The organism is Shewanella sp. MSW (assembly GCF_007636515.1).
In the GTDB taxonomy this organism is placed as follows: domain Bacteria; phylum Pseudomonadota; class Gammaproteobacteria; order Enterobacterales; family Shewanellaceae; genus Shewanella; species Shewanella indica.
In genome coordinates, this window is the sequence record NZ_LVDR01000020.1 from 1 (window position 1) to 56,972 (window position 56,972).

A 56,972-nucleotide genomic window follows, 5' to 3' on the forward strand; every position below is an offset into this window, starting at 1 on the left:
TGGTCATCAAGTCCTGGCGCAACAAGTGGGCGCTGTTATCGACCTATTTTAAGTACCCGGAATACGTGCGTAAGGCTATCTACACCACGAACGCGGTTGAGGCCGTACATCGTCAGTTTCGTAAACTGACGAAAACCAAGGGTGGTTTTGCCAACGAGAACAGTTTACTCAAACTGCTCTACGCCGGTATATTGAAGGCTCAGGAGCGGTGGTCACACCCGATTCAAAACTGGAATTTAACGCTATCTCAGCTGTCCATCCATTTTGAAGGACGACTGGATGCTCACATCGATCTGTGATTTTTAACGTGACACAGAATTTTGAACACCCTCAAAATCATAGATAGGGGCAAGCTTTATCCAACCATCACCTTTAAGAAATGCGGTATTACGCCCGTGGTTATCACTGTTACCAAATAGGATATTGAGTAAGTCTCTCTGAACCCACTCAAGCACAAAAGCCTGAATATCAAACTGATAACCTTGCTCTAAGACCATATGGCTATGAGTGATCTTGTGGACAAGCCTTCTTATGGTTTGCCCATGATCTAAGCTAACTCCGGCAGCTTTACCCAGTATCGAGTAAACCGATTCCATCGCGTAACGCTGCTGGCGGAGTTCATTGAAATAAATATCAAAACGCGGCAGCCACAATGATGTCATCGAGGAAACAAAGCCACCCCGGCTCATCAAAAAACAGGCTGACAGGGTGGTTTATCGAAACGGCATGCATGTCGTCTTTATTGAGTTCTGCCAAGGCATAATCTTGCTCGTAATCTAATGAGGTAAGCCGATAATGACCTTGTTCGCTGTTTGGAAAAGAGAGCTTTGCAATATCTAGCATTGGCTATTGATAAAAGCCTGAATGGTTAAATGTTCCATGAGCGCTCCCAAAGAAATTATGAGTATCAAAATACTCATTAAATCCCAAAAAGACAACTAATGAGTAACTAATTACTCAAACTCTACTTTAGCCTAGAAGATATACCAAGCTTTTATAAGCAATAAACAACAGTAAGCTTACATCAATAGACAAATGCCATTAAGCGATGCCCGATACCCTTCCCATGAGGCGGGTGCGGTAGTCCCACTCTCAAACCAAGAACCATCAGCATTGAGCACAGTCTCTGTGCTTGTCCTGCCCCTCTTCCTGCCCCTCTGGCCCCCCCCAAGCTGCCATTCGGTTTCATTCCTGACTTCACAATTTGCTGCAACTTATTTTGGTATAAGTGAAAAATCAGGCTACTTTTATACCATTCTGCTTAGATATTGACTTAATTCCGATTAGTGCCAACTTCTATCAGGAAGATTATTATTTAACTTCAAACTAAAAGACTAAAATATGAAACCTTACCAAGCGATAGATTGTGGCCACTATGATTACCTGGAGTTGGCCTGTATTCGCGGTTATCCGCTGAAAATAGAACTGCTACAAGGCGAGATACTACATGGCAAGGCACTGATCACCGAGACCCGTCCCGACAAGAGCGAGTGGCTACTGGTACAAACGACCACCAGCAACCGCGCCATTCGTATGGATCAGTTGCTGGCAATCACTCCTGAGCTTGAAGGGGCTGAATTTGGCCGGGTGCTGATTGCCTCGGCCGGCAGTGAGATTTAAATCGCCGCGATAACTGAAATTTCCACCAGATACTCGGGCTCGGCAATCGCGGCCTCCACACAAGCTCTGGCCGGTGCATGCCCTGCCGGTAACCAGGCATCCCAGATGGCATTCATGGCATCATAATCACTCATCTGTTTCAGGTAGATAGTCGCTGAAAGGATCCGTTCACGACCGCTGCCTGCCCGCTTGAGCAGCTCATCCACTTCCTCGAGCATGGTCCGGGTTTGTTGCTGAATATCGGCGAACTTATCCTTGGCAACCTGACCACAAAGATAAACCGTGTTGTTGTGGATCACTATGCTGCTCATGCGTGGATTGGTATCGATACGTTGAATTGTCATCGGCTAGTTCCGGGGCGAAAATTATTATTTTATCCGGCAAAAGCTCACTTGGGACAGCCGGGATTCAGATAAGTGAAAAAAACTATCAAACAACCAATTTTATCGCATATTTTTTGGACACTTGGAGATAAGAGCTATTCCTTAAGCCAGTGGCACTGATAGAATCAATATCTCATTCGCCCAACTATTTAAGGACTCCTGTATGAGCCTAGAATTACTGTCCAAACTGGAGACCAAAATCCAGGCTGCGCTCGAAAATATTGAGCTTCTGAAAATGGAGCTGGAAGAAGAAAAGCAGAAAAATGCTCATCTGATAGAGCAAAACCAACAACTTCAGCAAGATCTCAACTCGTGGAACGAGAAAGTTACCGGCCTTGTTGGTCTGCTCAACGACGAAGTCAACTGAATCTAAACGGTTTTAGCTTGACTATTCTGAGTTTCAATGAGTTCGTTCAATTCCATGATAGCCTGCTTTACCTTTGGCAGGCTTTTTCTCGGCAGCAAAAAGCGCCCCTTATCAAACTCTAATCTTCCCAGATCTTTCACCCAGACGGCGCCGGTCAAGAATATCCTTACGTGTTTGACAATCAGCTTGGGAGCATAGACAGGAAATACACGCACGAGAAACCTCCTTTAGTTGATTTCCGATCCCGAAGTTTTGACCTCCTAACCCGGCAGAAGGTTTCATCTCAATTCAGTAAAATGATCCAAAAGTCGTAAGTAGGAGTCTTTGTTATAAAAATTCTCCTGTTATACATCTATACCCGGCAAACGAAGTCAAAAATCCAGCGCTTGCCAATTTTTTGACGCACTGTTAAAGTAATGCCGTTACTCAGGGTAAAAACTGAGCCTTATGGCTCTAATCCGTACTTCTTGCGACCAAGGAGTACGGTTTTTTTTTGGGGTTTCGACCAGTATTTCCGGGTAACAAAAAAGGGCCATGTCGGCCCCTTTTTTGTATCTATATACCGAATTACTTCAACTGAGTCAGGTAGATAGCAATATCCAGCATCTCGTCATAAGACTTGATGGCACCAGTTTCAACCCGATACTTACCATTGACTACCAGCGCAGGCACACCTGAGATCTTGGCGTTTTCTGTATTGCGCTTCATGTTGGCCATCATGCTGTTGACCATAAAAGAGTTGGCCGCAGAATCAAACTGCTTGGGATCTACACCATTGGCCACAAAGAGCGCCTTGACGTCATCACGATTGGTGAAGTGTTGCTTCTTGTCCTGGATCGCACTGAACATGGCGTGATTAATCTTGTCGGACACCTTCAGCACTTCGGCAGTAGCGAAAGCACGGGACATCTCCACACCCATCTCGCGACCGATAAAGTCGACATGGTTTTGCTCAAAAGCGACTCCTTCGGGCAAACGCGCCTTCAACTTGGGGATCACGTTCTTTTCAAAGTTATAGCAATGGGGGCAGTAAAAAGAGAAAAACTCTGTAATTTCAGGCTTGGCGGAGGCGGGGCCTTCACTAACCACAGTATAATGCACGCCTTCTTTGTACTGGGCCGCTGTGGCCGCCAGAGGAAGCAGCAAAAATGCCGCTGCCAACATCAGGATTTTCTTCATTGGAGTTCCTTGTTTATTAAAATTTCAGCCAACACTGCTGGAGTGGCTGAATAACATAATCTTCTTTTTGAGTCGAACTCAAGCCCTGAGTTCCCTTTTTGTTAAATCCAAGCCTCTGCAGGTATCACCTTTGGGTCTCAGTACCACTCAATAGGGGATAAGACTCAGTGGCGCTTCATCCAGACGCTGCCGTTGTTCTTTGAAGGCCTGCAACTGCTGTCGCCAGTATTCTTCGGTCGCAAACCAGGGAAAGTGACGCGGAAACGCGGGGTCATCCCAGCGCTTGGCCAGCCAGGCGTTGTAATGCAGCATCCGCAGTGCTCTGAGTGGCTCTATCAACTGCAGCTCTTTGGTATCGAAGTTGGAGAAAGCCTCGTAGGCTTCCAGTAAGACTTCCAACTGCAGCGTTTGCTGTTGCCTGTCACCGGATAACATCATCCACAGGTCCTGCACTGCAGGGCCGTTGCAGGCATCGTCGAGATCGACAAACCCGGGGCCATTGGGGGTCCAGAGAATATTGCCGGGATGCAGATCGCCATGCAGGCGCATACTCTGGTATGCAATACTCTGCCAGCGCAACTGCAGCTCAGAGAAAAGGCTGAACGCCGCCTCTAGCAACTGATCCCGCAACGCGTTCGGAAGCAGCTCTGTATGCTGCAATTGCTCCAGCGCCGGAGCCCCCAGGGTTGTCGGTGTCAGATTCAGGCGCTGCTTGAACAGGCTGCCACGGGAATACTGGTGCAAACGGCCGATAAACTGGCCCGCCCCCTCTATCTGATCCAGGTTGTCCACCTCGAAGCTGCGACCGCCTATGGAAGGAAACAGCGCAAAACGCCACTCTTTGAAGTGATGCAGACTGCGGCCATTGAGCACCACAGGAGCGGCAATAGGGATCTCGGCTTCGGCCAGCTCGAACGTAAATTCATGCTCTTCCAAAATCTGGGCATCGGTCCAACGCTCGGGGCGATAGAACTTAACCACATACCTCTGGCCGCGATCGCAACGAAACTGATAGACCCGGTTTTCATAGCTGTTAAGTGGCGTTAGCCCCGTCTCCGGATAAATCGCCAGACTTTCGATAGCATCCAAAATCAGTTCAGGGGAAAGATCCCGATAATGAAACGCCGCCGTGGCCTGCTTTTCTGTCATGCCTGTGACTCCAGTAGATGTTTCAGGTATACCAACACTTCCCAGTCTTGTTCACTCTGGCAGCTCAACCAGCACACCTCACCGTAGAACTCATAGTTGAGCCACAAAAGGCTGCCTTCAAAATCCAGCAACCATTGGTGACGATCTGCCCCCCATTGCCGCTCCAGCACCTTGGCATCAAGTGCCCGGCATAAAGGATCGGCAAAGCTGTCGAAGGCTTCAAACTCGACCCCGGCCGTCATCGACAGGGTTTTATGCTCTGAATCCAAGCTAAGATTTTGATACTGCATCTTTTAATCCTATTTCTTAACTGCTGCAGGACATGATCAACCCCTGCCCCCAATCCGGTGGTCGCTTGGCGAACTCCTGCATCTCAGGCTGCTCATCGAACGGACGCCTAAGGAGCTGGTACAACTGCTCAAGCGGCTGGCTATTGCCCTCCTCTTCGATGGCAATGATCGCTTCCTGAGCCAGATAGTTGCGCAAGATATATTTGGGGTTATGGGCCCGGCGCTCGGCCTGCCACTGTTCAAGTCCCTGACGAGTATCGATACGGCGCCGGTACTCGGGCAGCCAGTCATCCCAGCCCTGACGATTGATAAAATCATCCCTCAGACTGCTGTTTTCTGCCTTGGGATCAAGCTCGCCGAAGCGGCGCAGGCTCTGGGTATAGTCCAAGGCGTTTTGTTCCAACAAGCCGGTAAAGGCGCCGATAAGCGCCAGGTCCTTGTTGTCCTGCTCCAGCCGGGCATCAAGGCTTAAATCTTCAGCCAAGGGGGCCAACCCCAACTTGGCGCGCATCAAGCCAAGATATTGCTGCACCAATTCATGCTGATAAGTATTGAGCGCGGCTATCAAGTCATCGGAAGCCAGCACAGGCGTCAACGCCTGCGCCAAACGTTGCAGGTTCCACAAGCCGACGCCGGGTTGCTGACCAAAGGCATAACGCCCTTCGGGATCTGAATGGTTACAGATAAAGTCTTCCTTAAAGGTATCGAGGAAGGCGAAGGGGCCAAAGTCGAAGCTGTCGCCGAGAATCGACATATTGTCGGTATTCATCACCCCGTGGGCAAAGCCCACCGCTTGCCAGTGGGCGATCATGCGCGCAGTATCGCGCACCACCAGCGCAAACCAAGCCTTGTAGCCGTCATAGTCCAGGCTGAGTTGGGGGTAATGTTGGCTGAGGGTGAAATCGAGCAGCTGCTTGAGCTTGTCGGCCTGCCCTTTTTCGCTGTAACAGAAATACTCGAAGTGGCCAAAACGTATATGACTGCGGGCCAGGCGTACGGTAATGGCTCCTTTTTCCAGCGACTCGCGCCATACAGGCAGCTCAGAGCCGATCACCGCCAGCGCTCTGGTGGTGGGTACGCCCAAATGATACAGCGCCTCGGACACCAGAAACTCACGCACCGCCGAACGCATCACCGCCCGGCCATCACCGTGACGCGAGTATGGCGTGGGTCCCGCCCCCTTCAAGGCCAGATCCCAGGCACCTTCTGGCCCCAGAGCCTCACCGAGAATGATCGAACGGCCATCGCCCAACCTGGGGCTGTAGCCACCAAACTGGTGTCCGCTGTAAACCTGGGCATAATACTCGGCGCCCGGCATTCTCTGGTTGCCGGCGAGTTGCTGCAGCAAGGTTTCATTGGGACCAGCCAAGCCCAAAAGCGCCGCCGCATCATCACTCCAGGCCAACCAATGGGGCGAAGGTAGCCCAGAAGGCAATACCTGCTGGTAAAATCCCGCCAGGCGGGTGAAGTAATCCTGTTTAAATTTCATGTCCCTTAGGGGCCGTTAGTGTGCCATTGGTCACAGATTACCATATCCCTGTCGTCTAGACGGCAGTTGTGACCACACTCGAAACTGCCCTTGCCTTCATTGAGGTGTTGCATACCTCTGCCCTTGCCCTGACACTGCTGCAGAGTTTGATAGTAACCGGCTATGGCGTGGTAACGATCCAACGTCTCGGCCGTTTGCGGCTCGACGTCCGACTTATCTCTATTCGGCTGCTGTATATCCGTATCCGGATAGTAAAACAGAGTCCATTGCGGCTGCTTGCTGCAGGCTGCCAGCAGCAAAAGCGAAGTAAGTGCAACCCATAAAGTCGCTGGTTTCATTGCGGCTCTCCATCAATAAAAAAGCGAACCCGCAGGCTCGCTTAGCTTGGGAAGGAGTGACACGGCAGTTAACCCGGCCCTCCTTGCTTGATTCTACACATTGAATCGGCTTTTGTACTCAGGCAGAGGCTTTATCTCTGGCCTTTTCGATACGCTTGATACGACCTTCAAAGCCTGTCACTGTGCCATCTTGCAGCCCATATTCAATCGCCTTGTTGCACAGGGCAATGGCAGCATCGAAACGGCCGGCATCGCTGCACAGGGTAGAGAGTTGCATAAACCCTGTGCCCTTGAACTCGGCCTTGGGTGATTTGCTGAGTACTTTCTCCCGACTGGCGGCAAACAATGCACTATATGCGCCATCGTACTCCTGTCCCAACTGCAGATACTTGCTGTTTTTCCGCTGCTTGTAGCATTCGCCAATCACGGCCAGTAAAGCGTCATGTGCTTCGATGGCGCCTTCAGAGGCCTGATACTGTTCCATCGCCCGCTTGAGGGTGATATTGCCCCAACTGATATCCGGTGCAGCCGCCTTGGCTGGCTCTGGCTCTGGCTCTGGCTCTGGCTCTGGCTCTGGCTCTGGCTCTGGCTCTGGCTCTGGCTCTGGCAGGACAGTCTCGACCTCGGCGCGGCCGACTTCCACCTCTGGCGCACTATTTTCGGTTTGAGACTCAAGCTCAGGCGACTCGGTAACCACTTGCTCAGCCGATGGCTGGGATTCAGCTTGCTCCTTCATTTCGGCAAAGTCCAAATCGACACTCTGGTGCCCCTCTTGAGTCTCGCTTGCTGTCTCGGCCTGTGGCGCCTGAGGCATGGCTGAAGCTCTATCTTTGAGCTTAAGCGCCTCATCACGCTCCTCTTTTGCCAGACGCTGCGCTCTGTTGTAGAGGAAAATACCCGCTGCGACCAACAAGATTATGACCAGGATTTTAAACATCTTCGTCCACCATTTTTTGAGTGTCGGGCCGACTGGCAGCCCTGTTTTGTGGTAATGGCAATCAGCCAAAGCCACCCCGCTCTGCACAGAGTTTAACCGATATTAATAGAGTATCGTCTTAGTATAAATCAAGTATTTATGCTTTTTCTGCCCGGTTTACGGCGCTTTTTGCGATCGAAACTCAGTCTGTGACCCTTGGCGCGCCATAGGTAGGTACAAACTGGTACACTCCAGGGGTTTTGATCCCAAGAATGGCAAACAAGGATTCAGATGCAAAAATTACTGATAGTCGCTCACGCCGGCCCGTATGGCACAGAAAAATTGTTTAACACTCTGCGTATCGCCCTGGCGTTGAAAGATCAGGAGCAGACAGAAGTGGAACTCAAGTTATTCCTAATGTCAGACGCTGTCTTTGGGGCAGTTAAAGGCCAGAATACCCCGGATCTCAGCTACAACCTGCAGCAGATGTTCGAAATCCTTACTGCTCAAGGCGTTCCTCTACTGCTGTGCAAGACCTGTGTTGAGGCCCGCGGCGTAGTGGCAGATATGCTATTGGATGGCGCAGCCATTGGTACACTCGGCGATTTAAGCCGCTGGACTCTGGAAGCCGACAAGGTTATCCATATCTAGGGTTAACTTGTAATTTAACCTTGAGTGCGCACAAAGCTTCATTTTGTGCGCACCTTCATAATTCCTGCCACTGATTTTGAACCAGCCCCCTTCTCAGGACTAAGATAGCCATAGTTGAGTAATTTACTAAGGTAAGGCTATGGAGCTGCTGCAAGGAAAACTGCTGACCGAATTCCGCACTGTTTCTGCCATGGTGTGGATCTACTGCCGTGACCACCATCCCAGAAGCGACGATGGCAGCCTCTGCCCCGACTGTCAGGCCTTGATGGACTATGCCCATACCCGTCTCGACCGCTGCCCCTACGGTGAAAGCAAACCTACTTGCAATAAATGCCCGGTACACTGCTACAAACCTGAACCCAAAGAACAGATGCGTCAGGTGATGCGTTACGCCGGTCCACGCATGTTACTGAGTCATCCGATACTGGCTCTGCGCCACCTATGGTGCGAGCGCAAAGCCGCGCCGGGCAAACCACCTAAGGACGCCTCAAACCGCCATAAACGCATGCATAACAGCAAAAACTGACTATTTTTTGTTGCGCCCCTCAAGTGGCTGAGATAAGAATGTCGTTAAGGGGGCCAGATGACTGCATTCAGCGACATTTTTACCCAAGCTTACTGGTGGCTATCGCTGCTTGGAGGCCTGCATTGCCTGGCGTTATCCATCTACGCACGCTTTGTCTATCAGGACAGCCATAGCCAACGTCGGCTACTCGCCGGTATCTTTGCCTTGATGGCGCTCTATTTCTTTACTGGCCTGTTCAACCGCGACAATACCCCGGCCCCTATTCACCTACTGTTTCTGCTATTGCTGCCACTGTACTTCCTGTTGATGCCGGCACTGTATCAATACCTGAAGCAACAGCTAAGCCCAACTGCGGATTCAAAATTGCCACTCAAGCACCTGTTACCATCCATACTCGCTATGTGTCTGGTGATGTTGCTGTGGCTATTCAACCCCAGCCTAGTCACAGGTGTAGCCTTACTGGGTTACCAACCCCGCCTAAGTTGGGGTTCCCTGCTGTTGCCGCTGTTGCTGTTACTGCAAACCACCCTGTATCTGGCATTGGTGTTACAGTTGATGCAGCACTACTACCATGCGCTGGATCAGCAGGAAAACCGACTGCGACAACTACGCAACAACGGGCTACTGGTGCTGACTCTGGCGCTGATTCTGAACTGGCTGGTTCGCAATATTGCCGTGCTCTTGACTCTGTTTCTCGGCGATCAATTTTCGGTTGTAGCGCAGGCAATCCCGAGACTGGCGCTACTACTGACCCTCTATCTGTTGGCCATCTACGGCCTCAATCAGCTCACCCGCGCCGCCTATCTGCGTGGACGTGAATTCCACCCCCAGGGCACCTCTGTCCCCAAACCGCCGCTCGATAAAGAAGAGCTGGATTTTCTCAATGAGATACTGCGCGAAAAAAAAGATAAGTAACATCGCCCTGGCTGTGACCTTTACGTTAATCTAATGCGGCTTTTAATAACAAAAATAAAGGAACAGAGATGGGATTGTCTAACAGCTACCGCCTGCTGGCCCTGTGCCTTATCGGTATGGGAACCCAGGTTTCCGCCCTTGAGCGGCAACATAAAATAACCAATCAGGACTTTTTCGAGATAGCCAACATGGGCCAGGTCGCTCTCAGCCCAGACGCCAAAATGGCCGCCTGGTTGGAGTCGCGCTGGGATAAAAATCTGGATAAGGCTCAGAAAGACATCTGGCTGGTCGACAGCAAGAGCCGCCAAAGCAAACGCCTGACCTTCAGCAACGAGAGTGAAAGCGCTATCAGCTGGAGTCCCGATGGCCAATATATCTACTTCCTCAGCAGCCGCGGCGATGCCAAGCAGCCAGCCCCCTTCAACGCCAAAGCGCAAATTTATCGCCTCGCGATTCATGGCGGCGAAGCCGTTCCCGTTACCCAAGAGGCCGGTGGCATCAAGAGTTACCAACTGAGTGACGATGGCAGTCAGCTCTATTTCCTGACCTATAAAACCCTGACAGACAAAGATCCCTGGGCCAATATGCGCGCCGCTCACCAAGGCCCTGAGTATGGTCACGGCAGCCGCGATACCAACCCCCTTTACCGCTTGGATCTACAGCATTTTCGCAAGCAGTTGCTGCTGGATGATGGCAAGGTTGTTTGGGAATTCAGCGTCAGCCATGATGGCAATAAACTGGCACGTATCACCACAGAAGACAACGAACTGGTCAATCTGGAAGGTGGGTCTCAAGTAGAAGTCTTCGATATCAAAAACGCCACCAATCAGGTTCTGGCAGACAAGTATTGGCGTGAACAGGCGCCTTCTCCTTACGGTTGGTTACTGGGATTGAGTTGGGCCGAGGACAACCGCCGCCTCGCCTTCAGAATCGACTTCGACGGTCATCCCGGCAACCTGTTTATCAGTGATACCAGTCAACCTAAGCAGGCACCCTTGAGTGTTATGCGTCAGGGCGATATGACACTCAGCGGCGGCGATATCCGTTGGCGCCCGGGCAGTGAAGAGCTCTGCTATCGCGGCGCCGATCATGCGCTGGTACGTCTCTACTGCACCGAAATCAATGATCTGAAACAGGGCAACACCCGAACTCTACTGCAAGATGATACCGTCATCGGCAGCTACAGCTTCAGTCACAATGGCAAACAACTGGCGTTCAGTCATAACGGCCTGGATCACTTCTACGATCTGTTTATCGCCAACGCCGAGAAGCGCAAAGCCCCGGCCAAGCGTCTGACCCATATCAATCCGCAAACCGATTCCTGGCTACTGCCACAACTGAGCATAATCAAGTGGCAAGCCGCCGATGGCACTCAGGTTGAAGGCATACTGGAATTACCGCCCGGCTACCGCAAAGCCGATGGCCCCCTACCGCTTGTCGTGCAAATTCACGGCGGCCCTACTGCCGCCACCCCGTTTGCACTGCAACACAGATCCTATGGCCGTGCTACTTTCGCCGCCAATGGCTGGGCCTTATTGTCGCCCAACTACCGCGGCTCTACAGGCTATGGCGACAAGTTCCTCACTGACCTTGTGGGCCATGAACACGAGATTGAGGTAAACGACATCATGGCCGGCGTGGACAAACTCATCGCCGATGGCCTGGTCGATGCCGACAAGCTGGCCGTCATGGGCTGGAGCAACGGCGGCTATCTAACCAATGCACTTATCGCCAGTAGCGACAGATTCAAGGCCGCCAGCTCAGGGGCCGGAGTATTCGATCAGCGCCTGCAATGGATGCTGGAAGATACACCAGGACATGTGGTCAACTTTATGCAAGGCTTGCCATGGGAAAAGCCTGAGGCCTATACCCATGGTTCTTCGTTGACACATGCAGACAAGATAAAGACCCCAACTCTTATCCATATTGGAGAGAAAGACGCCCGGGTGCCTTTGGGACATGCCCAAGGGTTGTACCGCGCCCTAAAACATTACTTGAATGTGCCGGTGGAGCTGATAACCTACCCAGGAGAAGGCCATGGTTTGAGCCACTATAAGCACAGACAAGCCAAGATGGACTGGGATCAGGCCTGGTTTGAACATTATGTTCTCGGCAAACCCTTGCCCTAGCCTAAGGGCTCAGTCATAGAAGCCGAGTTAACTGAACTCTGGCTGACATTCACACTAAAAAGCGCCATTGCAGGCGCTTTTTTAGCCTCCCCCCCCTGTATTTTTGCTGCCGGACAAGTAAGCTCAAGAGTAGCCAAAGGTATCCAGGCCCCATTGACCGGGAGCCCAAGACTCTCAATTTGGAGGTTCATCATGAAAACCATTTCTAATACCCTATTTACCCTCTTTGCGCTGGTAGGCAGCCTGCTACTGGTCCCAACAGCCAGTGCCAATGACAGCTACAGCAGCGCCATAGCTACCTTCAAACAAGCCAGCGAAACCCACAAATTCTTCGATTCTGCCTATGGTTATGCAATTTTTCCTACCATAGGGAAAGGGGGACTTGGTATCGGAGCGGCCTATGGCAAGGGACGCGTTTATCGCGGTGGTGCCTATACCGGTGACTCGAGCATGACTCAGGTTTCCATTGGCTTCCAAATTGGCGGCCAGGCCTACAGTGAGATTATTTTCTTCAAGGATGCACAGGCCTACCGCGACTTTACCAGCGGCAGCTTTGAGTTCGGCGCCCAGGCGTCAGCCGTAGCCATCAATGCCGGCGCCAACGCCCAAGCAGGTACCACAGGTAATTCGGCCGGTGCCGGTCAGTCTGGCGGTAGTCAGGCTGCCAAGGCCGCTTATATCAACGGTATGGCGGTATTTACAGCCGCCAAGGGTGGCCTCATGGTAGAAGCCGCTCTTGCCGGACAGTCATTTACCTTCGAAGCGCAATAAACCCATTGACGAGGCGACTCAGGTCGCCTCAACTATTAACCCGTTTTATTAATGTCCCCATGGTGCCGGTGGCGGCGTCACTTCATTGCTCAAATTGAATTGCAACAGAAAGTCTCGGTTTTCCCGGGTCAGGCGATAACTGAAGTTCTGCTGATCCAACCCCAGATGCCAAACATTGGTGACCGACTGCGTCAGACCATGCTGTTTGAAGTTGGCAATCGAAAATTCATCAACCGGAAAAGACTGCCAGGACTCAGTTCCAGGAATGCGACTGTCACCGCCATACTGAGTCACGGCATCTTCGCTGCCATCCTGATGACGATGATCATGCTTGAGCCTGAGGCCATCGGCCGTCTTGCTGATCACCCAGGTGCGGGATCTGTCCTCTCCCACATGCAGCGGAATACGGATCTCGGTTTCTGAGCATTGGCGCACATGCATCACCAACGGCTGACCCGTGAAACCATCGCCGACACTCCCCCCCTTGATCAGCTCACCACTGTAGGCCTTACCGCATAAATCAGATAATTGCTTAAAAAACTGCTCGGCAGCGGTCAATTCCTGACCCTGTACCGACGTTGTCAACAACAAGGCTGCCATCATCCCCAATCGTTTCATTCTTCTTGTTCCTTCTTGATTAAATGAACGACTATAACGACACACTTTGAAACCAAACTGAATCCCTACAACAAATCGCCACAGCAAGCAAGTCACGAAGTCACAACGAATCATTTCCGAATTTCTTTCACTATTTTACTTGATTAAATTCACACCCTGAGAATAAAAACAGGCTTTCGTTAATTTCATCTGAGGAAATAAGGTTTTTTCGCCTGGCTAAAAATAGGAAGCAATTCATGTTTCAAATAATTAACTATTTCTCAATGTGATCTTAATCTTGGCAATAGTCTAACAATGAATTCATAGTAATGTCTCTGCAGAGTGGGGACAGTTAGATGAAAATTGACAGCCTTAATTATAACCAGTTAAAAGTTTTACTAGCTGTATATAAACATGGCCAAGGAAACTTGGCAGCGGCCGAATTGGGCATATCCAGTTGTGCCGTCACTCGCACACTAAATGCGCTACGTGATGTATTTATGGACTCTTTATTTGTTCGTAAATCAAATGGATTAATTCCTACACAAAAGACCGAAGAATTAATCCCACACGCCAAATTACTAGTCGAGCAATATCAGTTGCTTGAACGGCAACACTCTGTCTTTTCCCCCAGCCAATCCGGCGGTCATTTTGTTATCAGGGCCTATGATGAGTTTGTCTATGCTGTTCATAAAGTCATAAATAATTACATTCTTCCAGAAGCACCCAACTTACGGTTCGATATTCGTACACTCAGCCATGACTGCAGCAATGAGCTCATTGGTGGCGGCGTCGATTTCGTGGTGGTTTACGAAGGTTTTGATGACACTAGGCTCAACTATGAAATCTTCTCTGAGACAGGTGATATCTACATTCTGGCCAGAAAAGATCATCCAATTCTGTCCGAATCCATGTCATTGGAGCAGTTGTCCCACTATCCACTACTGGAAATCGACAACTACAACGACCTGACTTGTCCCTTATTGGTAAATCTATGTCGGGACAATGGCCTGCAAATGGATGTTGCCGGTTACACAGACAGTGTCGCCACTGCAATGCAAATCCTTGCCGAGTCAGACTATATCACTCTCAGCTGCAATCAATTTACTCGCAAGTTTGTCGACATGTTACCTGGTGTCAGTTATCGAAGATTATCTGACAACATGATTGAAAATATAAAAGAAATTCGTAGCGAATACCGTACGGTAGGCAATTACATCCTTTATGGAAACATTAATAATTCCCCGGCTTTCAACTGGGTGAAATCAAAGCTCGTGTATGGATTGGAACGAGAATGGCGTTTGGCTGCGGCCACATAAGAGATAAATCACAAGTGAAACAAGAGGTATCCAATGGAGTTCACATTATTTTGTATTACGGCCTATGCCGCTTATCTGGTTTATAAGAAACCAGAAAAAGAAAAACTGGCAGATAAACTTCTTTTCGGTTGTATCGGAATGAGTTTCTTTATTTGGATCATGATGTCCTGGGGCGTTTTACTTCCTGTCGGTAACTACTAAAGAGTCGTTATGAAAGAGCATATATTCAACAAGTTGGCATCCTTAGCTGCTATTGTCATCATGGCCTTACCTGTGGGTATTGCCTGTTTCTTTTTCGGATTTATCCTGCTGGATAACCCTTGTGCATTTTGCTGGCAAGAACGTACAGCAATGATCTTGGTGGCGCTGACCGCTCTTTATATTGTGCGTTTTGGCCTCAAACCCAAATATATTGCTGCACTGGTCTGGTTGGGGATTTATGGCGCCTTTATGGCATCTGTGCATACCTCATTTAACCTGGCCAGCGATATCGGCCAAGGCTTCTCGCTGAAGATCATGGGCGCCCACACTTACACTTGGGCACTACTGGTCTTTATCGTGGTCCTTGTGGTTGTAGCGCTACTTATGCTGACCCTGGGCAATAAATTCCCCAGCAATGCCTATGGCAAACAGCCACTGGACGCTTTGCCTAAATTCGCCTGCGGTGTATTCCTGGTAGTGATCGCCGGCAATATAGTGCAAGCCTTCACCCAAACCGGCCCACTCCCCTTCGTCGGTCAAGACAGTCCAGGCCGCGTGTCCTTCAACCCCAAGTTCATGAGCTGGGAACTGGATCACTGGCCAACCTATGCTCCCAATGCCCGTGGCGCCTACGCCATCAGCAACCCGGACATGGATACCTGGAACAAGACTCCAGCATTGTTTGCCTCGGCTCCTGAAGCCAGACTACTGAGCCAGACAACACTGCCTGAAGCGATTTCCGGCCGGGTAACCGCCATCGACTACCAACCTGAGAGCCAGATCTATGCGCTGACCACTTCAGACAACTGGGTCTACATCCTGGATAACCAATTCAAACTGCTTACTCAGGCCCAAATCGACGGCATGTATATGCTGCACATTGAAACCTTAAGCGGCGTTAGCTTTACCTCAGCCAACAGCCTGCTGGTAATGGGTTTCAACAAAGCCTGGGCTGAGCTGGTTCTGGATCCTGCACAAAACTGGGAAATGAACTATCGCCGCTTCAACCAGAGCAGCGATGGCATTGGCGAAACAGCCCGTGGTCAGTTCAGCACTGTCAGAGCCAAGACCAGCTACAGCCTGGCGCTGGGTTACAGCAAGGCGCTGGATCAGTATGTGACCGTCACTACCCGCGATGAACTGAACGAAAACCTGGTGGTATCCCGTTTCGACAAGGGTGACATGACTCTGTCTGCCGAAGCCAATTTCAAAGGACTGGAAGGCAAGGCGCTGCCACAACTGACAGGTATCAGCGTCGATGATGAGCAAGCCTGGCTGCTCAACAATGATGCCAGTGAAGTGCTGCAACTTAACCTGCTCACAGGCGAAGTCTACTCAGGCGTGAAACTGCCTGGTACTGACAACCCACAAGGCTTACTGGTTCGCGACGGTCAACTGCTGACTGTTAGCCAAATCAACGGCCGTAACCAACTGCAAACCTTTGTAATGTAACGCACCTTAGCCCCGGGGGAGTTTCCCCCGGGGTAACGCCGGGAAACCGGCACAATAAAGGCCCTTGGGCCAACAATCATAACGGACTCAAGGTCCAAATTATGGTGAGTGATGACTATGAAAATCAATAGACGCACATTTCTACAGGGGGCCGGAGCCACAGCCGTGCTTTCGTCCCTGTCAGGGTTGACTCCCGGCGTAGCCAATGCCAAAGAGGCGGGAGCCAATTCAGGATTATTAGCCAAGCGCAATGGTAAAGTCGTGTACCATAGCTGTCTGCGTAACTGTGCCGCCCGCTGTCTGCTTAAGTTCCGGGTTCAGGATGGCCGAATGACTTACGTCACCGGCGCCGAGGAACAGGCCAAGACCGGTAAGGCTCCCTGCCTTAAAGGACAAAGCTACGTGCAATACACCTATGCCCCCGACCGTATTCTGCACCCCATGGAGCGGGTCGGTAAGAAGGGTGAAGGCAAATGGCGCCGGATCACCTGGGACGAAGCCTACAGCAAGATTGCCAGCCGCTTTAAGCAGATCATCGACGAGCATGGTTCTGAAGCGATTCTGCCCTACAGCTACTCAGGCAACTATGGTGCCATCGGCATGTCGGCCTCCGGTGAACGTTTCTGGAACCGTATCGGCTCCTCCATTTTGGAACGTAAGGTATGTACCTACGCCGCCTATGATGGTCTCAAGTCGCTCTACGGCACTTTCCTTGGCCCGGATCCTGAAGATGTAGTACTCAGTGACGTCTATTTGAACTGGGGACACGACGAAGTGGTCTCCAACACCATAGCCATTAAACTTATCAACGAAGCCAGGGATCGCGGTACTAAAATACTGGCGGTCAACCCACAGCGCACTCCGCTGTGTTCCCAGGCCGACATCTACCTGCAGCCTCGCCCCAGCACAGACGTACAACTGTGTGCCGGTATCATGAAGTATCTGGTAGAAAAAGATCTTATTAATCATAAATTTATTGCCGAGCAAACTGTAGGCTACGACGAGTTACTCAAGCGCCTCGATGAAATCAGCTACGATGAAGTCGAAGCCATTACCGGAGTGCCCAGAGCCAAGATGTTCGAGTTTGCCCAGGTGTTGGGTGAAAACGAAAAGACCATGCTGCGTATGGGTTACGGTTTCCAACGTAACTTCAACGGCGCCCGTATGGCCCGCGCGGTTGCCATGCTGCTCGCGGTCACTGGTAACTTCGGTAAACGCGGCAACGGCCTTATCTATGATAACGTTCATGCGGGCGGTGGTTTAAACCAATATCAAGCCAGCGGCAAATATATGCGTCCGAATCCGGATGCCCAGCGCATCAACATGACTGAGCTGGCCAAGGCGTTGCATCCAACTAACCCCACCAGCCACGATAAGCCCAGTAAGTCTATCCACGGGATGATCATCTATAACGGTAACCCTGTGGTTGTCGCACCGGATACCAATGCTGTCATCGAGGGAATGAAGCGCGAAGATCTGTTTGTTGTCGGTCACGACATGGTGATGACTGACTCACTGCAGTATTGCGACATCATAGTCCCGGCCGCCAGCCAGTTTGAAACCGATGATATTGTCGGTGACTACCACGGCTACTATGTGCAGGTATGCCAGAAGGTGATTGAGCCTCTGGGTGAATGTAAGTGTAACTGGACCTTCTTCCGCGAATTGGGTCAGGCAATGGGCTTTGAAGATCCAGCCTTCCAGGCCAGCAACGATGACATCATTCACGAGCTGCTGGATACAGATTCACCTTACTATAAAGGGGTGACTTACGACCGCTTGATGAAAGAGAAATACATCAAACTGGACATTCCTCAACCTGTATTGGCCGACGGTAAATATGAAACTCCAAGCGGCAAGATTGAGTTCAGTTCACAATTGATGGCCGATGCCGGTTTCCACCCAGTACTGGATTGGGGCCTGCCAGAGGATGAGATGGAACCCAAAGAGCGCGAGTTGCCATTCCGCTTGCTATCTTCCGGGGTACCACAGCGGGTTAACAGCTCCTTCTACAACGTGAAATATATCCGCGCCATCCCAGCCTACTACGTCAAAATCAACCCCAAAGATGCCCAGCAATACGGCATTGTCAACAACGACACAGTCAAACTCAGCAACCACAGAGGCGAAGCTAAATTTGTTGCCATGGTCACTACAGGTGTGCCAGAGGGCTCACTGATGACCCCTAAGTGTAACTGGCTCAGACTCAACCCCAACGGTACTGATGGCTGCACCAACTCGTTGACCACAGATAAATTGACCGATATGGGCGGCTGCTCGGCCTACCACTCAACCCGCGTGGCAATGGCCAAAGCCTGAAGGAGATCCTCATGGAAAACAAACATCAACTCGGATTCGTCTTCAGACAGGAAAACTGTGTCGGCTGCCAGGCCTGCACCATAGCCTGCCAGATCCATAACGAACTGCCGGAAGACGTGCGCTTTCGCAAGGTAGACCGTTACGAAGTCAAACGTAACGACGGCATGGTAGACGTGTGGCTCAGCCACTCCTGCATGCATTGCGGCAACCCGGCTTGTCTCATGGTGTGTCCGTCTCAAGCCTATACAGTGCGTGACGATGGCTTGGTGGTACTGGATCGCGAGAAGTGTACCGGCTGTGGCCTGTGTGTCAGTGCCTGCCCTTATGATGCGGTAGTCATGCTGAAAACCGATGGTAAGGCTGCCAAGTGCAACATGTGTATTGAGCTTATCGATCAGGGGCTCAAACCTGCCTGTGTCGACGGTTGTCCGGTCAAGTGTCTGGATACCGACAGAATACAGCAGGTATTGGCCCAGAAACCTTCTGCCAGCAAGCAAGGCGTAGGTTACGGCGACTGCATCACCAAGCCCAATATGGTCATCATCAAGGAGCGACCATGACACACCTCGACCTCGGTCCGGTCGCCAAAGGCTATCAGGCCTTGAAGGGGATGTTGTTTACCCCTTCGAGCCCTGAGTCGCTCAAGCGGCTTATCGACTGGCTGGAACAGGAGCAGCGCTACCCAGAGCTGCTTCAGGAAGCCCAACAATGGCAATCAGAGCCACTGGAACTTGAGTGTGACTTCAACCGTATGTGTATCGGCCCCACCAAATTGCTGGTGCCACCCTATGAATCTGTCTACCGCGATGTCGGTCGACAGCTGAATACGGACCGTACCATGAAAGTCGCCGACTTCTATCAACAGCTGGGACTGGTGATAGATACCAGGTTCAACGAACCGGCGGACTACATAGGCAATGAGCTGGAGTTTCTGTTTTGTGCTGAGGCCCTGCGCCATCAGCAACAAAACGAAGATCCGGCCGCGGCCGATGAGCTGGAACAGTTGGCGCAAGTCTTCCTCGAGCAACATCTTGGCACCTGGTATCAGGCGTTCACTGAAGGGATCTGCCAACATGCACGGCAGGATTTCTGGCGTTGCTATGCCCAGGTGCTGGAAGACTTCCTCACTTCCAGACTGAAGAATTCCGGGGTCGAGACTCCGACTGCAAAGCATCATTAAGATGTTTAAGGATTTGACATGAAAAGTTTGAATGCCTTTATCTCAGGTGCTGTGGCCTTAGTATTCAGCTTACCGCTGCTGGCCGCCGACACTCTGACACCCGAACCACAACAGTGGCAACCTATACAGGAAGTGGCTATTCAGGGCGATATCCCCGAACTCAGGGGTATGCCGCAACAAGCTCAGTTCCCGGATGCTCTGCCCCCCGTCAATCAAGGGTATCTCGATACTCTGGCGCCGGCCTCCTGGTGGGCCGACCTCCTGAGCTACAGCTTCTTTGGCATGATAGTGCTGCTGGCACTGTTCGTGGCCATCAATGGCAAAGCCAAGCTGAGTCAGGGCTTTTCCGGCAAAAAGGTCGACCGTTGGAGTGGCATGGATGTGTTGGTGCACTGGGTCGGCGCTATCGCCTGCCTGCTGCTGATCATCACAGGCCTTATCATGGTTGCCGGCCGCTTCTGGCTGGAACCCAACATGGGCGCCTCCCACTGGACCGGCTTTATCGGCACTTCGGTAGCCCTGCACGACCTGATGGCCTTCCCCTTCATCCTGGGATGGGCGGTCATGGTGGTCAAATGGGCCGGTAAACAACTGCCGGAAGCCTGTGATATCGGCTGGCTCAAAGTGGTTGGCGGTTACCTGAACTTCGGCCCCTTCAAAGGCAAGCATCCGGATGCCGGTTTTGCCAACGCCGGTGAAAAACTCTGGTTCTGGTGTTTCGCCTTGTTCGGTGCCCTGATGGTCGGCTCGGGTCTGGTGCTCATGTTCCCAAGCCTGGTGGCCACCAAAGACGGTGCCAATTTGGCATTGATCCTCCACCTTGTCAGTGCTTTTGTGCTCGGTGCCTTTACCGTAGTGCATATCTATATGGCCACAGTGATCTCTGAAGGCGGTATGGAATGTATGCTCAGCGGCAAGTGTGACGAAAACTGGGCAAAACAACACCACAACCTCTGGTACAAAAGCCTCTCAAAAGGCAAATAACTCCCACGCCCTCCTCCTGCTCCCGGGGGAGGGCATCCCAAACCTATGATAGCCGCGGCCCTGACGGGTCGGGGATCCCTATACCCAAATGAGGGACAAACAGATGAGAACATCTACCCTATGTTTACTCGGTTGTGCCCTGCCGCTGACAGCAATGGCAGCCGATAATGGCAGTAACAACGATTGGCAAGAGCTCGACCAACGGCTAAAGCGTCTGGAACAGCAACAAGTCAGCTCCAGCGCCGAGAACAGCAGCTTCAGCCTCTATGGTTCACTGCGCCCGACCCTGGTTTACAGCGACAGTGACATCACAGATGAATGGGATGTGGGTGATGCCCTGTCCCGTATCGGCGTCAAGGGTCGCACCGAATTTGCCCCCGGCTGGGCCTTGCTGGCTCAAGGTGAATGGAAAATTAACCTCAATGGTGATGGCAGCTTCGGCGATGCCCGGCTGGCATTTGCCGGGGTGGATTCCCCCTATGGTCAGCTCAGCTTCGGCCGCCAACGGCCGGTGCAATACACCCTGGTAGCCGAATATACAGACATATTCAACAACGCCAACAGCCCATTTGCCTACAATCAGGAAAGCCCCTTCTTTGCCGACAATCTGGCGTTGTATCAGTTCAAATTGCAGCACTTTACCCTGATGGCCTCGGCACGCTTCGATGGTGAGGGAGATAACAGCGGCGCCGATGCCATCAACGCCGGTCTGGGCTTTGACTGGCAGGGGTTACATTTGGGGGTCAGCTATCTGGAACAGGACAATTTCGAAGGTGAGCTGAAAACCGGCAAAGATAAGACCAGCGCCGCCGCTGTGGCCTACAGCTTCGACAGCGGCATCTATCTGGCGCTCGCCTACCAGTACAAAGACTATCAATTGACTGGCAGCGAAGACAGGGACGGCAGCACCCTGGATGCCGCGCTGGCGATTCCCCTGTCACAGGACTACAAACTCAAGCTGGGCTACTTCCGTTTCGATGATGGCCTGGAGTCCGATATCAGCTTGGATTATCAGGGCTTCAACACCACCCTGGAATGGAATCCTGCCAGCAATGTGCGCTTGCACCTTGAATATCTGCAGCAAGACAACGAACAACGCGCTACCGACAAGAGCATTGCCTTCGGCATTCGCTACGACTTCGATCTGAATTGGAAAGGCTAACCCTAACCAGACGCCCTCCAGAAGAGGCCGACTCCGGCCTCTTCTATTCAGCGCATATCATGGAGTTAGCAATAAATGGGATTTAAGAAATCACTCGTGGCCTCTATGGTCACTTTAGTCGTCCTTAGCCTGTTGATCTCAAACTGGCTCTCCTATATCCAAATCAAAGAGGCCACCATCGCCGGGGTCAACGACAAGCTCACCAGCGTTACCCGCAATGAGTCCGATAAAGTCGCCACCTGGTTTGGCGCCAAAGCCCAGGCAATGGATCAACTGGCCCGACACTACCACCAAGGGAGCTATCGGGACAGCTACGCCAGCACCGCACGCCTCACCACAGATCTCACCGGGGTCGCCCGCATCTACTTCGGCTTCGATGACGGCAGCGCCTATTCCACAGAGACCAGCGATAAGTGGTTTAACGGCAGAGCGATTGCGGGGAAATACGACCCCAGAACACGCCCCTGGTATCAACAAGGGAAGGCCACCAACCAGCTCGATGTCACCGATATCTATACCGACGATGGTACCGGCAACAAGGTGATCTCCATCTTGAAAAACTTGGGCAATGGCGTGGTTCTGGGCGACATAGAACTCACCTATCTTCATAAGGTTGTTAGCGCGATAGACTATCCGGGCGCGGTAGCCCTTATCACGGATCAGACAGGTAAAGTGCTGGCTTCGGAGTCCCCCCAATTGGTGACCGGCAGCCACTTTAGCGATTTTGGCCTCCCCCAGGTGGAGCAGAAGCTGCTTGGCAATGATGAGATGATGCAGGAATACCGTATTGATGGCGTCGATAAGCTCGCATTCTCTAAAGCAATTCCCTTGGTCAACGGCAAACAGTGGTATCTGCTCATCAGCGTGGATAAGTCGGGCGCCTATGCGGTGGTGGATCAGGCTCTGAAAAACGCCATAATCTCTTCTGCCATCATGTTGCTGTGTGCCATTACTATCTTGCTCGGGGTACTATCTCTGCTTTATCGCCCTATCTTGTCCCTCAAGGTTATGGTCACCGAGTTATCGAAAGGCAATGGCGATCTCACCAAACGGCTCAAGATACACAACCAAGATGATCTGGGGCAAATTTCCCAGGGGATCAATCAGTTTATCGCTAACCTGCAAGCCATGATGCAGGAAGTCATGCAGGCCTCGACACACATCTCAGGTGGCGTTGAACGGCTCAACACAGAAACCGAGACCAATCGCCAGATATTGTCGGCGCACACCAGAGAAACGGAACAAATTGTCGCCGCAGTGGAAGAGATGAGCGCCACAGCCAACGATGTCGCCCAAAATGGCAGCACAACCGCTTCCTTTACTCAGTTGACCAACGAACAGGCTCTGGCATCTAAACTAGTGGTTGCCGAGGCGACCGAAACGGTCAATCGCCTGGTCAGGGAAGTTGAGCATACCGCAAACCAGATAGGTCAAATCGACCGGGATACCACCAATATCACTCAGGTGTTGAAGGTCATCGGCGATATCGCGGATCAGACCAACCTACTGGCGCTCAACGCAGCCATTGAGGCGGCGCGAGCCGGTGAGCAGGGACGAGGGTTCGCCGTGGTGGCCGACGAAGTAAGGGCTCTGGCGGCGCGCACCCAGGACAGCACCGCAGAAATTGAGGTAACGCTGAACAATCTCAGAGAGGCATCCAATAGTGCGATCCACTCGATGGAGAAAACCAAACAAACCTGCCTGAAAACAGCTAAAACCACAGAGAGAGTCGCTACAGACCTCGATACCATAGGCGGGTCGGTCAATCAGATTAACGACCTCAATACTCAGATAGCCACCGCCGCCGAAGAGCAAAGCTCGGTCTCGGCAGAGATTACCCGTAACATGAGCGCTATCTGCGAAATGGCCAACGAGCTGGCTCGCAGCGGTGAAGCCAGCCGTAACGAAACCGCCAACCTGGCCACCGCCAACCAACAGCTGGAACAGATTGTGGGGCAATTTAAACTCAGTTAAACAAGTAGATCACGGGGGCTTACACCCGAAGCCCCCTTTCCCAACGGCAACTGAGACAAACCCTTAAACAAGGTTTAGTATAAAACCGGCTTAAGGGTACTCGTTTAGTCAAACCAACGCTTCAGCGTCTGATCAGCTTCCTGTTTCACCTCGGCGTTCACATAAAGACTCACCATGGCAAGTGCCGCCGCCAAAGCACCGAGATCATCACTGAAACCCACCAAGGGGGTCAGATCCGGAATGGCATCCAAAGGAGTAATAAAATAGGCCAAGGCACCAAATATTGCGGCTTTGGCCCATTTTGGGGTATCTGGCCTCTGGGCGGCGTAGTATAGCCAGAGCGCCTTCTGGACGACTTCCCGACCAGCCTGCTTGGCGTAATCCTTGAGCTTGGCCCAAAAACCACTGTCGCTGTATTGCTCTTGTTCCATCTCACTCTCCACAACCAATAAAGAGGACAGTATTCAACCCTGACCAGGCTAACGTCAAGCATCACTCAAAAGAGTCATTATTGGAATAATCAACCCACTTATTTACCTTTGTGCAACAACCATGATCGGCTGAATGTTGATGCAATAAAAGTAGATAAGAACCCAACAATAACATTCCATAACACATAAAAATTTAATTCAGATAATTACCATCTCATTAATTATCTACAGCAAATATAACTATAAGGTGTAAATTTTTAATACAAGCTATTAAAAACAATAATTTTTTAAATCACCCAGATACATTCCTTAACAACTAATTAGAATTATGACTTGGCTCATACTTTTATTTTTTGCCCAGATATAAACTCGCCATTAAGTTATCACCAGTGCTTTTCTCTAGACGTAACGGAGCAGTATATGAAGAGAAAGTCTAAAATCATGGCGCATATAAGGCGCACCCGACATATCATGATGCCGACCCATCGTGATTATTTTGACCACGCTTTCTTTTTCCCTGCCACAGCCCTCTCCAACTAATGGAGATAGGCTGCTCCGCGCATCCATCTCCTTAGTATCCCCAACACATACAATTAGTTGCTTTTACTCGGCCGGTAATATCCTGCACGCGTATTGGTAAGGCTTTCTTATACCTTATTCTCTGACGAAGCATTCGTCATGGTATCTCTACGCCTTACTGAAATATCGCTGCTTGAATATATCAGCCCAGGGCTGACTTTATCTAAATTTTAATATTGGAATTTATTTTCCGATACGAGCCCTGCTGACTTTTTTAAACAAGGTTATTTTATGAAATCATTAAAAATTGCAGCAAGTTTATCTGTTCGTTCTTGTTTTGATACTGAAAGAGAAGTTGTCAACGTATTAACTACCGATTTTTGCGATATTGGTGCCGTGGTTGTTTCAGTAACAGACGTTAATAACGGCATAGTCGACAAAATCAACAATACAGGCCTAAAGCTACCCATTTTCGTCGCCGTATGTTGTGAAGAAACCTTCCCAGATGATATCTGCTCTGCCATTACCGGCGTATTCGAGCTTTGCGCCAGCAGCAGTACTGAGTTTTACGGCAAACAGGTAGAAACCGCACTCAATAAATATGAGCAGGCACTGCTGCCACCTTTCTTCGGTACACTGAAGAAATATGTGGAAATGGGTAACTCCACCTTTGCCTGCCCAGGACACCAAGGCGGCCAGTTCTTCCGTAAGCACCCTGTTGGCCGTCAGTTTTTTGATTTCTTTGGCGAAACAGTATTCCGCTCCGACATGTGTAACGCCGACGTCAGACTGGGCGACCTGTTGATCCACGAAGGCGCCCCCTGTGATGCCCAGAAGCATGCCGCCAAAGTATTCAATGCCGACAAGACTTACTTTGTCCTCAACGGCACTTCAGCCTCCAACAAGGTGGTGTGTAATGCGCTGCTGACCAAGGGCGATCTGGTACTGTTTGACCGCAATAACCATAAGTCAAACCACCACGGCGCGCTGATCCAGGCCGGTGCTACCCCGGTTTATCTGGAAACTGCCCGTAACCCCTTCGGCTTTATCGGCGGTATCGATGCCCATTGTTTCAGCGAAAACTATCTGCGCGAAGAAGTACGCAAGGTTGACCCCAGCCGTGCCGATGCCAAGCGCCCCTTCCGTCTGGCGGTAATCCAGCTGGGTACCTACGACGGCACCATATATAACGCCCGTCAGGTCGTGGACAAGATAGGTCACCTGTGTGACTACATATTGTTTGACTCCGCCTGGGTGGGCTATGAGCAGTTTATTCCCATGATGAACGACTGCTCACCGCTGTTGCTGGAGCTGACCGCAGAAGATCCGGGGATCCTGGTGACCCAGTCGGTACACAAACAGCAGGCCGGTTTCTCACAAACCTCGCAAATCCACAAGAAAGACAGCCATATCAAGGGCCAGGACAGATACTGCAACCATAAACGTTTCAACAACGCCTTTATGTTGCACGCCTCCACCAGCCCTTTCTATCCGCTGTTTGCCGCACTGGATGTCAACGCCAAGATGCACGAAGGCGCCAGTGGCCGCTTCCTGTGGCGTGAGGCGGTGAAAGCCGGTATCGAAGCCCGTAAACTGCTGCTGAAAAAGTGCAAATATATCAAGCCGTTCATTCCGCCAATGATAGAAGGTACCCCATGGCAGGATCATGAAACCGAACAGATGGCCGATGACCTGCGCTTCTTCGAATTCGAACCCGGTTAGAAATGGCATGCCTTCGAGGGATATGAGAAAGGCCAATACTTCGTCGACCCTTGTAAGTTCCTGCTGACGACTCCGGGTATCGATGCCGAAACCGGCAAGTACACCAACTTCGGTATTCCGGCGACGATTCTTGCCAACTTCCTGCGTGAAAATAACATCATTCCGGAGAAGTGCGACCTCAACTCGATTCTGTTCCTGATCACCCCGGCCGAAAACATGGCCAAGATGCAGCATCTGGTATCTCAGATTGCCCGCTTCGAGAAGCTGGTCGATGAAGATGCACCGCTGTCTGAAGTGCTGCCCAATGTCTACAACGCCAACAAGGAACGCTATCAGGGTTACACCATACGCCAGCTGTGTCAGGAGATGCATGATCTCTATGTCAGCCATGATGTAAAACAGCTGCAAAAAGAGATGTTCCGCCAGGCCCACTTCCCCAAAGCCGTGATGAACCCACAGGAAGCCAACATAGAGTTTATCCGCGGCAATGTGGAGCTGGTGCCCCTGTCACAGGTGGAAGGTCGCATCGCGGCCGAAGGCGCCCTGCCTTACCCACCGGGAGTGCTCTGTGTGGTTCCCGGCGAGATCTGGGGTGGCGCGGTTCAACGTTACTTCCTCGCCCTGGAAGAAGGGATCAATCTGCTGCCGGGTTTCTCACCTGAGCTGCAGGGTGTGTATCTGGAACAAACCCCTGAAGGCCGGCAACAGGCCATGGGCTATGTCCTGAAAGCTTAACCATAAGCGGCGGGGCATGGCGCCCCGCCACCTGGCAACATGACTTAGGTAAATAATTATGAGCAAAGCAAATAATAAAATTGGCGTGGTTCAGCTAACCATACTCACCATAGTGAACATGATGGGCTCAGGTATCATTATGCTGCCAACCCAGCTGGCTCAGGTGGGAACGATTTCAATTCTGTCCTGGTTGGTGACGGCGGCGGGTTCAACGGCATTGGCCTACGCCTTTGCCAAGTGCGGTATGTTCAGCAAAAAATCCGGTGGTATGGGCGGTTATGCCGAGTATGCCTTCGGTCGCAGTGGCAACTTTATGGCCAACTATACCTATGCGGTATCTCTGTTGATCGCCAACGTGGCCATCGCGATTTCCGCCGTGGGCTATGGTGCCGTGCTGTTCGGTGTCGAACTCAGCCCCATCGCTATCTGTCTGGCCACCATAGGTGTGCTCTGGCTGGCCACTGTGGCCAACTTCGGTGGTGCCCGCATCACAGGTCAGGTATCCAGTGTTACCGTGTGGGGGATTATCATTCCGGTTATCGGGGTGTCCCTCATAGGTTGGTTCTGGTTCGACTTTGACCTGTACAAAGCGGCCTGGAACCCCCACGACATGCCATTCTTCAAGGCTCTGGGTGGCTCAATCGCCATGACACTGTGGGCCTTCCTGGGATTGGAATCTGCCTGTGCCAACTCTGAAGCAGTAGAGAACCCAGAGAAAAACGTGCCTATCGCGGTAATGGGCGGCACCATAGGTGCAGCGGTTATCTACATCATCTCTACCAACGTGATCGCCGGTATTGTGCCCAACGGTGAGCTGGCGCTGTCCAACGCACCTTTCGGTCTGGCCTTTGCGCAAATGTTCAACCCCACTATCGGTTCTATCGTCATGGCCTGCGCCATCATCTCTTGTACCGGTTCCCTGCTGGGTTGGCAGTTCACCATCGCCCAGGTGTTCAAGTCATCTGCCGATGAAGGTTTCTTCCCTAAAGCCTTCTCCAAGGTGACCAAGAAAGACGCCCCGGTTGTCGGCATGCTGATCATCGTTTCGGTACAAACGGTACTGTCACTGATGACCATCAGCCCATCGCTGAGCAAACAGTTTGAGGCGCTGGTTAACCTGGCCGTGGTCACCAACATCATCCCTTACATCCTTTCCATGGCTGCTCTGGGTGTGATGCAAAAGCAATTGAATATCCCTGTAAAACAGGCCCGAATTGCCAACTTTATGGCGGTAATTGGTGCCCTGTACAGCTTCTATGCCCTCTATAGCTCAGGGGAAACCGCCGTAATGCTGGGTTCTATCGCAACCTTCTTCGGTTGGACCCTGTTCGGCATTATTTCCAACAAAAACGACAAGCAAAAATTGAAACACGCTTAAGGCTTACGGGTGTGCACTCCCCTGCGTGCGCGCCCACCTAAAAGTTAAATCAATAACAATATTGGATGAGGTGGACTATGAACAAGACAATACTGGCGCTGGCAATCCCTGCGCTGCTGCTCTGCGGCTCAGCCCAGGCAATCGATCTGTACAACGATGATACCAATAGCTTTGGCATCAGCGGATGGCTGGGTTTCGCCGCCTACAATGATGGCCACGAGACCTCGGTAATTGACGACACGTCAAGGATACGTTTGAGCTTCGAGCGTAAAGAGCGCAACGGCTGGACCGCCTATGCCGTCACCGAATGGGGCATCAACATGGTCACCAGTGATGACAATCTGGTGCTACAGGGCGGCAGACTCGCCGCAGAGAAAACCGATGACTTCCTTAACAACCGCCTGGGTTATGTCGGTCTGTCCCACGATACCTGGGGTAGCCTGACCTTCGGGAAACAGTGGGGCGCCTATTATGATGTGGCCGGTACCACTGACTTACCCAATGTCGTGGCCGGTTATGCCGTCGGCGCTTACACCTTCGGCGATGGTGGCCTGACGGGCACAGGGCGCGCCGATGCCGCATTCCAATACCGCAATGACTTTGGCCCACTGCATCTGGCACTGCAATACGCCGCCAAGCAAGATGGTGAGGTCTCGGTACAGGACAGCAACGGCGAACCACTGGCCAACTCTGAACTGGACTTTGATTCCAGCTACGGTGCCAGCCTGACCTACAGCGTCACTGACAAGTTCAAACTGCTGGCCGGCTTCAACCGTGGTGATGTCGATGGCCACCTGGAAGGTACCGAACTCAAGGTGACCAACCAGATAGTAGGCATAGGTGCCATGTATGGCGACTATTATCACTATGCACCCAACCGTGAAGCCAGCGGTTTGTATGTGGGTTTCAACGCCCACAAGAGTGACAACAACGAACTGGTTGGCGGTGAACTGTACGACGCCACCGGCGCCGAACTGATGGTGGCCTACCAATACGACAACGGCTTTGTGCCCATTGCCATGCTCAGCTACCTGGATCTGGATACAGATCAGCACAGCGCCATTCAAGGGGACTGGCGTCGCCAGTTTGCCATGGTGGGTCTGCACTATAGATACAGCAGAGACACTGTGATGTTCTTTGAGGCCAAACTTGACTTCAGCGACATGGATGACCCGGCCGAAGATGCCGCCCAGGACAATAACTTCGCAGTGGGGATCAACTACTTCTTTTAACTGAACTTCTATAGCGGCACACTCCCGCTCCATTGCTGGCAGTACCCTTTTTGCCAGGCACGCTCGGCCACCCTGACCCCACTTCCTTCCAGGGTGGTTTTTTTTACTTGAAACCGAAAAGATTGGCGGGAGATATGCCCCCCAAGGCTCCACTCAAAACAACCGGCATCATGGCGCACTTCTGGAAAGCTTACGCCTAAACCGTTAGGATACTTGCCATCCCGCGGCTTCAGTGGATGCAGCCGCGCCAACGCAAAAAAGTAGCCAAGGTCATGCCCGCCAAACCATTACTCGCTTACTACCAGGATTGCTATAGGGAAGATTGTGTCGACCTTAATCTGTGGCACCTTGGCAAACTAAACCAGGAAGACAGGCTATTTATTGAGGGCGAGGATTCGCTGCTTTCAGGCTTCCTGCCAAGACAGCCAATCGCCCAAGAAGCCGGGGCGCAGCTCCTGCCCAGAATCGCCATGTACCAGCGCGAGCGCCAACTGCTTTACGTTTCCCATTTCGTGGTCGGCCAATTAAAGGAAGAGGGGCAAACCCGCACTGTACTCAGCCCTCTGGTTTTTAAAGAAGCCCAGTTGGAAGAGGATGACGGCAGCTTCTATGTTTCCCTCAAAGAGGGGGCCCTGCAGATTAACGAACCCTTGCTGCGGCTGTTGCTGCCGGAAGACACTATGGAAGCCGGCTTTGATGCCATCTTCGCTCCCGAGCGCCCCGACAGCTGGACCTCGCTGTTGAGCCAGAGCCACCAGAACATAGATACCCTGGGGCTGCTGGGATTCCCCAAACTGACAGGCTATGACAGCCTCGCCCGCCTGACCCGCAAGCGTAAGTTAACTCTGGTGCCGGCATCGGCGCTGGTGTTTCTGAAACGCCCCAGCGCCAGTCGCGGCATTCTGCATGAGATCTCTGCCATGATGAATGCGGCCGAACTCTCGGCGCCGCTGCAGAATCTGATGGGAAAACAACTGCCACCCAAGGCCGAAGCCAAGCACCGGCTCAAAAGCCAGTACCTGCCCAGCCTCTTGTCCCGGGCACAGCAGCAAGTGCTGGAGATAGGCGCCAGCCACAGTCTTGGCTGCGTTGTCGGGCCGCCGGGAACCGGCAAGAGTTATACCATAGCCGCCGTCGCGACCGAACATATGGCCCGGGGCGAGTCTGTGCTGATCGTTGCCAACAACGAGCATGCGCTCGATGTCATTAACGACAAGCTTGAGAGTCAGTTCGGGCTCAAGGACATCAGCCTGCGGGCGGGACAAAAGGCCTTCCTGAAACAGCTAAAGGATTATCTCAGCAATCTGCTGGACGGCTATCATTCACTTGAGCACACCCCCCCGCAGCAGTTGGAAAGCCAGCTCAATTTATTGAACCGGCAACTAGACAACTCAGAACGGCGGCTGCTGCGATTTTTACGCCGCGCCATCCGCCGCGGTCAAAGGCTGCACAAACTGGAGCGCTCACAGCGGCGCTGGTTGTTGCAGCTCTATCTTGCTCTGTTTGGCCACAGCATGGAAAACCTGAGCCAACATTGGGACACTCTGGATGAGTTGAACGATAGCCTGACAACCAAAGAGGCGCTGGCAGCCAAGTTGCTGCAAAATGTCAAAGCCAGCCGGGTCGCCGGCTTGCTGAACAACCACAGGCAACAGCTGCAAACTTTCAATCAAGCGATTCGTTCCCGCACCTCACAGCGGCAGTTTGCACTGTTCGATACCTTGGATTACCAGGTGTTGCAGCAGGCGTTTCCCATCTGGCTGGTGAGCCTCAACACCCTTCACAAGGTGTTGCCGTTGCAGCGGGAGCTATTCGATCTGGTTATCTTCGATGAAGCCAGCCAGAGCAATATCACCAGCGCCTTACCAGCGCTGTTTCGGGCCAAACGGGCACTGGTGGTCGGCGATGGCAAGCAGCTCAGGCATATCTCTTTCCTGTCCCGCAGCAAAGAGCAAGCGTTACAACAACTGCATGGCGTTTCCACAGCGCAATCCGGCATCTGCAGCTATCGCGATAAATCGATTTTGGATCTGGTGGCCGAGCAGATAGCCTCCCAACAGCAGGTTGCCTTTCTCGATGAGCACTTTCGCAGCGCTCCCGAGCTTATCAGCTTCAGCAACTCGCAGTTTTATCAGCAGCGGCTACGGATAATGCAGCACAGACCCTGTACCAGCAGTGGCCATCTGCATCTGCACTCAGTGATGGGCGAGCGCAGTGAACAGGGAGTCAACCAGGCTGAAATCAGTGCACTGTGCAACCTGATAAGGCAGCAGATAGACAGCTGCGAACAAGCGGGAATGACCAAGTCGCTGGGAGTGTTATCGCCTTTTAGGGCTCAGGCCGATGCGCTGGCCGATGCTTTGTTCAAACAGTTTTCCGCCACCGAGCTGGAAAAATATCGCCTGCGGGCCGACACCCCCTTTGGTTTTCAGGGAGAGGAACGCGACATTATGTATCTCTCCTTCGCCGTTGACCCACAGAGCAAGAGAGCCGCGGTATATCTCAACCGCGAAGATGTGTTCAATGTCGCCATTACCCGCGCCAGGGAACAACAGCACCTGTTTGTTTCGGTAGCGGCCCAAGAGCTGCCGAGCAACTCACTGCTGCGCCTCTATCTGGAATCCAGCCGTCAATTCAATGCTCGGCACAGGCAAAATGACCAGTTGGATCAGTTTCAGCGCCAGCTTTGTGACGCCTTGGCCGGGCACAATATCGAAACCTGGCCGGGCTATGAGATAGCCGGCACAGAGGTGGATATCCTCTGCCGCTGGCAGGGGGAGTATCTGGCGCTGGATCTCATCGGCTTTCCCGGCCCCTGGATGGACTTCTTTGAACTGGACACATACAAGATACTGCAGCGGGCCAAGGTGCCCATGTTGCCCATCAGCTATGGACTCTGGTTGAAAAATCCCGGTGCCTGTATCGAGCGCATTCGCAGTAAGCTGACTCGGGAACCCCAGAGTTAACAATCATCAGAAGCGGTTTTGGCGGCCGCAAGCGAACCCAAACGGGAATGACGCAGCAGCAGTAACCATAAGGTCATCCCCAAACAAAGCACGCCGGCCCAAAACATGGCGACCCCAAAGCCGGCGGCAACCGCCTGATGATTTATCGCTGCTACCCCACTCGGATCAAACTGTCCCCCGCTTTCAGTCTCTTTGGCCGTGTAGATGACCCGGCTCATCAAGGTGCCCAAGAGGGCGATCCCCAAGGTCATACCCGTCTGCCTCACGGCATTCATGGTGGCCGAAGCCATGCCCGAGCGCTGGGCCCCGACACTGGCCATCACCAGCTCACTGGTTGCCGGTACCGCCAGCCCCATTCCCAAACCAAGCAGGGCAAGATAGCCCGCCGTCAGAAAATAAGCCGTTTCCCCTTGCAGGTTTGACAGCAACATGAGCGCCAAAGCCATCAATCCATACCCCAGACTCATCAGTCGCCTGACTCCAAAGTTCGCCGCCAGGCGGCCAAACCCCATGGCCGCCACAGCCATGGCGATAAACTCGGGCGCCATCCGCCAACCGGCCTCGGCAGCATCCCAACGCTGCGCTTCCTGAAAAAACAGCGACATAAAAAACACGCTGCTGTAGGCAGAAAAGCCCAACACAAAGGAAGCCGAGTTATAGCAACTAAAGTCCCGCTGCCGAAACAGCTTCAGCGGCAGCAGTGGCCGCGGCGTCTTAAGTTCAACCCGGATAAAGACCGCAAACAAAATGGCGGCCAACAGCAGCGGCACCAAGGTGTGATAACTCAACCAATCATGTTCACCCAGGCCGATCAGGCCATAGGTCAGTCCCCCAAGGAAGAGTATGCTGAGCAACTGCCCGGCAAAATCCAGTGCCGCCTGTTCCGGGTCGGCACTCTCGTCCAGCCCCCAAGCCCCCAGCAGTAATGCGATTATGCCTATGGGGACATTGATCCAGAAAATGCTCTGCCAACCCACATGCTGCACCAGCAAACCGCCGACTATCGGCCCCAGTATCAGAGACAGGGCGCTGACCGATGACCAGATGCCTATCGCGCGGGTGCGGGCGCCAACGTCAGAAAAGGCGTGGGTCAACAGAGACAGGGCTCCCGGGATAACGGCGGCACCGGCAATCCCTTGAATCACCCTTCCCAGGAGTAACAGCCACAGAGAGTCTGCTATGGCGCAGGCGATTGAACCCAGAGTGAACAGCACGCCCCCGCAGAGCCACAACAACTTGCGGCCAAAACGGTCGCCCAGCGGCCCGGAAGAAAGAATTAAAGCCGATAAACACAGGGCATAGGCGTTCACCACCCATTGGGAATCCGCCATGCTGATTGCCAACTCCTGTTTCATGGTCGGCAAGGCAACATTGACTATGCTGATATCCAGAGTCGCCATAAAAGTGCCCAGACAGATGGCCGCAAGCAGAGCGACCTGACGCAGAGAAGACATGCTGTTCCTCCTTGAAGCTCAGTTATTATTGAGAATAATTCTCAATATAGATTTCGACCGACCGTCGGTCAATGGCATTTACAATCACTGGATGGCCGCCATCTGGCCTTGGATCATCACTTTAGGTAGGATGAATGCCGATTCTGACCTGAGGAAGGTGCGAACAAATCCCATGTGTGCTCTGCGTCGGCTTACTGGCTTGGATGCAAGGCGTGGTTCGCAGCAAATGGCCCTAGTCCTTTGCAAGAAGCACAACACAGCTGGCAGGCCTGTAAGCCACGCCCTTCGGGGCTTTCACAGCAACCGGCTCTCTGCGTTATCCGACTTCGACAGGCCCCGGCATGCCTTCAGTCAGATGCCTTGAACGCCAATTGCTGTGCAAGCCCCTCTCTACAAAAGAGAAGGCCACGAGGACTTATTCGCACCTTCCTTATGTACAGGGGCTTGATTCACTCGGCGAGTATGAAAGAATTTGGCGACCAATCGGCCAAGAAAAACATTATCCTGGCCGACGCAGTTTCCTGGCAGATCAAACTTCTTATATTGAGTGGTATGGCTAATGACAAATAACAGCACCCCGGGAGCTCCACGTACCAAACCGGCAGAGGTTCGTCTCGATGAACTCATGGATGCGGCACAGAAGTTATTTATTGAGAAGGGGTTTGAAGCCACTACAGTCAGCGACATAGTGCGCGAGGCCAAGGTCGCCAAGGGGACTTTTTACCACTACTTCAATGCCAAGCCGGAGATACTCTCGGCTCTGCGGCAACGCTTTAGCCGGCATTTTGTCGAGCAGGTGCAACTGGCAATGGATGCCTGCGATAGCGATGACTGGCCGACACGACTGGATGTTTGGTGCCGGGCCAGTGTCAACGCCTATCTGGCCGGTATAGAACTGCACGACCTGCTCTTCCATGACAACTATTATCACGGTCACGGCAACAGTGAGCGGGATCGGGTGTTGGCGCAGATTATTGAGCTTTTGCGAAGCGGCAAGCGCCATGGCGCCTGGCAGTTGGAAAGGCCAGAGCTGAGCGCCATCATCCTCTATCACGGCATGCATGGCGCGGTAGACAACGCCATGCATAACGGCATCAAGGACCGCCAAGCGACGGCGCAACAACTCGGCGAAGATCTGTCACTGGAATTCCGGCGTCTGCTGGGCTGTTAGCCTACGCAGCCCTTGTTTAGAGCAAAGGCTTGCTAGCGCCCTCTATCGTCTTGGGTTTTTACTTTGATTTCTTACTCTGGCCCTGGCTTTTACCCTGACTGTGGCTCTGAGCATGGCCAAAGACAGGCCTGGCACCGGGTCTGGCTTTGCCACTGCCGGGCTTGGAGCCTTTAGCTGTTGCCACGTTGCCTGTTGTTGTGTGGTCGCCGCCCTTGCCTTTTCCGGCCTTGTTACCGCCTTTGGCCCCTTCAGTGGACTTACCCTTGGTGACTTTGCCGCTGCGCTCTGCAAACTGATTGTCGCTGAAACGGGTGAGTCCCTGGCGGCCCTTGTCGGCCCCTTTGCGGTTATGCTTACCGGCCCAGGCTTCGGCGCGGCCTTCCGGGGGCACCAGATGCTGTGGCCCGGTGCCGATAAGATGCTGTTTCCCCATGGCGATAAGCGCCTCGCGGATCAACGGCCAACCTGCGCTGTCGTGATAGCGCAGCAAGGCCTTGTGCAGTCGCCGCTGACGCCCCTTCTTGGCCACCGGCACCTCTTCGCTGCTGTGTTTGACGTTTTTCAACGAGTTCAGCTCTGTGTGGTAGATGGTCGTGGCATTGGCCATAGGCGATGGGTAGAAGTTCTGCACCTGATCCAGCTTGAACTTACGCTCTTTGAGCCACAGCGCCAGGTTGAGCATGTCCTCGTCCGTGGTGCCCGGGTGAGCCGAAATAAAATAGGGGATCAGATACTGCTGCTTACCCGCTTCGGCCGAGTATTGGTCGAACAGCTCCTTGAACTTGTCGTAGGTGCCCATACCTGGCTTCATCATCTTGGACAAAGGCCCCTCTTCGGTATGTTCCGGCGCTATCTTGAGATAGCCGCCCACATGGTGCTTGGCCAGCTCTTTAACGTAACGCGGATCTTCAATCGCCAGGTCATACCGCACGCCGGAGGCGATCAGTACCTTCTTGATCCCGGGAACATCCCGGGCGGCGCGGTAAAGATCTATGGTGTGCTGATGATCTGTGTCCAAATGGCCACAGATGCCGGGAAAGACACAGGATAAGCGCCGACAGGTCTTTTCGGCCTTTTCGCTCTTGCAGCCGAGACGATACATGTTGGCCGTTGGGCCGCCTAGATCGGAAATCACCCCGGTAAAGCCAGGCACTTTCTGCTGTATATCTTTAATTTCTTTGATAATGGATTCTTTAGAGCGGCTCTGGATAATGCGCCCTTCATGCTCGGTTATCGAACAAAATGAGCAGCCACCGAAACAGCCTCGCATGATATTGATTGAGGTCTTGATCATGTCGTAGGCCGGGATCTTGGCCTTGCCGTAAACCGGGTGTGGCACCCTGGCGTAAGGCAAGTCGAATACCGCATCCATCTCATCTGTGTTGAGCGGCCAGGCCGGTGGGTTGACCCAAACACCACGGTCGCCGTGGGGCTGGAACAGGGCTCTGGCACAACCTGGGTTCTGCTCCTGATGCAAAATCCTCGATGCATGGGCGTACAGGTATCTGTCTTCACTCACCCGCTCGAAGGCCGGCAGCAACACATAGGTCTGCTCCCAGGGTCTTGGCTTGGGTGGCTGCACACTGATGGGCTTGGGAGCATCGTTGTCGAAGATCTTCTTGTCAGATGGCCCGGACAAGTTCTGGCAGCCGACATCATCGGCGCCATAGGGATTGGGGATGGGGTCAATTTTATGCAACTGATCTATCTTGCGCGAGTCCATGCCGCGCCATTCTGGCAGTGGCTCTTTTCGGATAACCGCTGTGCCACGGATATTCTGCATCTGCGCCATGGTTTCACCCTTGGCGAGACGGTGCGCCACTTCCACCAGCGGCCGCTCGGCATTGCCGTAGATCAGGATATCGGCCTTGGCATCAAAAATCACACTGCGGCGCACTTTGTCGGACCAATAGTCATAGTGGGCAATCCGCCGCAGGCTGGCCTCGATACCGCCTATGACCACGGGCACCTCTTTAAAGGCTTCCTTACAGCGTTGGGTATATACAGTCACGGCGCGATCCGGGCGCTTGCCGCCTTCATTGCCTGCGGTATAGGCATCGTCGTGGCGCAGTTTACGATCGGCTGTATAACGGTTGATCATCGAATCCATATTGCCGGCAGTGACCCCGAAAAACAGATTCGGCTTACCCAGGCTCATAAAGGCCTCTTTGCTGGACCAATCCGGCTGCGAGATGATCCCCACTCTGAATCCCTGCGCTTCCAGCAAACGGCCAATCACCGCCATGCCGAAACTGGGGTGATCCACATAGGCATCACCGGTCACCAGGATCACATCACAGCTGTCCCATCCCAGTTGTTCCATCTCCTTACGGGACATGGGCAGAAAGGGGGCCGTGCCGTAACACTCGGCCCAATACTTGGGATACTGAAATAAGCTGGATTCGACTTGCATTTGAGACTGACCATCAGAGGATTCGACACACGGCAGCCACGCTGCCTCAGGGCCGCGGAGTATAACAGGCTAGCCGGGTTAAGTGTGACTGATTTTTCACCAACTGCCGACTATTTGTACCCCTTGCTTGTGCCTGCAAGCCAAGGCCCTACTTAGATTGTGGCTTCTCTCGGGTTCAGAGCAGCAAGCGCCCCACATACTGCCAGAGATTAAACAGCGCCAGCACAAGTATGCTTATCCAGGTGAACAAGGTGCCGAGGAATCGGCCCGGGTGGTAACCGCCCTTACCCTGGGTCAGACCTATGGCATGCAGCAATCTGGCCACCAGCCAAATCGTCCCCAGTAGATGTAACCAAACGCCGGCCATGCCGTTGGCTTCGGCCAGCACTAAAAGCAGCAAGGCTATCGGGGCATTTTCCAGCAGGTTACCGTGCACCCGGTTGGCCAGATACAGTGCATCGTTACCACCATCGCCCAGGCCTATCTTGTAAGCACGGCGCAGCCCTACCACCCGGTAGGCCAAAACCAAGACCAAAAGCCCCGTCAGAGCGGCATAAAAACCCGATATAAACAATGACATAATTTCAAACTCTCCTTTTTAACCTTCTCTATTCAGCCCCTATTGGCCCCACAAAATCCAGGTGCGCACACCAACCTTAACGCAACAAGCTTGCACTTAGGCTCACATAAAGGAAATAATTTTTAAAATGTCATTAACCGGATTCACTACCCTTGCTGTAGAATCCGCGCGGGCCAAAAGCCGTCCATCCAATCAAGGGCACAGTGGGAAACCGAGTGGATAATCAAGAATTCATTGAAAAGCGCCGTTTTATCATCAAGTTGGGTAAGGCTCTGCATAAATTCGGCACCCCGGCTTATCGGCTCGAAACCCACTTGCAGACAGTGGCCAAGACGCTCGGCATCGAAGGCTATTTTCTGATCTCCCCCACTTCGATGACCTTTGTGCTACAGCACGACACAGATCAGGAATACAACCATGTTGCCAGGGTCAAACCCGGCGAGCTGGATCTGGGTTCGCTGGCCCGCACCGACGCCCTGGTGCAGGAACTGAGCCTGGGGCAACGCAGCCTGAGTGAAGCGCTGGAACGGCTGGATGAGATAGCCAACAAGCCCAATCCCTATGGCCCTATGTTAACCCTGGGCGCCTTTGGTACCTCGGCCGCCGCCTTTGCCATGCTGATGGGCAGCAGCTGGAATGATGTATTCTGGTCGGCCTTGATAGGCATGCTGGTCTATGGCTTGGTATTCAGCGCCGAGCGCTCGCGAAGGATGGCCGAACTGCTGGAACCCCTGGCCGCCATGCTGGCCGGTTTCGCCGCCTGCGGCCTGGCGCAACTGGATGCCGGGCTGAATATCCCTGTGGTGGTGCTGTCGGGGATCATCGTCTTTATTCCCGGCCTGGCACTGACCCTGGGCCTGGCCGAACTGGCGGCAAGGGATCTTATGTCAGGCACCATGAGGATCATGGATGCGGTAATGCTGCTGTTCAAGCTCTACTTCGGTGCCGTACTCGGCGTGGCAATAGGCAATGCCCTGTTCGGAGAATCCCTCTATATCGAACCCATGCCACTGCCTCGCTGGGCCATCTGGTCGGCGGTGCCCATCCTCTCCATGGCGCTGGTATTTATCTTCAAGGCCAGGCTCAAAGATGCCCCCTGGGGCGTACTGGCGGGTATTGTGGCCTTCTTCTCTGCCATGTTCGGCGGCCTCTATCTGGGGGATTCTCTGGGGATCTTCTTCGGCGCCCTGGCCGTGGGTATTTACGCCAACCTGTTTGCCCGCTGGATGAAGGCACCGGCCTCCATCGCCCTGCTGCAAGGGATAGTCATCCTGGTGCCTGGCTCCAAGACCTATATCGGCCTCAATGTGCTTATCTCGGGTGAAACCATGTTGAACCAGTCGCATCTGGGGTCGCAGATCTTTCTGATATTCATGTCGCTGATCGCCGGGCTCATCTTCTCCAACGTGGTGGTGCCGCCGAGAAATACTCTCTAAATGCAGCTGCCGTGGGCATTAGCGCCGGGGAAAGATAGTTTATTACAAGCTAAATCATTACTTTATTTCGCCAGCCTTCTTGACTAACCGCCTATTCGGTTGTGTTATTGAAGTGTGAATATCAGCCCGATATTCACTACCGAGAGGGGGCAGTCTATGGCAATAAGCCGCAGTGTCTTGCTTCTGGCAACCCTGTTTGCCAGCCTCTCCGTTTTGGCCGAAACCGGCACCGCAGGCAATGGCACCACCTCGTCTTCCCAAGGCCAAAATCCACTCCCTGAGCGGTTCAAGGTTGGCAATATTGTGGTGGTCAGCAACCCGATTTTCGACGAGTCAGCCAAGAATGCCATCTTCCTGCACAATTGGGCCAACACCTTGCATATCAATACCCGGGAATCGGTGATCCTCAATCGCCTCAGTATTCAGGAAGGGCAGGAAGTGACCCCAAGGCAGTTGGAAGAAGCGCAGCGAATTCTCAGGCGTGAGCCCTATCTCAGAGACGCCAGGATCTCTGTGGTCAAGGCCGACCCCAGCGCCGATCAACAGCCTGATGGTGAAACCTTGCTGGTAGAAACCTGGGATCAATGGTCGCTGCTGCCCACCATCAGCCTGGGACGCAGCGGCGGCAACAACAGCTTCTCTGTCGGATTGAAAGACGACAATATTCTGGGTCTGGGGATCCGCACCCGTTTGAAGTACCAATCCGACGAGGACAGAACCGGCTACAAGGTGGCATTCGAAATGCCGCTGAACATCATCAAAAACGCCACTGTAGCGGCCAACTTCTATGACAACAGCGATGGTCAGGCCAAACAGCTGTATTTCGACAAGCCTTTCTATACCCTTGACGACACCCGCGCCTACGGCGCCGAGTATCTGGATGAAGACAGAATCGACACCATTCGCCAAAACGGCCTCGACATCAACGAATTCAATGAAGAGCTCCGCTATCGCAACCTCTACTGGGGCTTTATGTTCGCCAAAGAAAACCAGAGCCGGCAAAGATTACGCCTTGGAGTCACCCAGGATAAGCACAGCTTTTACGCCCTGCCTCAATACCCGCAGCAGCCCTTGCCTCAGGACAGAGACTTTCTCTACCCCTGGGTAGAATGGGAATACTTGCAGGATGATTTTCGGGTACTGACCAATATTCACCTGGTCAACTATAACGAAGACTTCAACCTCGGCTGGCATCACAGCGTTAAATTGGGGCTGGAAACCAAAGACAGTGATAGCCTGGGTTATCACCTCAACTGGCGCAGCAGTCGCGGCTATTTTGAAGGCAAGGAGCTGCTGTTGCTGGCATTTGGCGGTGAAGCCACCCTGGCCACCCGGCAACGGGACTTTTATCAAGTGAATGTTACCGCCGAGTATTTCTATAAGTTCACCCCCAAGTGGACCGCCTACTCCAAGGTGCGGCTATCCAACTCCAACAACAACTATATCGACCGTCCCTTTGCGCTGGGGGATGAAACCGGCATTCGCGGTTATCCCAACGACTACCAGCACGGTGATAATCAATGGCTGCTGACCGGCGAAATCCGCTATTACCCCAATATCAACCTCTACCAACTGGCAGAATTGGGCTGGGCCGCCTTTATCGATGTCGGTCAGGCCTTTGGTGGTGCCATGGCCAATGACAACGAAGTCTCAGGCCCCATAGGCTCAGTCGGTATAGGTGCCAGAGTCTACTCTTCCCGCTCCAGTTATGGTCATGTCGCCCACATAGATTTCAGCGTGCCCTTTACCCGGGGCGATGAAGTGGACGGCTGGGAGTGGCGCTTTCAAGTGAAGCAGAGTTTCTAGGCTGACTTTGCCCACCTCAGCGGCAAACGCTGCCGTATACCAATGCGTTCACCTTGTTCACTTCGAGACTAAGTGCACGAGACTAAGTGCACACTCAAAATCTCCCCAAAATTGAAACGTAATATGGGGATTCCAGCATAACCGGTATCAAGAATTGGCCTCGGACTCATCAATACCAAGCGCTAGCTTGTTGATACCACCCAAGGCATACAATTCTCGGTGTCATAAAACTATGGTTTGTTGAGCCTATGAACTGTGTCTGTGGTTGGCCTGAGAGTGTCTTGGGGAAACGAAGGATAGAAAATAAATCGATAGGGGGTACGGGGGGAAACTGGCGCAAAGGCTATATCTAGAAAGGCCTCAGAAATTTTTGGCATTTTTTAGTAGCTCAGCAGGTGAAAAGACTATCAAACATCAGGCATACGTTTAGATTGTCAGTGGGCTTCTACAGGTGTTTTTTGAGTTCCCGAATTTTCGCTTGTTCTGCGGCAAGAGCATCGTCTAAAAGTTTAATGAAATGATCTCTGGCATGGTCCCATTTCCGTAAGTTGGTATTTAACGCTTGAATCCACTCGATGGTTCCGACTTGATAATCATCCCATAATGGACGAATGACAACAGCTCTAAAAAGATCATTAATAGCGTCTTGAAGGTCTGTAATTTTCTCTTCAAATTCGAGCTCACAGGTATCAATTAAGAACTTACGGTTGGCCACTGCGCTTACTTTTGCATCGTAATCATCTAATAGGCTTTCCCAGTTCGTATCTTTAGAAGGGAATAAGGTCTGACAATTAAGTGACACTACTTGATTTTGAGCACAAATGTCTTGTACATGCTCAACAAGCCTGTTTCTGCTTTCTCGCCGCTTCCTCTGTCTGTCCTGTAATCTATGCAACTCAATTTGTGCGGCTTGTTTCTTTGCAGAACGAGTGGCCTGAAAGTGCCCTAGAACATACGCAAGTAAGGTTACCCCAGCACCAAGCCAGTCTCTTGGGCCGAGTTCATTCATTTGCTGAAGGGTTGCATTTATGTTCCCCAGTTGACCCTCCAACTGGTTAACTAAATTCCAAAGTCGCAGCCCCAATTGTTCATCCATATTGTAACCACTCCAATAATCAAACAGGTTATTAGGATATTCTATAGTCTATCTTCCTGACTAATCTAGTCTTTTCATCGTTAGTGGAAATACTTTTAAGTCTTGACCTTCGCTTTTTTTAGGGATACAAATTGTGGGTCATTCAACAGATTAATCCACTTAGGTGTCTTCAAGCGTGTGAATGGATGCTTACCTCGCGTCCTCCCCGCAATGATAACTTGTGAACCCGGCCAGGCCCGGAAGGGAGCAACCGTAGCAAGTGACTCATGTGCCGGGGTGTGGCTCTGGGGGAACCTCCAATCCGTTCGATTAGAATTTCAAAGCACCTACTACTTCCAACAGATCCTTCACAGTGAACTGATGGGTATACCTCTTAGTAATGCCTGCATCATGCATCTCATGGCCGACAACACTCTATAGCAAGCCAAGCGAAACACCGCTTGCCAAGACTTTGGTTACAAACGTATGTCGCAGACTATGGAATACCTTACGCTCGCCATGCTTGTTTTCAGGAACTATACCCTGATCTACCAGAACCTGATGAAACACATACAGAATTAAGTACCGCTGCAACAGCGCCTTAATATCCTTCTTAGTTATCGAGAGGACATCACGATTACCCCAATAGAGCCGCATGAAATCAAACTTGCGTTGTTGGTCGGCAACAATCTTGGGATTTCTGAGCTTGTCTCCTGAATCCTTGAAGCGGCAGAAATCAGCCCATGCATCCTCAAGCAAATAGGCCGATTCAAATAGGGGTATCTCCTAATTGGAAGATTGTGCTTGTCTCAGGCGTGACTGATGACCAGATCTCAAACCTGCCTTCAGGGGAGTGGGCTGTTGAGCATATTGAAAGCTGGCGAGTTCTTTAAGCAATGCCTTCAGTTCTGGTTGAGGGGTTGTCATCTAGTTGATTTGGTTTATGACAGGAAATTTTGCGGCAACCGATGCCACAGCAACACTGTAGCAATCTGTCTTTTGGGAACGACGAATCTCACCGCAAGGATGATACGCACGAAATCTCAGGGGGATTTTATAGCGAAAAATGATAGGTAGTTTTGCGTAACTGGATGTACTGCATGATGTACCAAACTTTGTAGCAAAAATTGATAACAAAGCTAAAAACACCATACAGAACATCCACTTACAGAATAGGTGAGTTGGCCTATAAGCCGGGTCCTGTTCTCCCGAAGGAGCGGCAGTCATTCCTCTAGGCCTGCAATCGCTCACAGGCTCAAGCAATCTACCCGGTTCCAACGCGAGCCACGCATTAATTCCGAAGAATAGTGGAACCCTATTTGATCTTGCTCCGGGTGGAGTTTACCGTGCCGCGAACTGTTACCAGCCGCGCGGTGCGCTCTTACCGCACCCTTTCACCCTTACCGGCCCGAAGGCAGGCGGTCTACTCTCTGTTGCACTGGTCGTCGGCTCACGCCGCCCAGACGTTATCTGGCACCCTGCTCTATGGAGCCCGGACTTTCCTCCCCGTTCTTGCGAACGCAGCGACTGCCCGGCCAACTCGGCGCGGATTATAGCCCATAGCGGGCTTCACACCAAGGCATTTCCTTACCAGCCCAGCTCCAGCCCTTTTTTATAGAGAGCATTTTTCTTCAACCCATGGATCTGTGCCGCAATGGCGGCCGCCTTCTTCAGCGGTAATTCATCACAGAGTAGTTTGAGGGTATCCAGCGCCGCGGCGGGCGTTTCGTCGGCTTCTTCACTGACAAAACCGTGCAGCATAAGCACAATTTCACCGCGCTGCTGGTTGGCATCGGCTTCTACCTGCGCCAGCACTTCGGCCGTGGTACCGCAGAGGAAGGTTTCAAAGGTCTTGGTCAGTTCCCGCGCCATCACCATCTGCCTATCCGGCCCCAGAACCGCCACCAGCGACTTGAGGCTGGGCAAAATTCTGTGGGGTGACTCATAGAAAATCAGGGTGCGCGGGTCTTCTCTAAGCGCCAACAGTTTATCCTGACGCCCTTTGTCTTTGGCCGGTAAAAAGCCTTCAAACGAGAAGCGATCCGAGGGCAAGCCAGATGCCGACAGCGCGGCAATGGCGGCGCAAGGGCCGGGCAGCGGGATCACCGGATAACCGGCGGCGCGCACATGGGATACCAGGTGATAGCCGGGATCGGAAATCAGCGGCGTGCCGGCATCGCTGATCAGCGCTATGGCTTCACCTTCGCCGAGGCGTTCAACAATCCACTGCGCCCGGGCACGTTCATTGTGGTCATGCAGCGCTGTCGTGCGGGTATCTATGCCAAAGTGGCTCAGCAATTTACCGCTGTGGCGAGTGTCTTCACAGGCGATCAACGCCACCCGATTCAGTACTTCCAGAGCCCTGGGGCTCAAGTCCCCCAGGTTGCCTATGGGAGTGGGAACTATATACAGCGCGACCGACAGGTCCATAACTACCTCGGAGATGAAAGTGCCGAGACTTTCGTCAGGCACAATAGAAGGTTAAACTAGAGCCAGCATCTTACCAGAGTGAAGCCCTGTGTTAAAAAGCCTGAATAGAGTTAAATACATTTCTGCTGTGATTCTGCTTGCCAGCCTGTGGGGCTGTGGCAGCACGCCGTCGGCAGACAAAGAGCAGCTGGCCGTCGTTTCCCTGGTCAGTGCCCCGCAAGCCCCGGCCGAGTATTTGGCATTTGCCGCCAAGGCGCCCAGCAAGGAAAACCGCGAGCGTTATCTGTTGTTGGCCGCCAATGCTTACCTCAAGCAAGGGGATACAGATGCCGCTGCAGATATTCTGCGTTCAATGCAGGCCGGGCTGAGCCCGGTGGATGAAATCCAGGCCGAGCATCGTTTTCTCAGCGCTCGCCTGCAGGAGCTGACCGGCAAGAGTGCCGAAGCGCTGAATACCTTGAATTATCCCGGTAATTGGCAGCTACCCGATTGGCAGTGGGCCAGTTATCACCAGGCCCGTGCCCGGCTGTTTGCTGCCAACCAACAACCCGTGGAGCAAGTGCGTGAGTTGAGTCAGCTGAGTCAGTATCTGCCGGTAAAGGCAACCGGCGAGGTTAACGACCAGATCTGGCAATTGCTCAAGCCACTGCAGGAAGAAACCCTGCAGAGTTTTGCCGCTCAAGAGAGCGATGCCGTATTTACTGGTTGGCTACAGCTGGCTTATCTGGCCAAGCACTACGCGGTGGATCCCTCAAGCCTGATCCGCCAGCTGAGTGACTGGCAGAAACGTAATCCTTATCATCCCGCCGCGGTGCAGTTGCCTTCGGATCTGCAACTGGCGCTCAGCGCCAAGCCTTACAGACCGAGCAATATCGCCGTGCTGCTGCCACTTTCGGGCCCAAGAGCCGGGGTCGCCAACACAGTGCGTCAGGGCATACTGGCCAGTTATCTGAGTGAACCGGACAGCAATGTCAGCCTCAATTTCTTCGACACAGCCCAAGGTGCCGATAAGGCCTATCAGCAAGCGCTGCAGAGCGGCGCCGAATTTGTGATTGGCCCACTGCTGCAAAACGAAGTGGAACAAGTGATGGCGGCCCAGCAAGCTGCCGGGGCAAGTACGCCGCCACAACTGTTTCTCAACCAAATAGATAAGCTGCAACCGCAACAGAATAAGTACTACTTTGCCCTGTCGCCCACTCAGGAAGCCAGCGATGCCGCCAGACGCATGTATCAGGATGGTATACAGGTGCCACTGCTGCTTGCCAGCAATGATGCCGTAGGCCAACGTATGGCCCAGAGCTTTAAGCAAACCTGGATGGAACTGACCGACAGTGATGCCGAAGTCCACTTCTATGACAACGGCGACAAGATGCGCGAAACCGTGGAAAGCGCCCTCGGCGTAACGGACAGCAAGGCGCGGATCCAAGCCATTAAGGCACTGCTCGGCAGCAAGGTGAAGGCCGACTTCCGCTCCCGTACCGATATCGATGCCATCTATATGATCTCGGGGATTCAGGACTTACCGCTGCTGAAACCCTTTATCGATGTCAATTTCAGTGTCTTTGCCGAGCAGGTGCCGCTGTATACCAGCAGCCGCGCCCGTCAGGAAGACAATGCCAAGCAAACCGCGATTGAACTGAACAATATCACCATCAGTGATATTCCCTGGTTACTGCAGGCCAGTGAAGAAACCGAGGTGGTCAACAAGTTGTGGCCCACCTGGGGTAACGCCCAAAAACGCCTGTATGTGATGGGCTATGATGCCCTGCAACTGGTCAATCGTCTGGCCCAGATGCATGCCTTCCCCGGATATCAGTACAATGGCCGCAGCGGCCAGTTGACGGTGAGCCCGGATGGGGTGATTGATCGTCAGCTCAGCTGGGCCAAATACCAACGCGGCGTTTTACGGCCACTGTAAGCCGGCATATGGATCTGGGACAGGAAGGCGAGCGTCTGGCTCGCCAGTATCTGGAACAACAGGGCCTGACCTTTGTCGAACAGAATGTGCGCTACAGTTTCGGCGAACTGGACTTGGTGATGAAACAGGGCAGCCAATGGGTGTTTGTTGAGGTAAAATACCGCTCACCCAGCCGATTCGGTGGCGCTTTGCAGTCATTGAGCCAGGCCCAAATTGCCAGGCTTCGCAAGGCCGCCAGTCAGTATCTGCAGCAACACAGGATCAATGCTCCATGTCGCTTCGATCTACTGGCCATTGATGGCGGCAAGGTGAAATGGCTGCAAGACGCTTTTTAGTAAACGCTTAATCCAAAACAAATTTACACTTTTATGCCTGAAAAAAGCCACCGGCCTATGGCATGATAGCAACACTTGATAGTGAAGGACTTATCCATGTTAGAACGTATCAAAGACAGCTTCACCGAGTCGATTCAGACCAAGATTGACGCCGCAGAGGCGCTGCCTGAGTCCATCTCCAAGGCCGCAGAAATGATGGTGCAATGTCTGTTGGGTGGCAATAAGATCCTTGCCTGCGGTAACGGCGGCAGTGCCGGTGATGCCCAACACTTTTCCGCCGAGCTGCTGAACCGCTACGAAGTGGAGCGTCCACCGCTGCCGGCCATAGCTCTGACAACAGACACCTCAACCCTGACAGCCATCGCCAACGATTACAGCTATGACGAAGTGTTTTCCAAGCAGATCCTGGCACTGGGCCAACCCGGTGACATACTGCTGGCCATTTCCACCAGCGGCAATTCGGGCAACGTCATTAAAGCGATGGAAGCTGCACTGAGCCGGGATATGACCATAGTTGCGCTCACGGGTAAAGATGGCGGTGCCATGGCCGGATTGCTGAGCACCAATGATGTGGAGATCCGCGTCCCCTCCAACGTCACGGCGCGTATTCAGGAAGTACACCTGCTGGTTATCCACTGCCTGTGTGACAACATTGACCGTACCCTGTTCCCGCAGGACGAGCATCAATGAGACGTCTGCTGCCCCTGTGTCTACTGCTTACCAGTTTGACCGGCTGTGCCGGAGCCGTAATGGTGGGTGCAGTCGGCGGCGCCATGGTGGTCAACGATGAGCGCTCGCTCAAGACCCAGTTGGATGATACCAATGCCGATTTTAGTATCTCCAGCGTACTGGGAGCGGAAGAGGATCTGAAGAATCAAACCAATATCACCGGCGTCAGTATGAACGGCAATGTACTGATGATAGGTCAGGCGCCCAACTCCATGCTTAGAGACAAGGCGATTCGGCTGGTCAAAGAACTACAGTTGGGTGGCAAGATCCACAATCAGATCCGTATTGGTAACCCGACATCCTTTACCACCCGCAGCAACGACACCTGGATCACCACCAAGGTCAAGGGACGGATGCTCAACGACAAGAATCTGGATGTCACCAAGATCAAGGTGATCACTGAGAATGGTGAAGTCTTTCTGCTGGGTTTAGTCGAGCGAGAGCAAGCCGATCTGGCAGTGGAAATCGCCCGCAATACCGCAGGGGTACGTAAGGTGATCAAGGTGTTCGACTACGTCACCCCTTAACAGCCAAATCCCTCGTCTATGCAAACAAGAGCCGGTTATACCGGCTCTTGTGCTTTCAGTTCACGGGTTTTCATCAGCTTGGCGATGGCGGGCAGGCACAAGGTTGGCAGCACCACCAACGCAGCCCCAATCCAACTCAGGGTATCCAGCCACTCATCGAACAGCAGCCAACCCAGGAAGACAATAAAGATCAGTCCGCTGTATTCAGCCACGGCAATTTCACTGGCCTTGGCCCTGCGATAAGCCAGAACACAGAACCAGTGATACGCCAGCAGGAAAGCATTGGATAACAACGCCACCCCGAGCAGTTGCCAACTGAGCCCGGCCAGTTGCTGCGACAATGCCACCAGCAGAGTCAGCGGCAGACTCAGCAAGTTGTAACAGAGCAAAGTCAGACTGGCGGCTTCGGTACCGGGCAGCTTTCGCAAACTCATCTGGTTCAAGGAGAAGGTAAAGGCAGAAACCAACACGGCGATACCGGCAAGTTCCAGTTCACTAGGCTTTAGGATCAACAAGATACCGACAAATCCCAGTGCGGCAACTCCCCACTGCAGCGGCGTGATCTGTTCCTTCAGAAATACAGCGCCGAGCACCATGATCATCAGGGGCGCCGAATAGAATAGCGAGCTGACAGTCGCCAAGGGCAGCGCCATCAGGCCAATAATCAAAAAGAGCGCGCCAACAGCTCCTGTGTTGGCACGCCAAAGGTGGAGCTTAAAATGAGAGGTGCCCGGACGACCGGCCTTGATCCACAAAGGCAACAACATGAGTACCGCCGTTATCTGGCGCAGCAGCAGAAAGGTCGCCGCATTGGCATCATCCGGTAACCATTTGACCGACACATCATAAAATGCGCTAAAGAGATTTCCTACGGTCAATAAAATCAAACCGATAGCTACGGTTCTCTGCATCTTGGTTACCCTGAACGACTCTCAATCGGCGGCATCATATCCGGGTTAAAAACCAAATTGAAATGATGTTTTTTACGTATAAATGAATTAAATTCATACTAAATATCAAAACAGAGTCGCCAATGCGAAAACTTCCCCCCTTGAGAGCGCTGCAGGTGTTCGAAGCGGCAGCACGCCAGAGCCATTTTTCCCGCGCCGCCGAAGAGCTTTGTATCACCCAGAGCGCCGTATCCCATCAGGTCAGGATATTGGAGGAACACTTTGACGAGCCTCTGTTTCTGCGCCAGGGGCGCAGCCTTAAACTGTCACCCAAGGGGGAGATCCTCTATGGCGAATTGGAGCGAATCTTCAACGAACTCGCTGACCTTGGCCGTTTGTTCGGCGAGCCCAATCGTGAGCTGAAACTGGCGGTTTACAGCTCTTTTGCGGTCAAATGGTTGATCCCCAGACTCAGCGACTTTCGCCGCCGTCACCCCGAGGTACAGATAAGGTTGGAGATGGTGGCCCAAGATCCCGAGCTCAGCGACAGTGTAGCCGATCTCTTTATCAGCGGTGGTCTCAAACGACGGGGATACTGGCAGACTGTGCTACACAAGGAACGGCTTATTCCAGTTTGTAGCCCGCAATTACCCCCCAGAGCCGGACAAATAACGATTCAGAGTCTGCAGCAGTATCCACTGTTGACCGTGGATGAAGGGCCACTGGGACTGGACTGGAACCGCTGGGCCGAGGCCAACGGTGTCACTCTGACCCCCAATCACAGGCAGCATATTTTCAGCCATGTGTTAATGGCCATAGAAGCAGCTATTGCCGGTCAAGGCATAGCACTGGCGTCAGACTTTATGGTGGAGGATGATATTGCCAGCGGCCGTTTGATAGAAGCTGAACTGCCGGATGTGCACACAGGATTTGAATTCACTTTTTGCTGTAAAGAGCGGCGCCTCAGAGAACCGGCGATAGCAGCGTTTGCCGATTGGCTGATGTTGATGGCAAGCCAGCCACAACCACAGTAATTCGCACGCAGCCACAAAAAAGCCGACCTTGTAGGTCGGCTCTCAAGATTGGCGGAATTACACCAGCAAGCCTATCTTCTCATAGACTTTCTTCACTGTGACTTCGGCGCGGGCCTGGGCCTTTTCGGCGCCCTGCTTCATCACAGACTCCAGGAAGGCTCTGTCTTCGCGAAACTCACGGAAGCGTTGTTGCAGCGGCTCCAACATACCAACCACGGCTTCACCGGCAGCCACTTTCAAATGGCCATACATCTTGCCTTCAAACTCGGCTTCCAGTTCGGCTATGCTCTGGCCTGTCACCCCGGACATCAGGCTCAGCAGATTGGAAACCCCAGGCTTGTTATCTATGTCGAAGCGCACCACAGGTGGCTCATCACTGTCGGTCATCGCCTTTTTCAGCTTTTTCATCACCGCCTTGGGATCTTCCAGCAGGCCGATGACATTGTTGCGGTTGTCATCTGACTTGGACATCTTCTTGGTGGGATCCTGCAGCGACATCACCTTGGCACCCAGCTCAGGGATAAAAGGCTCTGGCACTGTGAAGGTGTCACCATAGGCGTTGTTGAAACGGGTGGCGATGTCCCGGGTCAACTCCAGATGCTGTTTCTGATCCTGACCGACAGGGATCTCATTGGCCTGGTACAGCAGGATATCGGCCGCCATCAGCACAGGATAACCAAACAACCCGACGTTGATATTGTTGGCGTGCTTTTGCGACTTATCCTTAAACTGAGTCATGCGGCTCAGCTCACCCATCTGGGTATAACAGTTCAGTACCCACCCCAGTTGAGTGTGCTGCGGCACCTGTGACTGAATGAATACTGTACTCTTCTTGGGATCAACACCACAAGCAAGGTACAGCGCCAATGTGTCCAGGCAAGCTTCACGCAAGGCATTGGGATCCTGACGCACAGTGATGGCATGCAGATCCACCACACAATAGAGGCAATCATGGCTGTCCTGCATGGCTACCCACTGACGCAGGGCACCCATGTAGTTACCTATGGTCAACTCGCCTGAGGGCTGGGCACCGCTCAATACTATGGGTTTGGGACTGCTCATGAATTTCATTACTCCGATTGCTGTGGCGGCAAATGCGCCAAAATTTGCTCAAAATGATCGCATACGGCATCTGGGCCGCAAAGCCCAATATCTTCACCGTAGTTGTAGCCATAGGTCAAGCCGATTGAGGCAATACCTGCAGCTTTCGCCGCCAGAACGTCGTTACGGGAATCACCCACCATCAACATCTGCTGAGGCTGCAACTGCCATTTCTCCAGCAGATGAGTCAGCGGCAAGGGATCCGGTTTCATCTTAGTGAGAGAATCGCCGCCGAGAATTTCACTGAAAAATAACTCAATACCAAAAGCCTGCAATAAAGGGATAGTAAAGCGATAAGGCTTGTTGGTAACCACCGCCAACTTAAAACCTCTCTGCTGCAGGGTTCTAAGCACAGACTCAACCCCGGGATACAGCTTGCTGTAACGCTCAAGGCAAGCTTCATAATGCTTCATAAATACCGGCATGGCATCGGCCATGACAGAGGCATCCGGTTCAGCCCCCAGGCTAAAGGTCAGCGCGCGGCGCATCAACATTTCTGTGCCGTTGCCAACCCAGCTGCGTACCTGATCTTCAGTGCAACTTCTAAGCCCCAGATCGGCAAGCGTCGCTTGGGTCGCGGCGGCCAAGTCCGGCACACTGTCAACCAGAGTGCCATCCAGATCAAAGGCGATCGCGCTGATACTGCTTGCGATCATAACTTACACTCCCGCCAGTTCACTGCGCATTTGGTCGATAACCGCCTTATAGTCAGGCTGGCTAAAGATGGCTGAACCGGCAACAAACATGTCGGCACCGGCGGCGGCAATTTCGGCTATATTGTCCACCTTAACGCCCCCGTCGACCTCCAGGCGGATATCGCGGCCACTCTCATCGATACGGCGGCGTACTTCGGCCAGTTTATCCAGTGTCGATGGAATAAATGACTGACCACCAAACCCAGGGTTAACCGACATCAACAAAATCACATCCAGCTTATCCATCACATAGTCCAGGTAGTGCAATGGCGTGGCAGGGTTGAATACCAAGCCGGCCTTACAGCCGTGGTCACGGATGAGTTGCACTGTGCGGTCCACATGCTCGCTGGCTTCCGGATGGAAAGTGATAATAGAAGCCCCCGCCTTGGCAAAATCAGGCACTATGCGGTCGACCGGCTTCACCATCAGGTGCACATCGATTTCGGCGGTAATACCATAGTCACGCAAAGCTTTGCAGACCATGGGGCCTATGGTCAGGTTAGGTACATAATGGTTGTCCATCACATCGAAGTGAACCACGTCGGCCCCCGCATCCAATACGGCTTTAACATCATCACCCAGGCGGGCGAAATCGGCAGACAGAATGGAAGGAGCAATAAGATATGGGCGCATAGCAATCTCACAGGATGTTTAAGAAGTCGCCTATTTTACCCGCCAAGGCGCTCGGGCTCTATAGCCTGGCGCCCATTTCTGCCGTTGAAAAGCATCATAAGTTGGAATAAGGTTGTTACTTGGTAAAAAGCTGTTCAATTTATCAACGGCTTTGTTATAATCGACCAACGCCACATTTGGGGATGGAACAGGATGAACCAGAAACCGCAGGTTTTCACACACAGCATCAAGTCAGCAGTCATACTCGCTGCCGCCGCTGGCGTGGTGGGAGCGACTGCTGTTGGCTTCCAAAGCCTGGGTTCTTCCGCGAACAATCTGGCCTGCAGCTACAGCCAGGAACACGACTACAATCCCAATCTGCCTTCCAGCCATCCCAATAATCGCTGTGCGACTCAGGAAGATGACTTGAGCTGGGGGGGCTGGTTCAGCGGCAAGAGTCGTTCGGGCCAGTTCCATTTTGTCGACTTACTGGAGTTACTGCACGGCCATCAACGCAAACCGGTTGACGATATCGCCCCGGCAAATTCCAACAACGGTTTTTAAATGTTTGGCCGCTACTGGCGTTACCTTTACAGTACGCTGGCGGCCTTCTTCGGCGTGCAGAGTGAGTCCAATCGTGCCAGGGACTTCAGCGCCAATTCCTCACCTCTCCCTTATATCATCACAGGCGTGTTGCTGGCAGCACTCTTGGTGGTTGGACTATTGCTGCTGGTAAATCAAGTACTCGCCTGATTACTTTGGCAAAGGTAACTTTCAGTCGTTCTCGTTGTGATAGGTTTCGTCGTACAAAGCCATCAGCTCATTCACCTTGGTTCTGCTGCTGCCCTTCTGGCTGATATTTCGCTGTACCTGAATCGTTTCCATTCTTGAACCATGGTACAGCTCACGGGTCAGCGGTATATCATGGTTGCTGATAAGCACTGGAATACCACGCTCAATAGCGGTATGACGAGAGTGCCTGGCCAGCAGCGCCTGGTCATCCAACGAAAAGCCGGCCCCAACATAAGTAGTAAAGCTGGCGGTGGTCGATAGGGGGGCGTATGGCGGATCGCAATAAATCACATCACCGCTTTGGGCCAGAGCAAACGCCTGCTCGTAGCCAATACAGCGAAACTCGGCATTTTGTGCCTTGGCGGCAAAGCCGCGTATTTCCTTCTCGGGAAAATACGGCTTCTTGTAGGAACCGAAGGGCACATTGAATGAGCCTTTACGGTTGTAACGACATAAGCCATTAAAACCAAAACGATTGAGATAGAGAAAATAGATAGCTCTATCGAAGGGGTCGCGACTACGGTTGAATTTATCTCGGATCAGATAGTATTGCTCTTTGTCGTTCATCTGCGGCACAAACAACTCGGCCGCCGCCCCTATGTATGCTTCCGGACGAGTCTGAATGATGGAGTAGAGATCGATTAGATCACGATTGATATCGCACAGCAGGTAGCTGGGGTAATCTGTGTTGAGGAACACAGAACCGGCACCGACAAAGGGTTCAACCAGGCGCTCGCCCTTGGGCAAGTGCTGAATCAGGGCATCAACCAGTTTAAATTTACCACCGGCCCACTTGAGAAAGGCTCTTTGTTTTTTCTTCATTAAAATTGATTGGTGCCCGGAAAAACGAAAGTGAGGATTGTACTCGGTTTAAGATGAAATTTCACTGTTACTTAGGCCAGCTTGTAAGCGATAGTGTTGCAGTGATTGCCAGGACTTAATCAAAGGTTGAGGCAGGTCCAAAGACAGTTGCAATACCTTACCGGCTTCGATGGCTTCTTGCTTGCTGGCATATTCCCCTACCAATACCACCCACCAATCCTTATGTTTGGCCACTCTGACATTTTTCACTTTTTTCAGCTTAATCATAAATGCTGTCAGTGAAGACTCGCGTTTCAGACTTACCAATTGCAAGGTGTAACCTTGTGTCGGTAGCACTCCGGCACTAGGCTCTTGTTCAAGCTCAGATTGAGCTTGAATTTCCTGCGCTTCATTATTCATAGAGGCAGCCTCTTTGACCTGCGGCTTTTGGGTAACAGGAGCGGTTTCCACATCCAGCGCCGCCTTGGCATCGCTGAGCAGTTCAGAACCAGTTTCCGACTCAGGGGTCGACTGACTATCCGCTTGGGGCGCGGTTTTCTGAGCTAATTTCGGGTCTTGCTGCGAGTCAATCGCTGGTGAAACAAGGCTCTGGCTTCGTGGTTGTTCAAGACGAACATATACAGGAGCCGAGCTGAGAACTTTCGAGGCCGGTTCCGATTCAATATCGAGCCAACGCTCGGCAAACTGGCTTAAGGGACTTGTCCTATGTTCCAGTACCAAGGCAGACTTGGTCAGCTCGGGCAGAGGCTCGGTCGAACGCAACAGATACCAGGAGAGCAATGCCAAACAACTCAGCACAGCAAGGCTCGACATCAGTAAGGTCTTCCACGGGAATACTCTTGGCCTCGGCGGCTCACCATTCAATGCCAGCTCCAACAATGCCAAAACCTCGGCCGGCGTGCCCTGCTGCCGCTCCAACTGCTTAACCACTATAGCCCGCGGCGTAAAGGTGTGTACTGCGCTGCGAGTCAACAAAGTTTGATACAGCCCCTCACGCTCGGCCAGAGAAAGCGGCTCAAGCTTAACCGGCAATACCTGCTGTTTCTGTGCTTTAGGCAATTGCAGCTGTAACTGCTCGGCAAATTCCGGAGAAACCGAACAGGTCAGCGTGATAGGTTCACCTCTGGCTTGCAGCTGAGTCAGCAACAAACACTCGGCCCAGAGCACCAGCGGCATGTTGTCGGCATCGTCGATCAGAATGTGGATAGGCTTGCGCATCTCACCGAGATAACGCAGCAGGGTGTCGGCCAGCGGCTGTTCGTCGTCAAACAGGGGGTCGGGCAGTAGTTGGATCAGCAACTTGCGCCTTATTTCGGCGGCATCCGCATGTTGAGGACAACTGACCAACGCCAGATTATGCTCATCGAGCACATTGGCCAAGGCGGTCAACAGCCGTGTCTTACCGGCTCCGACCTGCCCCTGCAACAAAACCAGCTGCTGACCGTAACAGGCCAGATGCTGCAGTCTTTGTAACAGTGCCTCTTGCGAGGGCAGGAGAAGTTCTTCGGTTGCCACCATTGTCACCCATCAAGGTTCAAGCGCGGCAGATCACCTGTTCGAGTAGGGATTCCGGCACTTGAGCAAAAATACCGGCCTGCCCCATATCAGTGGGCAAAACCAAGCGAATTTGCCCAGCCAAAACTTTTTTGTCACGCCGCATGTGTTTGATAAAGCTTTCAAAATCCATGGACTCTGGTGCAGTTATCGGTAAGTCGAATGCCTGTAGCAGCGCACTGATGCGACAGAGAATTGACTCGTCAATCAGTTCCATGGCTTTTGCAGTTTGTGCAGCAAGGACTGTGCCAGCGGCAACCGCTTCACCATGAAGCCAATTGCCATAGCCCATTTCGGCCTCGATGGCATGACCAAAGGTATGCCCCAGATTCAACAGGGCACGAACACCTTGCTCTGTCTCATCTTCGGCAACCACTTCGGCTTTTATCTCACAGCAGCGACGGATGGCATAAGCCAACGCCTCTGGCTGCTGCGACTTGAGTGACTCGACATTGTTCTCGAGCCACAGGAAAAAATCAGCATCCCAAATGATGCCGTATTTGATCACTTCAGCCATACCGGCAGCAAATTCACGCGCCGGCAGGGTCTTCAGACACAGGGTATCTATCAACACAAGTTGCGGTTGATAGAAAGCGCCTATCATGTTCTTGCCCAGCGGATGATTGACTGCCGTCTTGCCACCTACGGATGAGTCGACCTGAGACAAGAGCGTAGTGGGGATCTGGATAAAATCCACCCCCCGC

The 56,972-nt window shown here is 52.6% G+C and carries 55 protein-coding genes, 2 other RNA genes and 1 pseudogene (1 of these 58 running past the window's edge); 33 read left to right on the forward strand and 25 right to left on the reverse strand.

Annotated features, from left to right (window positions below):
* The coding region (locus tag AYI96_RS17480) for a transposase (protein WP_144362071.1) at positions 1-299 on the forward strand (299 nt) is incomplete at its 5' end.
* Positions 300-302: 3 nt separating this feature from the next.
* Here AYI96_RS17480 and AYI96_RS20615 read toward each other — a convergent pair.
* Together AYI96_RS20615 and AYI96_RS20620 are read right to left on the reverse strand one after the other, a co-directional pair.
* Entirely contained in the window at positions 303-662 is a 360-nt protein-coding gene (locus AYI96_RS20615; protein WP_260853024.1) for a HipA domain-containing protein, read from the reverse strand.
* Positions 634-843 (reverse strand): hypothetical protein, encoded by a 210-nt coding sequence (locus tag AYI96_RS20620; protein WP_143078368.1) that lies wholly within the window; start codon positions 841-843, stop codon positions 634-636. The genes AYI96_RS20615 and AYI96_RS20620 overlap by 29 nt, the downstream gene beginning before the upstream one ends.
* Positions 844-1,341: 498 nt before the next feature.
* On the opposite strand from AYI96_RS20620, the gene AYI96_RS17495 reads away from it, so the two are divergent.
* On the forward strand, positions 1,342-1,620 hold the full coding sequence (locus tag AYI96_RS17495) for a Rho-binding antiterminator (RefSeq protein ID WP_039035821.1): 279 nt from the start codon (positions 1,342-1,344) through the stop codon (positions 1,618-1,620).
* On the opposite strand, the gene AYI96_RS17500 is transcribed toward AYI96_RS17495, so the two are convergent.
* Positions 1,617-1,964, reverse strand: coding sequence for a RidA family protein (locus AYI96_RS17500; RefSeq protein ID WP_039035822.1), 348 nt, complete (start codon positions 1,962-1,964; stop codon positions 1,617-1,619). The two genes, AYI96_RS17495 and AYI96_RS17500, sit on opposite strands and share 4 nt — an antisense overlap.
* Before the next feature lie 202 nt (positions 1,965-2,166).
* Between AYI96_RS17500 and zapB the strand changes: the two genes are divergently transcribed.
* Positions 2,167-2,370: a cell division protein ZapB gene (gene zapB / locus AYI96_RS17505; RefSeq protein WP_025010851.1), complete on the forward strand. Its 204-nt coding sequence runs from the start codon at positions 2,167-2,169 to the stop codon at positions 2,368-2,370.
* A gap of 2 nt (positions 2,371-2,372) precedes the next feature.
* On the opposite strand, the gene AYI96_RS17510 is transcribed toward zapB, so the two are convergent.
* From AYI96_RS17510 to AYI96_RS20365, 7 genes are all read right to left on the reverse strand, one after another.
* A complete protein-coding gene (locus AYI96_RS17510) occupies positions 2,373-2,585 on the reverse strand; it encodes a DUF1107 domain-containing protein (RefSeq protein WP_025010850.1) in 213 nt (70 codons plus the stop codon).
* A 352-nt stretch (positions 2,586-2,937) separates the two neighbouring features.
* Complete coding sequence (locus tag AYI96_RS17515) at positions 2,938-3,549, reverse strand: thiol:disulfide interchange protein DsbA/DsbL (RefSeq protein ID WP_071475646.1); 612 nt, start codon at positions 3,547-3,549, stop codon at positions 2,938-2,940.
* Positions 3,550-3,696: 147 nt separating this feature from the next.
* The gene (locus AYI96_RS17520) at positions 3,697-4,698 is read right to left on the reverse strand and encodes a serine/threonine protein kinase (RefSeq protein WP_144362073.1); all 1,002 of its coding nucleotides are present in this window, start codon (positions 4,696-4,698) and stop codon (positions 3,697-3,699) included.
* Entirely contained in the window at positions 4,695-4,940 is a 246-nt protein-coding gene (locus AYI96_RS17525) for a DUF3630 family protein (RefSeq protein WP_373297557.1), read from the reverse strand. Before AYI96_RS17525 ends, AYI96_RS17520 begins: the two co-directional genes overlap by 4 nt.
* Before the next feature lie 64 nt (positions 4,941-5,004).
* Complete coding sequence (locus AYI96_RS17530; RefSeq protein ID WP_144362074.1) at positions 5,005-6,477, reverse strand: protein adenylyltransferase SelO; 1,473 nt, start codon at positions 6,475-6,477, stop codon at positions 5,005-5,007.
* Between the two features lie 5 nt (positions 6,478-6,482).
* Positions 6,483-6,815, reverse strand: coding sequence for a hypothetical protein (locus AYI96_RS17535; RefSeq protein WP_039035827.1), 333 nt, complete (start codon positions 6,813-6,815; stop codon positions 6,483-6,485).
* A 118-nt stretch (positions 6,816-6,933) separates the two neighbouring features.
* A complete protein-coding gene (locus AYI96_RS20365) occupies positions 6,934-7,752 on the reverse strand; it encodes a hypothetical protein (RefSeq protein ID WP_186300089.1) in 819 nt (272 codons plus the stop codon).
* Between the two features lie 270 nt (positions 7,753-8,022).
* Here AYI96_RS20365 and AYI96_RS17550 point away from each other — a divergent pair, with 270 nt between their 5' ends.
* The 5 genes from AYI96_RS17550 to AYI96_RS17570 all read left to right on the forward strand — a co-directional run bounded on the left by AYI96_RS17550 (position 8,023) and on the right by AYI96_RS17570 (position 12,723).
* Complete coding sequence (locus tag AYI96_RS17550; RefSeq protein WP_039035829.1) at positions 8,023-8,382, forward strand: DsrE/DsrF/TusD sulfur relay family protein; 360 nt, start codon at positions 8,023-8,025, stop codon at positions 8,380-8,382.
* A 139-nt stretch (positions 8,383-8,521) separates the two neighbouring features.
* Positions 8,522-8,908: a nitrous oxide-stimulated promoter family protein gene (locus AYI96_RS17555; protein ID WP_039035830.1), complete on the forward strand. Its 387-nt coding sequence runs from the start codon at positions 8,522-8,524 to the stop codon at positions 8,906-8,908.
* A 57-nt stretch (positions 8,909-8,965) separates the two neighbouring features.
* Positions 8,966-9,823: a hypothetical protein gene (locus AYI96_RS17560; protein WP_039035831.1), complete on the forward strand. Its 858-nt coding sequence runs from the start codon at positions 8,966-8,968 to the stop codon at positions 9,821-9,823.
* A 68-nt stretch (positions 9,824-9,891) separates the two neighbouring features.
* Complete coding sequence (locus AYI96_RS17565) at positions 9,892-11,952, forward strand: prolyl oligopeptidase family serine peptidase (RefSeq protein ID WP_144362076.1); 2,061 nt, start codon at positions 9,892-9,894, stop codon at positions 11,950-11,952.
* Between the two features lie 192 nt (positions 11,953-12,144).
* On the forward strand, positions 12,145-12,723 hold the full coding sequence (locus AYI96_RS17570) for a YSC84-related protein (protein ID WP_039035833.1): 579 nt from the start codon (positions 12,145-12,147) through the stop codon (positions 12,721-12,723).
* Between the two features lie 48 nt (positions 12,724-12,771).
* Here AYI96_RS17570 and AYI96_RS17575 read toward each other — a convergent pair whose 3' ends face one another.
* Positions 12,772-13,341 (reverse strand): hypothetical protein, encoded by a 570-nt coding sequence (locus AYI96_RS17575; RefSeq protein ID WP_039035834.1) that lies wholly within the window; start codon positions 13,339-13,341, stop codon positions 12,772-12,774.
* 335 nt (positions 13,342-13,676) lie between these two features.
* Between AYI96_RS17575 and AYI96_RS17580 the strand changes: the two genes are divergently transcribed.
* From AYI96_RS17580 to AYI96_RS17615, 9 genes are all read left to right on the forward strand, one after another.
* Positions 13,677-14,639, forward strand: a complete 963-nt coding sequence (locus AYI96_RS17580) for a LysR family transcriptional regulator (RefSeq protein WP_039035835.1) — start codon at positions 13,677-13,679, stop codon at positions 14,637-14,639.
* A 33-nt stretch (positions 14,640-14,672) separates the two neighbouring features.
* Positions 14,673-14,840 (forward strand): hypothetical protein, encoded by a 168-nt coding sequence (locus AYI96_RS20370; RefSeq protein ID WP_162835837.1) that lies wholly within the window; start codon positions 14,673-14,675, stop codon positions 14,838-14,840.
* Positions 14,841-14,849: 9 nt separating this feature from the next.
* Positions 14,850-16,292, forward strand: a complete 1,443-nt coding sequence (locus tag AYI96_RS17585; RefSeq protein WP_039035836.1) for a disulfide bond formation protein B — start codon at positions 14,850-14,852, stop codon at positions 16,290-16,292.
* A gap of 117 nt (positions 16,293-16,409) precedes the next feature.
* Positions 16,410-18,611 carry a molybdopterin-dependent oxidoreductase gene (locus AYI96_RS17590; RefSeq protein ID WP_039035837.1) on the forward strand — a complete coding sequence of 734 codons (2,202 nt, stop codon included), beginning with the start codon at positions 16,410-16,412 and terminating at the stop codon, positions 18,609-18,611.
* Positions 18,612-18,622: 11 nt separating this feature from the next.
* Positions 18,623-19,171 carry a 4Fe-4S dicluster domain-containing protein gene (locus tag AYI96_RS17595; protein ID WP_039035838.1) on the forward strand — a complete coding sequence of 183 codons (549 nt, stop codon included), beginning with the start codon at positions 18,623-18,625 and terminating at the stop codon, positions 19,169-19,171.
* Entirely contained in the window at positions 19,168-19,791 is a 624-nt protein-coding gene (locus AYI96_RS17600) for a molecular chaperone (protein ID WP_039035839.1), read from the forward strand. Before AYI96_RS17595 ends, AYI96_RS17600 begins: the two co-directional genes overlap by 4 nt.
* Before the next feature lie 18 nt (positions 19,792-19,809).
* Complete coding sequence (locus tag AYI96_RS17605; protein WP_071475636.1) at positions 19,810-20,775, forward strand: formate dehydrogenase subunit gamma; 966 nt, start codon at positions 19,810-19,812, stop codon at positions 20,773-20,775.
* Positions 20,776-20,878: 103 nt separating this feature from the next.
* A complete protein-coding gene (locus tag AYI96_RS17610) occupies positions 20,879-21,937 on the forward strand; it encodes a porin (protein ID WP_144362077.1) in 1,059 nt (352 codons plus the stop codon).
* Between the two features lie 75 nt (positions 21,938-22,012).
* Positions 22,013-23,911: a methyl-accepting chemotaxis protein gene (locus AYI96_RS17615; RefSeq protein ID WP_039035842.1), complete on the forward strand. Its 1,899-nt coding sequence runs from the start codon at positions 22,013-22,015 to the stop codon at positions 23,909-23,911.
* A 104-nt stretch (positions 23,912-24,015) separates the two neighbouring features.
* Here AYI96_RS17615 and AYI96_RS17620 read toward each other — a convergent pair whose 3' ends face one another.
* The gene (locus tag AYI96_RS17620) at positions 24,016-24,342 is read right to left on the reverse strand and encodes a YkvA family protein (RefSeq protein WP_039035843.1); all 327 of its coding nucleotides are present in this window, start codon (positions 24,340-24,342) and stop codon (positions 24,016-24,018) included.
* 441 nt (positions 24,343-24,783) lie between these two features.
* Between AYI96_RS17620 and speFL the strand changes: the two genes are divergently transcribed.
* The 5 genes and pseudogenes from speFL (at position 24,784) to AYI96_RS17645 (ending at position 32,894) form a co-directional block, all read left to right on the forward strand.
* The gene (speFL, locus tag AYI96_RS20715) at positions 24,784-24,882 is read left to right on the forward strand and encodes a leader peptide SpeFL (protein ID WP_405130428.1); all 99 of its coding nucleotides are present in this window, start codon (positions 24,784-24,786) and stop codon (positions 24,880-24,882) included.
* 270 nt (positions 24,883-25,152) lie between these two features.
* Positions 25,153-27,318 (forward strand): annotated as a pseudogene (speF, locus tag AYI96_RS17630) (ornithine decarboxylase SpeF).
* 58 nt (positions 27,319-27,376) lie between these two features.
* Entirely contained in the window at positions 27,377-28,696 is a 1,320-nt protein-coding gene (gene potE, locus AYI96_RS17635; protein WP_028780970.1) for a putrescine-ornithine antiporter, read from the forward strand.
* A gap of 77 nt (positions 28,697-28,773) precedes the next feature.
* The gene (locus tag AYI96_RS17640) at positions 28,774-29,928 is read left to right on the forward strand and encodes a porin (protein WP_144362078.1); all 1,155 of its coding nucleotides are present in this window, start codon (positions 28,774-28,776) and stop codon (positions 29,926-29,928) included.
* A 272-nt stretch (positions 29,929-30,200) separates the two neighbouring features.
* Positions 30,201-32,894, forward strand: a complete 2,694-nt coding sequence (locus tag AYI96_RS17645; RefSeq protein ID WP_144362079.1) for a DEAD/DEAH box helicase — start codon at positions 30,201-30,203, stop codon at positions 32,892-32,894.
* On the opposite strand, the gene AYI96_RS17650 is transcribed toward AYI96_RS17645, so the two are convergent.
* Positions 32,891-34,348: an MFS transporter gene (locus AYI96_RS17650; protein ID WP_144362080.1), complete on the reverse strand. Its 1,458-nt coding sequence runs from the start codon at positions 34,346-34,348 to the stop codon at positions 32,891-32,893. The two genes, AYI96_RS17645 and AYI96_RS17650, sit on opposite strands and share 4 nt — an antisense overlap.
* Positions 34,349-34,907: 559 nt before the next feature.
* Between AYI96_RS17650 and AYI96_RS17655 the strand changes: the two genes are divergently transcribed.
* A complete protein-coding gene (locus tag AYI96_RS17655; RefSeq protein WP_144362081.1) occupies positions 34,908-35,519 on the forward strand; it encodes a TetR/AcrR family transcriptional regulator in 612 nt (203 codons plus the stop codon).
* 58 nt (positions 35,520-35,577) lie between these two features.
* On the opposite strand, the gene AYI96_RS17660 is transcribed toward AYI96_RS17655, so the two are convergent.
* Complete coding sequence (locus AYI96_RS17660; protein ID WP_144362082.1) at positions 35,578-37,932, reverse strand: YgiQ family radical SAM protein; 2,355 nt, start codon at positions 37,930-37,932, stop codon at positions 35,578-35,580.
* A gap of 175 nt (positions 37,933-38,107) precedes the next feature.
* A complete protein-coding gene (locus tag AYI96_RS17665; RefSeq protein ID WP_039035849.1) occupies positions 38,108-38,512 on the reverse strand; it encodes an MAPEG family protein in 405 nt (134 codons plus the stop codon).
* A 215-nt stretch (positions 38,513-38,727) separates the two neighbouring features.
* Between AYI96_RS17665 and AYI96_RS17670 the strand changes: the two genes are divergently transcribed.
* Together AYI96_RS17670 and AYI96_RS17675 are read left to right on the forward strand one after the other, a co-directional pair.
* Positions 38,728-39,948, forward strand: coding sequence for a threonine/serine exporter ThrE family protein (locus AYI96_RS17670; protein WP_025889321.1), 1,221 nt, complete (start codon positions 38,728-38,730; stop codon positions 39,946-39,948).
* Between the two features lie 156 nt (positions 39,949-40,104).
* A complete protein-coding gene (locus AYI96_RS17675; RefSeq protein WP_260853027.1) occupies positions 40,105-41,754 on the forward strand; it encodes a ShlB/FhaC/HecB family hemolysin secretion/activation protein in 1,650 nt (549 codons plus the stop codon).
* Between the two features lie 445 nt (positions 41,755-42,199).
* Here AYI96_RS17675 and AYI96_RS17680 read toward each other — a convergent pair whose 3' ends face one another.
* The gene (locus tag AYI96_RS17680; RefSeq protein ID WP_144362083.1) at positions 42,200-42,850 is read right to left on the reverse strand and encodes a hypothetical protein; all 651 of its coding nucleotides are present in this window, start codon (positions 42,848-42,850) and stop codon (positions 42,200-42,202) included.
* 193 nt (positions 42,851-43,043) lie between these two features.
* On the opposite strand from AYI96_RS17680, the gene ffs reads away from it, so the two are divergent.
* Positions 43,044-43,141, forward strand: an RNA gene (ffs, locus tag AYI96_RS17685) — signal recognition particle sRNA small type.
* Between the two features lie 861 nt (positions 43,142-44,002).
* On the opposite strand, the gene rnpB is transcribed toward ffs, so the two are convergent.
* Positions 44,003-44,372, reverse strand: an RNA gene (gene rnpB / locus AYI96_RS17690) — RNase P RNA component class A.
* 44 nt (positions 44,373-44,416) lie between these two features.
* A complete protein-coding gene (gene rsmI, locus AYI96_RS17695; RefSeq protein ID WP_101095886.1) occupies positions 44,417-45,259 on the reverse strand; it encodes a 16S rRNA (cytidine(1402)-2'-O)-methyltransferase in 843 nt (280 codons plus the stop codon).
* Between the two features lie 88 nt (positions 45,260-45,347).
* Between rsmI and AYI96_RS17700 the strand changes: the two genes are divergently transcribed.
* The 4 genes from AYI96_RS17700 (at position 45,348) to AYI96_RS17715 (ending at position 48,768) form a co-directional block, all read left to right on the forward strand.
* Complete coding sequence (locus AYI96_RS17700; RefSeq protein WP_039035998.1) at positions 45,348-47,177, forward strand: penicillin-binding protein activator; 1,830 nt, start codon at positions 45,348-45,350, stop codon at positions 47,175-47,177.
* 8 nt (positions 47,178-47,185) lie between these two features.
* A complete protein-coding gene (locus AYI96_RS17705; RefSeq protein WP_039035997.1) occupies positions 47,186-47,512 on the forward strand; it encodes a YraN family protein in 327 nt (108 codons plus the stop codon).
* A 96-nt stretch (positions 47,513-47,608) separates the two neighbouring features.
* A complete protein-coding gene (locus AYI96_RS17710) occupies positions 47,609-48,202 on the forward strand; it encodes a phosphoheptose isomerase (RefSeq protein ID WP_039035996.1) in 594 nt (197 codons plus the stop codon).
* Positions 48,199-48,768: a BON domain-containing protein gene (locus AYI96_RS17715; RefSeq protein ID WP_101057319.1), complete on the forward strand. Its 570-nt coding sequence runs from the start codon at positions 48,199-48,201 to the stop codon at positions 48,766-48,768. Before AYI96_RS17710 ends, AYI96_RS17715 begins: the two co-directional genes overlap by 4 nt.
* Positions 48,769-48,803: 35 nt before the next feature.
* Here the strand turns inward: AYI96_RS17715 and AYI96_RS17720 are convergent, their stop codons facing one another.
* The gene (locus AYI96_RS17720) at positions 48,804-49,679 is read right to left on the reverse strand and encodes a DMT family transporter (RefSeq protein ID WP_144362084.1); all 876 of its coding nucleotides are present in this window, start codon (positions 49,677-49,679) and stop codon (positions 48,804-48,806) included.
* A gap of 122 nt (positions 49,680-49,801) precedes the next feature.
* Between AYI96_RS17720 and AYI96_RS17725 the strand changes: the two genes are divergently transcribed.
* The gene (locus AYI96_RS17725) at positions 49,802-50,692 is read left to right on the forward strand and encodes a LysR substrate-binding domain-containing protein (RefSeq protein WP_144362085.1); all 891 of its coding nucleotides are present in this window, start codon (positions 49,802-49,804) and stop codon (positions 50,690-50,692) included.
* Positions 50,693-50,749: 57 nt separating this feature from the next.
* Here the strand turns inward: AYI96_RS17725 and trpS are convergent, their stop codons facing one another.
* From trpS to rpe, 3 genes are read right to left on the reverse strand one after another with little or no spacing between them, the layout of a single operon-like run.
* Positions 50,750-51,754, reverse strand: coding sequence for a tryptophan--tRNA ligase (gene trpS / locus AYI96_RS17730; RefSeq protein ID WP_025011602.1), 1,005 nt, complete (start codon positions 51,752-51,754; stop codon positions 50,750-50,752).
* An 8-nt stretch (positions 51,755-51,762) separates the two neighbouring features.
* Positions 51,763-52,449 carry a phosphoglycolate phosphatase gene (locus AYI96_RS17735; RefSeq protein WP_039035992.1) on the reverse strand — a complete coding sequence of 229 codons (687 nt, stop codon included), beginning with the start codon at positions 52,447-52,449 and terminating at the stop codon, positions 51,763-51,765.
* Between the two features lie 3 nt (positions 52,450-52,452).
* A complete protein-coding gene (gene rpe, locus AYI96_RS17740; RefSeq protein WP_039035991.1) occupies positions 52,453-53,121 on the reverse strand; it encodes a ribulose-phosphate 3-epimerase in 669 nt (222 codons plus the stop codon).
* A gap of 192 nt (positions 53,122-53,313) precedes the next feature.
* Between rpe and AYI96_RS17745 the strand changes: the two genes are divergently transcribed.
* Both AYI96_RS17745 and AYI96_RS17750 read left to right on the forward strand, forming a co-directional pair.
* The gene (locus tag AYI96_RS17745; RefSeq protein WP_039035990.1) at positions 53,314-53,664 is read left to right on the forward strand and encodes a hypothetical protein; all 351 of its coding nucleotides are present in this window, start codon (positions 53,314-53,316) and stop codon (positions 53,662-53,664) included.
* Positions 53,665-53,853 carry a DUF2970 domain-containing protein gene (locus AYI96_RS17750; protein ID WP_071475629.1) on the forward strand — a complete coding sequence of 63 codons (189 nt, stop codon included), beginning with the start codon at positions 53,665-53,667 and terminating at the stop codon, positions 53,851-53,853.
* 21 nt (positions 53,854-53,874) lie between these two features.
* Here the strand turns inward: AYI96_RS17750 and AYI96_RS17755 are convergent, their stop codons facing one another.
* The 3 genes in view from AYI96_RS17755 to aroB are tightly spaced (at most 48 nt apart) and all read right to left on the reverse strand, a layout consistent with a single transcriptional unit that may run on beyond the window.
* The gene (locus tag AYI96_RS17755; protein WP_039035988.1) at positions 53,875-54,714 is read right to left on the reverse strand and encodes a Dam family site-specific DNA-(adenine-N6)-methyltransferase; all 840 of its coding nucleotides are present in this window, start codon (positions 54,712-54,714) and stop codon (positions 53,875-53,877) included.
* A gap of 48 nt (positions 54,715-54,762) precedes the next feature.
* Entirely contained in the window at positions 54,763-56,232 is a 1,470-nt protein-coding gene (locus AYI96_RS17760) for an AAA family ATPase (protein WP_071475628.1), read from the reverse strand.
* Between the two features lie 16 nt (positions 56,233-56,248).
* Positions 56,249-56,972, reverse strand: the 3' portion of a protein-coding gene (gene aroB / locus AYI96_RS17765; protein WP_039035986.1) for a 3-dehydroquinate synthase. 353 nt of this gene lie beyond the right edge of the window; 724 of the gene's 1,077 nt are visible here — the last part of the coding sequence; its start codon lies beyond the right edge, outside the window; the stop codon is at positions 56,249-56,251.

Coding starts and splice junctions, on each gene's coding strand:
- AYI96_RS20615 (WP_260853024.1), bottom strand. CDS start 662: ATGACATCATTGTGGCTGCCGCGTTTTGATATTTATTTCAATGAACTC.
- AYI96_RS20620 (WP_143078368.1), bottom strand. CDS start 843: ATGCTAGATATTGCAAAGCTCTCTTTTCCAAACAGCGAACAAGGTCAT.
- AYI96_RS17495 (WP_039035821.1), top strand. CDS start 1,342: ATGAAACCTTACCAAGCGATAGATTGTGGCCACTATGATTACCTGGAG.
- AYI96_RS17500 (WP_039035822.1), bottom strand. CDS start 1,964: ATGACAATTCAACGTATCGATACCAATCCACGCATGAGCAGCATAGTG.
- zapB (WP_025010851.1), top strand. CDS start 2,167: ATGAGCCTAGAATTACTGTCCAAACTGGAGACCAAAATCCAGGCTGCG.
- AYI96_RS17515 (WP_071475646.1), bottom strand. CDS start 3,549: ATGAAGAAAATCCTGATGTTGGCAGCGGCATTTTTGCTGCTTCCTCTG.
- AYI96_RS17520 (WP_144362073.1), bottom strand. CDS start 4,698: ATGACAGAAAAGCAGGCCACGGCGGCGTTTCATTATCGGGATCTTTCC.
- AYI96_RS17525 (WP_373297557.1), bottom strand. CDS start 4,940: ATGACGGCCGGGGTCGAGTTTGAAGCCTTCGACAGCTTTGCCGATCCT.
- AYI96_RS17530 (WP_144362074.1), bottom strand. CDS start 6,477: ATGAAATTTAAACAGGATTACTTCACCCGCCTGGCGGGATTTTACCAG.
- AYI96_RS17535 (WP_039035827.1), bottom strand. CDS start 6,815: ATGAAACCAGCGACTTTATGGGTTGCACTTACTTCGCTTTTGCTGCTG.
- AYI96_RS20365 (WP_186300089.1), bottom strand. CDS start 7,752: ATGTTTAAAATCCTGGTCATAATCTTGTTGGTCGCAGCGGGTATTTTC.
- AYI96_RS17550 (WP_039035829.1), top strand. CDS start 8,023: ATGCAAAAATTACTGATAGTCGCTCACGCCGGCCCGTATGGCACAGAA.
- AYI96_RS17555 (WP_039035830.1), top strand. CDS start 8,522: ATGGAGCTGCTGCAAGGAAAACTGCTGACCGAATTCCGCACTGTTTCT.
- AYI96_RS17560 (WP_039035831.1), top strand. CDS start 8,966: ATGACTGCATTCAGCGACATTTTTACCCAAGCTTACTGGTGGCTATCG.
- AYI96_RS17565 (WP_144362076.1), top strand. CDS start 9,892: ATGGGATTGTCTAACAGCTACCGCCTGCTGGCCCTGTGCCTTATCGGT.
- AYI96_RS17570 (WP_039035833.1), top strand. CDS start 12,145: ATGAAAACCATTTCTAATACCCTATTTACCCTCTTTGCGCTGGTAGGC.
- AYI96_RS17575 (WP_039035834.1), bottom strand. CDS start 13,341: ATGAAACGATTGGGGATGATGGCAGCCTTGTTGTTGACAACGTCGGTA.
- AYI96_RS17580 (WP_039035835.1), top strand. CDS start 13,677: ATGAAAATTGACAGCCTTAATTATAACCAGTTAAAAGTTTTACTAGCT.
- AYI96_RS20370 (WP_162835837.1), top strand. CDS start 14,673: ATGGAGTTCACATTATTTTGTATTACGGCCTATGCCGCTTATCTGGTT.
- AYI96_RS17585 (WP_039035836.1), top strand. CDS start 14,850: ATGAAAGAGCATATATTCAACAAGTTGGCATCCTTAGCTGCTATTGTC.
- AYI96_RS17590 (WP_039035837.1), top strand. CDS start 16,410: ATGAAAATCAATAGACGCACATTTCTACAGGGGGCCGGAGCCACAGCC.
- AYI96_RS17595 (WP_039035838.1), top strand. CDS start 18,623: ATGGAAAACAAACATCAACTCGGATTCGTCTTCAGACAGGAAAACTGT.
- AYI96_RS17600 (WP_039035839.1), top strand. CDS start 19,168: ATGACACACCTCGACCTCGGTCCGGTCGCCAAAGGCTATCAGGCCTTG.
- AYI96_RS17605 (WP_071475636.1), top strand. CDS start 19,810: ATGAAAAGTTTGAATGCCTTTATCTCAGGTGCTGTGGCCTTAGTATTC.
- AYI96_RS17610 (WP_144362077.1), top strand. CDS start 20,879: ATGAGAACATCTACCCTATGTTTACTCGGTTGTGCCCTGCCGCTGACA.
- AYI96_RS17615 (WP_039035842.1), top strand. CDS start 22,013: ATGGGATTTAAGAAATCACTCGTGGCCTCTATGGTCACTTTAGTCGTC.
- AYI96_RS17620 (WP_039035843.1), bottom strand. CDS start 24,342: ATGGAACAAGAGCAATACAGCGACAGTGGTTTTTGGGCCAAGCTCAAG.
- speFL (WP_405130428.1), top strand. CDS start 24,784: ATGGCGCATATAAGGCGCACCCGACATATCATGATGCCGACCCATCGT.
- potE (WP_028780970.1), top strand. CDS start 27,377: ATGAGCAAAGCAAATAATAAAATTGGCGTGGTTCAGCTAACCATACTC.
- AYI96_RS17640 (WP_144362078.1), top strand. CDS start 28,774: ATGAACAAGACAATACTGGCGCTGGCAATCCCTGCGCTGCTGCTCTGC.
- AYI96_RS17645 (WP_144362079.1), top strand. CDS start 30,201: ATGCCCGCCAAACCATTACTCGCTTACTACCAGGATTGCTATAGGGAA.
- AYI96_RS17650 (WP_144362080.1), bottom strand. CDS start 34,348: ATGTCTTCTCTGCGTCAGGTCGCTCTGCTTGCGGCCATCTGTCTGGGC.
- AYI96_RS17655 (WP_144362081.1), top strand. CDS start 34,908: ATGACAAATAACAGCACCCCGGGAGCTCCACGTACCAAACCGGCAGAG.
- AYI96_RS17660 (WP_144362082.1), bottom strand. CDS start 37,932: ATGCAAGTCGAATCCAGCTTATTTCAGTATCCCAAGTATTGGGCCGAG.
- AYI96_RS17665 (WP_039035849.1), bottom strand. CDS start 38,512: ATGTCATTGTTTATATCGGGTTTTTATGCCGCTCTGACGGGGCTTTTG.
- AYI96_RS17675 (WP_260853027.1), top strand. CDS start 40,105: ATGGCAATAAGCCGCAGTGTCTTGCTTCTGGCAACCCTGTTTGCCAGC.
- AYI96_RS17680 (WP_144362083.1), bottom strand. CDS start 42,850: ATGGATGAACAATTGGGGCTGCGACTTTGGAATTTAGTTAACCAGTTG.
- rsmI (WP_101095886.1), bottom strand. CDS start 45,259: ATGGACCTGTCGGTCGCGCTGTATATAGTTCCCACTCCCATAGGCAAC.
- AYI96_RS17705 (WP_039035997.1), top strand. CDS start 47,186: ATGGATCTGGGACAGGAAGGCGAGCGTCTGGCTCGCCAGTATCTGGAA.
- AYI96_RS17710 (WP_039035996.1), top strand. CDS start 47,609: ATGTTAGAACGTATCAAAGACAGCTTCACCGAGTCGATTCAGACCAAG.
- AYI96_RS17715 (WP_101057319.1), top strand. CDS start 48,199: ATGAGACGTCTGCTGCCCCTGTGTCTACTGCTTACCAGTTTGACCGGC.
- AYI96_RS17720 (WP_144362084.1), bottom strand. CDS start 49,679: ATGCAGAGAACCGTAGCTATCGGTTTGATTTTATTGACCGTAGGAAAT.
- AYI96_RS17725 (WP_144362085.1), top strand. CDS start 49,802: ATGCGAAAACTTCCCCCCTTGAGAGCGCTGCAGGTGTTCGAAGCGGCA.
- trpS (WP_025011602.1), bottom strand. CDS start 51,754: ATGAGCAGTCCCAAACCCATAGTATTGAGCGGTGCCCAGCCCTCAGGC.
- AYI96_RS17735 (WP_039035992.1), bottom strand. CDS start 52,449: ATGATCGCAAGCAGTATCAGCGCGATCGCCTTTGATCTGGATGGCACT.
- rpe (WP_039035991.1), bottom strand. CDS start 53,121: ATGCGCCCATATCTTATTGCTCCTTCCATTCTGTCTGCCGATTTCGCC.
- AYI96_RS17745 (WP_039035990.1), top strand. CDS start 53,314: ATGAACCAGAAACCGCAGGTTTTCACACACAGCATCAAGTCAGCAGTC.
- AYI96_RS17750 (WP_071475629.1), top strand. CDS start 53,665: ATGTTTGGCCGCTACTGGCGTTACCTTTACAGTACGCTGGCGGCCTTC.
- AYI96_RS17755 (WP_039035988.1), bottom strand. CDS start 54,714: ATGAAGAAAAAACAAAGAGCCTTTCTCAAGTGGGCCGGTGGTAAATTT.
- AYI96_RS17760 (WP_071475628.1), bottom strand. CDS start 56,232: ATGGTGGCAACCGAAGAACTTCTCCTGCCCTCGCAAGAGGCACTGTTA.